The 41,652-nt window shown below is 44.4% G+C and carries 44 protein-coding genes and 1 pseudogene; 21 read left to right on the top strand and 24 right to left on the bottom strand.

The window, feature by feature from the left end:
* The 4 genes from AACQ81_RS10130 to flhA form a co-directional block, all read left to right on the top strand.
* Window positions 1-2,331, top strand: a 2,331-nt coding sequence (locus tag AACQ81_RS10130; RefSeq protein ID WP_237387195.1) for a fimbria/pilus outer membrane usher protein, incomplete at its 5' end; no start/stop codon positions are given.
* A gap of 37 nt (window positions 2,332-2,368) precedes the next feature.
* Window positions 2,369-3,301, top strand: a complete 933-nt coding sequence (locus AACQ81_RS10125; RefSeq protein ID WP_237387194.1) for a fimbrial protein — start codon at window positions 2,369-2,371, stop codon at window positions 3,299-3,301.
* Window positions 3,302-3,513: 212 nt separating this feature from the next.
* Window positions 3,514-4,665: a flagellar biosynthesis protein FlhB gene (gene flhB, locus AACQ81_RS10120; protein WP_237387193.1), complete on the top strand. Its 1,152-nt coding sequence runs from the start codon at window positions 3,514-3,516 to the stop codon at window positions 4,663-4,665.
* Window positions 4,658-6,745 carry a flagellar biosynthesis protein FlhA gene (flhA, locus tag AACQ81_RS10115; protein WP_237387192.1) on the top strand — a complete coding sequence of 696 codons (2,088 nt, stop codon included), beginning with the start codon at window positions 4,658-4,660 and terminating at the stop codon, window positions 6,743-6,745. The genes flhB and flhA overlap by 8 nt, the downstream gene beginning before the upstream one ends.
* A gap of 574 nt (window positions 6,746-7,319) precedes the next feature.
* Here the strand turns inward: flhA and AACQ81_RS10110 are convergent.
* The 3 genes from AACQ81_RS10110 to flgA all read right to left on the bottom strand — a co-directional run bounded on the left by AACQ81_RS10110 (window position 7,320) and on the right by flgA (window position 8,880).
* Window positions 7,320-7,760, bottom strand: a complete 441-nt coding sequence (locus tag AACQ81_RS10110; RefSeq protein WP_237387191.1) for a flagella synthesis protein FlgN — start codon at window positions 7,758-7,760, stop codon at window positions 7,320-7,322.
* A gap of 26 nt (window positions 7,761-7,786) precedes the next feature.
* The gene (gene flgM, locus AACQ81_RS10105; protein ID WP_198691236.1) at window positions 7,787-8,086 is read right to left on the bottom strand and encodes a flagellar biosynthesis anti-sigma factor FlgM; all 300 of its coding nucleotides are present in this window, start codon (window positions 8,084-8,086) and stop codon (window positions 7,787-7,789) included.
* Between the two features lie 122 nt (window positions 8,087-8,208).
* Entirely contained in the window at window positions 8,209-8,880 is a 672-nt protein-coding gene (gene flgA / locus AACQ81_RS10100; protein ID WP_237387190.1) for a flagellar basal body P-ring formation chaperone FlgA, read from the bottom strand.
* A gap of 218 nt (window positions 8,881-9,098) precedes the next feature.
* Here flgA and flgB point away from each other — a divergent pair, with 218 nt between their 5' ends.
* The 11 genes from flgB to flgL all read left to right on the top strand — a co-directional run bounded on the left by flgB (window position 9,099) and on the right by flgL (window position 19,220).
* The gene (gene flgB / locus AACQ81_RS10095; RefSeq protein WP_237387189.1) at window positions 9,099-9,515 is read left to right on the top strand and encodes a flagellar basal body rod protein FlgB; all 417 of its coding nucleotides are present in this window, start codon (window positions 9,099-9,101) and stop codon (window positions 9,513-9,515) included.
* 5 nt (window positions 9,516-9,520) lie between these two features.
* The gene (flgC, locus tag AACQ81_RS10090; protein WP_237387188.1) at window positions 9,521-9,925 is read left to right on the top strand and encodes a flagellar basal body rod protein FlgC; all 405 of its coding nucleotides are present in this window, start codon (window positions 9,521-9,523) and stop codon (window positions 9,923-9,925) included.
* 13 nt (window positions 9,926-9,938) lie between these two features.
* Complete coding sequence (locus AACQ81_RS10085; protein WP_237387187.1) at window positions 9,939-10,679, top strand: flagellar hook assembly protein FlgD; 741 nt, start codon at window positions 9,939-9,941, stop codon at window positions 10,677-10,679.
* A 15-nt stretch (window positions 10,680-10,694) separates the two neighbouring features.
* Complete coding sequence (gene flgE, locus AACQ81_RS10080; RefSeq protein WP_237387186.1) at window positions 10,695-11,891, top strand: flagellar hook protein FlgE; 1,197 nt, start codon at window positions 10,695-10,697, stop codon at window positions 11,889-11,891.
* A 21-nt stretch (window positions 11,892-11,912) separates the two neighbouring features.
* A complete protein-coding gene (locus AACQ81_RS10075; protein WP_237387185.1) occupies window positions 11,913-12,668 on the top strand; it encodes a flagellar basal body rod protein FlgF in 756 nt (251 codons plus the stop codon).
* An 18-nt stretch (window positions 12,669-12,686) separates the two neighbouring features.
* Entirely contained in the window at window positions 12,687-13,466 is a 780-nt protein-coding gene (gene flgG / locus AACQ81_RS10070; RefSeq protein ID WP_237387184.1) for a flagellar basal-body rod protein FlgG, read from the top strand.
* Between the two features lie 68 nt (window positions 13,467-13,534).
* Window positions 13,535-14,326: a flagellar basal body L-ring protein FlgH gene (locus AACQ81_RS10065; protein WP_237387183.1), complete on the top strand. Its 792-nt coding sequence runs from the start codon at window positions 13,535-13,537 to the stop codon at window positions 14,324-14,326.
* A gap of 15 nt (window positions 14,327-14,341) precedes the next feature.
* Complete coding sequence (locus tag AACQ81_RS10060) at window positions 14,342-15,460, top strand: flagellar basal body P-ring protein FlgI (protein WP_237387182.1); 1,119 nt, start codon at window positions 14,342-14,344, stop codon at window positions 15,458-15,460.
* The gene (flgJ, locus tag AACQ81_RS10055; RefSeq protein WP_237387181.1) at window positions 15,460-16,425 is read left to right on the top strand and encodes a flagellar assembly peptidoglycan hydrolase FlgJ; all 966 of its coding nucleotides are present in this window, start codon (window positions 15,460-15,462) and stop codon (window positions 16,423-16,425) included. Before AACQ81_RS10060 ends, flgJ begins: the two co-directional genes overlap by 1 nt.
* A gap of 136 nt (window positions 16,426-16,561) precedes the next feature.
* Window positions 16,562-18,202 (top strand): flagellar hook-associated protein FlgK, encoded by a 1,641-nt coding sequence (gene flgK / locus AACQ81_RS10050; RefSeq protein WP_237387180.1) that lies wholly within the window; start codon window positions 16,562-16,564, stop codon window positions 18,200-18,202.
* A gap of 37 nt (window positions 18,203-18,239) precedes the next feature.
* A complete protein-coding gene (gene flgL, locus AACQ81_RS10045) occupies window positions 18,240-19,220 on the top strand; it encodes a flagellar hook-associated protein FlgL (protein ID WP_237387179.1) in 981 nt (326 codons plus the stop codon).
* A 560-nt stretch (window positions 19,221-19,780) separates the two neighbouring features.
* Here flgL and AACQ81_RS10040 read toward each other — a convergent pair.
* Entirely contained in the window at window positions 19,781-19,954 is a 174-nt protein-coding gene (locus tag AACQ81_RS10040; protein WP_237387178.1) for a hypothetical protein, read from the bottom strand.
* A gap of 88 nt (window positions 19,955-20,042) precedes the next feature.
* On the opposite strand from AACQ81_RS10040, the gene AACQ81_RS10035 reads away from it, so the two are divergent.
* Entirely contained in the window at window positions 20,043-20,393 is a 351-nt protein-coding gene (locus AACQ81_RS10035) for a DUF2645 family protein (protein ID WP_237387177.1), read from the top strand.
* A gap of 55 nt (window positions 20,394-20,448) precedes the next feature.
* Here AACQ81_RS10035 and AACQ81_RS10030 read toward each other — a convergent pair whose 3' ends face one another.
* Window positions 20,449-21,375 carry a hypothetical protein gene (locus tag AACQ81_RS10030; RefSeq protein ID WP_237387176.1) on the bottom strand — a complete coding sequence of 309 codons (927 nt, stop codon included), beginning with the start codon at window positions 21,373-21,375 and terminating at the stop codon, window positions 20,449-20,451.
* A 498-nt stretch (window positions 21,376-21,873) separates the two neighbouring features.
* Between AACQ81_RS10030 and AACQ81_RS10025 the strand changes: the two genes are divergently transcribed.
* Window positions 21,874-22,632, top strand: a complete 759-nt coding sequence (locus tag AACQ81_RS10025; RefSeq protein WP_237387175.1) for an SDR family NAD(P)-dependent oxidoreductase — start codon at window positions 21,874-21,876, stop codon at window positions 22,630-22,632.
* 80 nt (window positions 22,633-22,712) lie between these two features.
* Here AACQ81_RS10025 and fliR read toward each other — a convergent pair whose 3' ends face one another.
* The 13 genes from fliR to fliF all read right to left on the bottom strand — a co-directional run bounded on the left by fliR (window position 22,713) and on the right by fliF (window position 33,955).
* The gene (gene fliR, locus AACQ81_RS10020; protein ID WP_237387174.1) at window positions 22,713-23,495 is read right to left on the bottom strand and encodes a flagellar biosynthetic protein FliR; all 783 of its coding nucleotides are present in this window, start codon (window positions 23,493-23,495) and stop codon (window positions 22,713-22,715) included.
* Window positions 23,496-23,497: 2 nt separating this feature from the next.
* The gene (gene fliQ / locus AACQ81_RS10015) at window positions 23,498-23,767 is read right to left on the bottom strand and encodes a flagellar biosynthesis protein FliQ (protein WP_237387173.1); all 270 of its coding nucleotides are present in this window, start codon (window positions 23,765-23,767) and stop codon (window positions 23,498-23,500) included.
* Between the two features lie 67 nt (window positions 23,768-23,834).
* Window positions 23,835-24,551: a flagellar type III secretion system pore protein FliP gene (gene fliP / locus AACQ81_RS10010; RefSeq protein WP_237387196.1), complete on the bottom strand. Its 717-nt coding sequence runs from the start codon at window positions 24,549-24,551 to the stop codon at window positions 23,835-23,837.
* Between the two features lie 112 nt (window positions 24,552-24,663).
* A complete protein-coding gene (fliO, locus tag AACQ81_RS10005) occupies window positions 24,664-25,125 on the bottom strand; it encodes a flagellar biosynthetic protein FliO (protein WP_237387172.1) in 462 nt (153 codons plus the stop codon).
* Window positions 25,126-25,127: 2 nt separating this feature from the next.
* Entirely contained in the window at window positions 25,128-25,535 is a 408-nt protein-coding gene (gene fliN / locus AACQ81_RS10000; protein WP_237387171.1) for a flagellar motor switch protein FliN, read from the bottom strand.
* Window positions 25,528-26,535 (bottom strand): flagellar motor switch protein FliM, encoded by a 1,008-nt coding sequence (gene fliM / locus AACQ81_RS09995; RefSeq protein WP_237387170.1) that lies wholly within the window; start codon window positions 26,533-26,535, stop codon window positions 25,528-25,530. The genes fliN and fliM overlap by 8 nt, the downstream gene beginning before the upstream one ends.
* Window positions 26,536-26,540: 5 nt before the next feature.
* A complete protein-coding gene (gene fliL / locus AACQ81_RS09990) occupies window positions 26,541-27,017 on the bottom strand; it encodes a flagellar basal body-associated protein FliL (protein WP_237387169.1) in 477 nt (158 codons plus the stop codon).
* A gap of 217 nt (window positions 27,018-27,234) precedes the next feature.
* A complete protein-coding gene (locus AACQ81_RS09985) occupies window positions 27,235-28,617 on the bottom strand; it encodes a flagellar hook-length control protein FliK (protein WP_237387168.1) in 1,383 nt (460 codons plus the stop codon).
* Window positions 28,614-29,060: a flagellar export protein FliJ gene (gene fliJ / locus AACQ81_RS09980; protein WP_237387167.1), complete on the bottom strand. Its 447-nt coding sequence runs from the start codon at window positions 29,058-29,060 to the stop codon at window positions 28,614-28,616. Before fliJ ends, AACQ81_RS09985 begins: the two co-directional genes overlap by 4 nt.
* 132 nt (window positions 29,061-29,192) lie before the next feature.
* Window positions 29,193-30,557 (bottom strand): flagellar protein export ATPase FliI, encoded by a 1,365-nt coding sequence (gene fliI, locus AACQ81_RS09975; protein WP_237387166.1) that lies wholly within the window; start codon window positions 30,555-30,557, stop codon window positions 29,193-29,195.
* Window positions 30,557-31,261: a flagellar assembly protein FliH gene (gene fliH / locus AACQ81_RS09970; RefSeq protein WP_237387165.1), complete on the bottom strand. Its 705-nt coding sequence runs from the start codon at window positions 31,259-31,261 to the stop codon at window positions 30,557-30,559. The genes fliI and fliH overlap by 1 nt, the downstream gene beginning before the upstream one ends.
* Complete coding sequence (fliG, locus tag AACQ81_RS09965) at window positions 31,254-32,246, bottom strand: flagellar motor switch protein FliG (RefSeq protein ID WP_237387164.1); 993 nt, start codon at window positions 32,244-32,246, stop codon at window positions 31,254-31,256. Before fliG ends, fliH begins: the two co-directional genes overlap by 8 nt.
* Window positions 32,243-33,955 (bottom strand): flagellar basal-body MS-ring/collar protein FliF, encoded by a 1,713-nt coding sequence (fliF, locus tag AACQ81_RS09960; RefSeq protein WP_237387163.1) that lies wholly within the window; start codon window positions 33,953-33,955, stop codon window positions 32,243-32,245. The genes fliG and fliF overlap by 4 nt, the downstream gene beginning before the upstream one ends.
* Window positions 33,956-34,239: 284 nt before the next feature.
* Between fliF and fliE the strand changes: the two genes are divergently transcribed.
* Window positions 34,240-34,551 (top strand): flagellar hook-basal body complex protein FliE, encoded by a 312-nt coding sequence (gene fliE, locus AACQ81_RS09955; RefSeq protein WP_237387162.1) that lies wholly within the window; start codon window positions 34,240-34,242, stop codon window positions 34,549-34,551.
* 160 nt (window positions 34,552-34,711) lie between these two features.
* Here fliE and AACQ81_RS09950 read toward each other — a convergent pair whose 3' ends face one another.
* The 5 genes from AACQ81_RS09950 to fliD all read right to left on the bottom strand — a co-directional run bounded on the left by AACQ81_RS09950 (window position 34,712) and on the right by fliD (window position 38,514).
* Window positions 34,712-35,449: a cyclase family protein gene (locus tag AACQ81_RS09950; RefSeq protein WP_237387161.1), complete on the bottom strand. Its 738-nt coding sequence runs from the start codon at window positions 35,447-35,449 to the stop codon at window positions 34,712-34,714.
* Window positions 35,450-35,554: 105 nt separating this feature from the next.
* Window positions 35,555-35,944 (bottom strand): hypothetical protein, encoded by a 390-nt coding sequence (locus AACQ81_RS09945; RefSeq protein ID WP_237387160.1) that lies wholly within the window; start codon window positions 35,942-35,944, stop codon window positions 35,555-35,557.
* Between the two features lie 306 nt (window positions 35,945-36,250).
* Window positions 36,251-36,625 carry a flagella biosynthesis regulatory protein FliT gene (gene fliT, locus AACQ81_RS09940; RefSeq protein ID WP_237387159.1) on the bottom strand — a complete coding sequence of 125 codons (375 nt, stop codon included), beginning with the start codon at window positions 36,623-36,625 and terminating at the stop codon, window positions 36,251-36,253.
* A complete protein-coding gene (fliS, locus tag AACQ81_RS09935) occupies window positions 36,625-37,035 on the bottom strand; it encodes a flagellar export chaperone FliS (protein WP_237387158.1) in 411 nt (136 codons plus the stop codon). The genes fliT and fliS overlap by 1 nt, the downstream gene beginning before the upstream one ends.
* 12 nt (window positions 37,036-37,047) lie before the next feature.
* On the bottom strand, window positions 37,048-38,514 hold the full coding sequence (fliD, locus tag AACQ81_RS09930) for a flagellar filament capping protein FliD (protein WP_237387157.1): 1,467 nt from the start codon (window positions 38,512-38,514) through the stop codon (window positions 37,048-37,050).
* A 276-nt stretch (window positions 38,515-38,790) separates the two neighbouring features.
* Between fliD and AACQ81_RS09925 the strand changes: the two genes are divergently transcribed.
* The 3 genes from AACQ81_RS09925 (at window position 38,791) to fliZ (ending at window position 41,413) form a co-directional block, all read left to right on the top strand.
* Complete coding sequence (locus AACQ81_RS09925) at window positions 38,791-39,873, top strand: FliC/FljB family flagellin (RefSeq protein WP_237387156.1); 1,083 nt, start codon at window positions 38,791-38,793, stop codon at window positions 39,871-39,873.
* Window positions 39,874-40,125: 252 nt separating this feature from the next.
* Entirely contained in the window at window positions 40,126-40,848 is a 723-nt protein-coding gene (locus AACQ81_RS09920; protein ID WP_237387155.1) for an RNA polymerase sigma factor FliA, read from the top strand.
* Window positions 40,849-40,900: 52 nt separating this feature from the next.
* Window positions 40,901-41,413 (top strand): flagella biosynthesis regulatory protein FliZ, encoded by a 513-nt coding sequence (gene fliZ, locus AACQ81_RS09915; RefSeq protein ID WP_092553814.1) that lies wholly within the window; start codon window positions 40,901-40,903, stop codon window positions 41,411-41,413.
* 142 nt (window positions 41,414-41,555) lie between these two features.
* On the opposite strand, the pseudogene AACQ81_RS09910 reads toward fliZ, so the two are convergent.
* Window positions 41,556-41,652, bottom strand: a pseudogene (locus AACQ81_RS09910) (IS5/IS1182 family transposase); the annotation flags it as partial.

Below are 41,652 nucleotides of genomic sequence, written 5' to 3'. Positions count from 1 at the left end.
GCTGCTAAGCAGCAGGGGTTCAATTTCCATGAACACTTCTCGACTAATGTCACTGGCATAAATTTTTCTCATCCCCGTAGTTTATATGAAAAATCGTTCTGGTTTAAAAAAATTCTGAATAGGTTCTTAAAGCAATTGCCCCTTGAGCTGAAACTATTGACAAAAGATATCACAGCAGCAGGAGCGGAAGATCAGGATTGTACTTCATTGGCTGAATGGTTGCCGGAAGCCACGGTAAATTATGATAGTAGTTATCAACAACTCAATATTAGCCTGCCGCAGATATATGTTAAAAAACAGGCTCGGGATGCAGTTGATCCCACATTGTGGGACAAAGGTATCAGTGCTGGTACTCTGGGTTATAATTTCAGCGCATACCGTAGTGAATCCGGTGGTGATCACCATGATTCTGCTTATGGTTCATTGAACACTGGTTTGAATCTGGGAGCATGGTATTTCCGCCATAATGGCAACCTCAATTGGCAGCAGGAGAGCCAAAAAAAATATCATGCCCTGAATACCTATGTACAGCGTGATATTCCTGCATTGCAGGGCCGAGTATTGATTGGAGAGTCATATACTTCCGGTCAATTGTTCGATACCTTGCCATTTACCGGGGTTTCGTTGACCAGCGTTCCATATATGTTACCACTTTCACAACAAGGCTATGCGCCTGAAATTCGCGGTATTGCCCGTACCAATGCCAGAGTGACCGTGCATCAGGGAGAGCAAGTTATATATGAAACTACGGTGCCGCCCGGTGATTTTATTATTAATGATCTTTATCCGACGGGTTATGGTGGTAATCTGGCGGTAACGGTTCATGAAGCTAATGGCAGCAAACAGCGTTTTGAAGTGCCGTATACAGCTGTCGCTCAGTTATTACGTCCCGGTTCCAGCCAATATAGTTTTACCGTGGGTAAATATCGCAGTCACGAGTTAAAGGAGCCAGCACTGTTTGCCGAAACGACCTGGCAGCAGGGTTTAACTAACCGTATAACCGGTAATGCGGGATTACAATATTCACGTAATTATTATGCCGGGCAGTTGGGTATGGCAGTTGATACCCCTATAGGAGCACTATCGGCAGCTGTCGCTCATACTCATTTAAATACCGGTAATGGTAAGTCGTTACGTGGGCAGAGTTATAACTTAAGCTACAGTCAATATGTGCATGAAACTGGCAGCAATTTCTCTTTGGCAACTCATCGTTTTTCAACCAAAGATTATCGAAGCTTGTCTGATGCAGTATCTTCACAGGGCATGGCTGATGATTATGGGAGCACACCACGCAACCGCGTCACGTTAACATTCAATCAGAGCCTGCCAGAACATTGGGGACAGTTCCATTTAAGTGGTTCCATGGAGAATTCCTGGGAACGTAAGGGCTATAGCCAGCAATATCAGCTCGGCTACAATAACCATTGGCAAGGAATCAGCTATGGTGTATCGGTGACTCGTAACCAGAATAACCGGAGGAAATTCCAAAATAGCTGGCTGTTTAATGTCAGCTTGCCTCTGGAAAAAAAGGCTTTCAGTCATATCAGTACTCAACTGACGCATGATGAGCAAAGTAAATGGAGGAAACAGCTTAGCCTGTCCGGCACGGTCGGGAAAGACACTCCATTTTATTATAACTTGAATGCTTCACAGCATCAGGGTTCTGACTATGCGACCTCACTTTCCGGTAATTATCGTAACTCGTGGAGTGCGTTGTCTGCTTCTTATAGTAAAGGAAAGAACTATAGCAGTGCTTCAGCCGGAATAAATGGCACGGTAATCGCGCATTCAGGAGGCATCAGTTTTTCATCCCATAGTGGCAATACTTTTGCCATTGTCGAAGCAAAAGGGGCTAAAGGGGCACAGGTTTCATCCTATTCAAATATCCGTATTGATTCTCAGGGTTATGCGATAGTGCCCAACCTGAATCCGTATCAGATGAATGACATCATCATCGATCCCAAAGGAGCCAGTGATGGTGTGGAATTAAGGACTACACGGCAGAAAGTGGCACCGTTATCGGGCGCGGTTGTTAAGGTGAATTATGGTGTTAAACAGGGCGCTGCAATCTTGCTGAGGCTACAGCAGCCAAATCAGCAGCCTATTCCTTTTGGGGCGGAAGTCACAGACGAAAAGGGAGGGCTGGTAGGTCACATTGGTCAGGCAGGGCAATTGTTTGCCCGTGTTCAGACGTCAACGGGTGAACTGAAAGTGCAATGGGGCAGTCGCAATCAAATGCAGTGTCGGGTGAAATATCAATTACCGGATAGCAAAAGTTCGTGGTGGGATAATACTCAGAACGTGCAGTTGTGTAATCACGGGCAACACTGAGAGTATTCAGTGTGCTAAAGGAATGATCAGCGAGTTGATGATGAAAAAATTATATGAATTATTTTTACTGATAATCTTTCTGGGGGGGATATTATGTTCCACTGGAGTTGAAGCATATGATAAGGTTGGGTGTGACGCTAGGGATGAGAATACCGAAGATATCTTTGTAACCTTGTCTGATAGCGTTTCGATTGTGGACAACAAAGATAATATATTTGAAACTAATATTGATTCTGTTTTCTTAGAAAATTCAAATAAGTCTTTATCATATGGTTTTTCCTTAATACCTTCTGTAGTTAATGACAGTCCCTTCTGGCAAGTGTTTGGTACTGAAATGAAAGGTATTAATATGGTAGCTAAACGTGGAGAAACTTTCTTCCCATCTAAGACGGTTCCTAATATAACGAGTAAAAGTGTGTGGTTTAGGCTTCGCAAAAATTCGGCCTTACAGCCGGGAAAGCTTGATGGTTCTACTCTTCCTGAGTTATGTATCAACAGTGGTGGTAAGGCCAAAGTTATAATCAGATTTACAGGAACACTAGAGATCACTGAACCGACTTGCAAAGCCCCTGATAAAACAGTGGATATGGGAGTCCATCATATTAATACGTTTACGGGTAAAGGTTCCGGCACAAGATGGGAGGATACCAGTATTGTTTTGACCGAATGTCAATATGCTCCTAGCCTGTCGATTAGTATCTCTCCCGTTAATCTAGCGAATGATCAAAAAAAGGGTATCATGGAGATTGACAGTAGTGGAGATGCTGCTAAAGGTATAGGTATTCAGTTGAGATATGGCCTTACTGGCAATAGCTTTGTAGAATTTGGAAAGAAACATAAGTTGAATGCATCAATGAGTAATAGTCTCGGGATTAAGATCCCATTATCAGCACGCTATATCCAAACCGAAGATAAAGTCACCCCTGGCACCGCCAGCGGCAGAGTCACCTATACTATGAGTTACTATTAGCTATAAGTAACATCAGCTATAAATAGCACCAATCCCATTGCCGGAGCTGCCCAGCCTCCGGCACGCTTATAATTACCCAAATACCCCCGCAAATTTTGCAGTGTTCCCGCCATTGAATTTCTGGGCTTTTGTCATGCTTAACACAATTTCATTTGTCCTTTGCCAAAGGCAAATTTTCTGCATGTAATCACGAATGCTCACCAGGGAAAGCCGTGGCTGAAGATAGCGACCTCGAAAAAACCGAAGAACCCACGCCCCATAAACGGGAAAAAGCCCGTAAAGATGGACAAATTGCGCGTTCGAAGGAACTCACCTCAATCCTGATGTTAGCGGGAGGGGTAAGTTTGCTCTGGATGAGCGGACAATCGATCACCTATGAACTTTCTCTGATGGTGTTTGAAGGGTTTAATTTTGATCACAATATAGTCAGCAATGATAAACAAATGCTGCAACAAGTCGGTCGATTGCTGAAACAGGCTGTTTGGGCGTTATTGCCAGTATTTGCCGGATTGGTATTGGTTGCTCTCAGTGCCCCAGCATTGATGGGAGGACTGATATTCAGTTCAAAATCCATCAAGTTTGATCTGACCAAGCTGAATCCTGTTTCTGGTTTGAAGAAAATTTTCTCCATGAATGCCTTGGCGGAATTATTCAAAGCTATCTTGAAAGCATCATTGGTAGGTGGCGGCGCAGCCCTGTTTATCTGGCTGAATTGGTCTGCCATGCTTAATCTGATAGCCCAGCCCCCACTAATGGCATTGAGTGATGCCATGCTGATGATGATTTTTGCCTGCTATATTGTTTTATTTATGCTGATACCGATGGTGGCATTTGATGTGCTTTATCAAATCCGCAGCCACCTGAAAAAACTGAGAATGACACGTCAGGAGATCAAGGATGAGTTTAAAGAACAAGAAGGGGACCCACATGTAAAGGCAAGGATCCGTCAACAACAGCGGGCAGCCGCGCGTAAACGCATGATGGCGGATGTGCCGAAGGCTGATGTCATTGTCACCAACCCGACCCATTACGCTGTTGCTCTGCAATACGACAGCAAAAAAATGAGTGCGCCGAAAGTATTAGCCAAAGGGACAGGGCTTATTGCCTTGCGCATTAAAGAAGTTGGTGCTGAAAACCGCATTCCGTTGTTGGAAGCTCCCCCTTTGGCGAGGGCATTATTTCGCCATGCTGAAGTGGGAGGTTTTATTCCTGCGGCGCTCTATGCCGCTGTCGCAGAAGTGCTTGCCTGGGTTTACCAATTGAAACGTTGGAAACAGGAAGGTGGCCTGAAACCGAAGAAACCTGAAAATCTGCCAGTGCCGCCAGCACTGGATTTTGCTGGAGAAAATAATCGTCATGGCTAATCTGGCCTCGTTATTCCGTTTACCGGGGAATATGAAAAGCTCCGAATGGCAAATGCTTGCGGGACCTGTTCTGATTCTCATGATCTTGTCGATGATGGTGTTGCCGTTGCCACCATTCCTGCTTGATCTATTATTCACTTTCAATATTGCGCTTTCTATTATGGTGTTGCTGGTGGCGATGTTCACCCGCAGAACGCTCGATTTTGCTGCGTTTCCGACCATTTTATTGTTCTCGACTTTATTGCGTTTGTCACTGAACGTTGCTTCCACACGAATTATTCTGATGGAAGGCCATACCGGATCAGCCGCCGCAGGACAGGTAGTGGAAGCCTTCGGGCACTTTCTTGTTGGCGGAAATTTTGCGATTGGTATTGTTGTTTTCGTTATCTTGATCCTGATTAACTTTATGGTGATTACTAAAGGTGCGGGGCGTATCGCAGAGGTTGGTGCGCGCTTCGTGCTGGACGGAATGCCCGGCAAACAGATGGCGATTGACGCTGACTTGAATGCCGGATTGATTGGTGAAGATGAAGCTAAAAAGCGTCGCGCTGAAGTTACACAGGAAGCGGATTTTTACGGCTCGATGGATGGTGCAAGTAAATTCGTGCGCGGCGATGCGATTGCCGGATTAATGATACTGGTGATCAATATCATCGGAGGATTGATTGTTGGTGTTGTTCAACATGGTTTGGTGTTGGGAGATGCCGCAGAAGCCTATACCTTGCTGACTATCGGTGACGGACTGGTTGCCCAGTTACCAGCTTTGATCATCTCCACTGCGGCGGGTGTTATTGTCACTCGGGTTGCGACTGATGAAGATGTTGGTCAGCAAATGGTGACCCAGCTTTTCAATAATCCGAAAGTGATGATGTTGAGTGCGGGGGGGCTTGGCCTGCTCGGTTTAGTGCCGGGAATGCCTAACTTTGTCTTTTTGCTGTTTACGGCAGCGTTGGCTGGGGCGGGATATTTCTTATTGCGTAAGGATAAAAACCCACTGGCTGTACAACACGAAGAGATGAAAGCGATGGAGGAACAACAGCAGACCGCAGAAGCTTCATGGTCTGATGTACAGTTGGAAGATCCCTTGGGGATGGAAGTGGGTTATCGTCTTATTCCGATGGTGGACTTTCGCCAAAATGGTGAATTGCTCGGCCGTATCAGTGGGATACGCAAAAAATTTGCGCAAGAAGTGGGTTATTTGCCCCCTGTAGTGCATATTCGTGACAACCTTGAATTGGCACCCGCCAGTTATCGCATCATGATGAAAGGTGTAGAGATTGGTCGTGGTGAAGCACATCCGGGACGCTGGTTGGCGATTAATCCGGGTGGTGCTATCGGGGAATTGCAGGGTGACTTAACGACAGACCCGGCCTTTGGTTTGGCAGCGGTATGGATTGATGACAGCCTGAGAGAACAGGCACAGGTACAGGGTTATACAGTCGTAGCAGCCAGCACCGTTGTTGCAACCCACCTTAACCATCTACTGTCACAGCATTCCAGTGAATTGTTCGGAAGGCAGGAAGCACAGCAATTGTTTGAACGGGTCAGTCAGGAGATGTCGAAACTGACGGAAGATTTCATCCCTGATGTCGTTAGCCTGACAACGTTGCACAAAGTTCTGCAAAATTTACTGGCGGAACAAGTACCCATTCGTGACATGCGCACTATTATTGAAACATTGGCAGAACATGCGCCGACGCAGAAAGATCCTTACGAATTAACCGCCATGATCCGAATTGCTCTTGGCAGGGCGATTGCCCAGCAATGGTTCTCAGGAGCGGATGAGATCAAAGTTATTGGATTGGATGCAGGGCTGGAAAGATTACTGCTTCAGGCACTGCAAAATGGTGGCGGACTGGAACCGGGTCTGGCAGAAAGTCTGGAACGTCAGGCGGCAGAAGCATTGGAACGTCAGGAAATGTTGGGAGCACCGCCAGTGCTATTGGTCAACCATGCACTGCGCCCGCTATTATCTCGTTTCTTACGTCGCGTATTGCCTCGGTTGGTTGTATTGTCCAACCTTGAAATTACCGATAATCGTCAAATCAGAATGACGGCAACGATTGGCGGTACGAGATAAGATAATGTATATAAGATGATCGCTTTGACGATCATCTTATTATATTTCAGTAAATAAAAATCAATCTTCGGAGCCTTGCCAAAGTAATTATCTATTAACCATGCAATAGTTATTGTATGAAAGGCTGGGGGGGTATTTAGTTATGGTTTGAATAAAACGACACGCTCCATTGTTCAGATTGCAAACAATCTTATGTATACCTGTCGTCTTTCAAGTTGCCGCTTTGTTGGCTGCGCTCACTCACCCCGGTCACATAGTTATCTATGCTCCAGGGGATTCGCTCCTTGCCGTCGCGCTGCATCTTGAAATCCAATGGGTATATGGTAATTTTTACTGCAAGGATAGAGTTAGTGTGGTTTCTGTATTTAGACCTATACTTGATAGTAGGTATAGAAGCCCCAATAAGAAAATAATAAACAATGCCTTAAATAATATCTATCATTTCAGAAACTAGAATTAATTAAATTTTCCAATTCCAATATAGTCATGATAAAAATTATACAAGCAAACCTCTTAACTAAATTTATATTTTAAGAGGTTTGTCTATTTTATATTTTTTTGGTAGTACTAATAATCAAACGCTGATCTTATGGCCTGATAGCGCTGAATTACGTCGGGCCTGACCATCTGCACCATAAAGAGAAGGGCTATGGTGACTTTTCAGAAAAGCAATGGCTTTACTGTTCAACTCTACATGCTGATTCAGCAGAAATCCATTATGCGCATTTAAATTACGGATACGTTCAATCGTCTGGTTAATTTGTTCCCATAATACAGCCAGTTTTTCATGATTGGTGTAAGGTGGCTTTATTTCCAGCGTTTCATTTAAGTGCTGACGCTTCCGTTCTGCGTGATCGAGTGCCGAAAGTAAAAACGTTTTTTGTTCCGTCACTCGATGTAAATGATTTGCCTCAATAAAACCATCGCTCAATATGCGCTGTTCTTCTGCTATGGTTTGCGAAAGCGAGTTCAGGTGCGCGCTTTGCTGTTCAAGCAAGAGTTGAAGTTCTTCCATTTATGGCTCTTTATGAATTTGATGGTTTATTTATCATATTCCATATTTTCAAGGGCTTCTCTGAAGAGGGCATCGGCAATTTTGCCGCTGTCCATCGCCAGTGTTCCCTTTGCAATGGCTTCTTTCAATTGTTGTACTTTCTGGATATTAATATCTTGACTGCTTGGCTGAACGAGCTTTTTCTGCGCTTCGCTCAATTTGACTTGCGTATCGGCGCTTTTTTCTGCGACAGCCACAGTTCTGCGAGTGCTCTGAGCACCTTCATTGGCATTGCGTTGCTGTAAAGCAGCAATAGCCAGTAGAGGTTGAGTGCGTTCAATACTCATAATCGTAATCCTTTAATCAGGCATTATTTATTTGTCTTAGGTAGCAGGCGATATACCGCTGGCATGCCTGTAAATCATGGTCTGTTGATTATATCGGCTTGAAAAAATAAAACTTTAGCCATTTATAACATCATTTTTACACTGCCATTTTCTTGAGCTTCACCAGTAATAACCTGCCCGGAGTCCAGACGAACACGGATATTATCAAAACTTGCGGCGTTGTTAATCGCTTTTCCTTCGTAACGCACCTGAAAATGATGTCCATCTACGATGACGACCACTTTTTGTCCGGCTTTAATTGCCCACTGACGCCGGATCATGTTGCGTGTGATGAATTTTCCGGCAGGTATGTTGCGGATAGCAATACCATTTTGTATGGCCTTTCTGTTACGGATTATATCGCTTGGCAGTTTATCTAAAGACCCTGTTTTTATTTGAAAATCTTTTTCTGTCAGGACTACATTGCGGTAAATGGTGCGCTTGGAAACCAAATATGGGCCGGTGACGTTGACATAGACCTGAATGAAACGGCGTTTCTGACCACAAGTTACAGGGATGGACAGATTACCCCAGTTTTTGTTGCCAAGTGATGGTTGTATCTCAGGGAACTCACAATTCGGCCATTGCTGTTCAGGCGTTTTGATTTCCACAGAGACTTTCTGGCCCGCTGTATGGTGAATCTGCCTGAAATAATCATTTATTAATTGCGGTAAGTTGTTTCCCCAAGCCAAAGAACTAGCAAAAAATAGATTAAGGAAAAAGGTAACGAACCCGATAATTTTTAATGCAGTCATATCATCACCTTTAATCCCGTTAGCGAACCATAATTTCAAAAAATATTCAGTACCTGTTGGATATTAATAGTGTAACGCCATTGATTATTCGTTAATGGGATAAATAGCAATTCAATTTGTTTCTATTCTTCGAATCACCTTTTTCTTCTGCGTTTATTCTGTTAGCTGCTTAGAGCTTAAAACCCATCAGATTTCACGAACAAAACCGAGGGAGGAATATGCTCGATAAATTAGATGCCGCCTTTCAATTTCGACAAGAAGCGCTGGCACTCCGCAACCAGCGACAGGAAATTTTGTCTGCCAACATTGCTAATGCGGATACCCCTGGCTATCAAGCCCGTGATATCGATTTTGCTGCCCAACTGAAAAAGGTTATGGCACATGGTCGTGTGACGGGGAATGGAATTGGGCTGACTCTGACTTCCGATCGACATATTCCCGTTCAGCCTCAAAAACGTCTGGAGATGGATCTGCTGTATCGGGTGCCATACCAGACTGCTATGGATGGAAATACCGTTGACATGGATATGGAACGCAGCAATTTCGCAGATAACAGCCTGAAATATCAGTCCGAACTTACTATGACGAATGCGCAGCTCAAAAGCATGATGTCAGTTCTACAGTCACAAGGATAATGGGAATGTCTCTACTCAGTATTTTTGATATTGCCGGCTCTGCGCTCTCTGCTCAGTCCCAGCGACTGAACGTTAGTGCCAGCAATATGGCGAATGCCGATAGCGTTGTAGGGCCGGATGGTGAGCCATATCGCGCCAAACAGGTTGTATTCCGCGTCGCCGCCCCCGCAGGGCAGGAGATTGGCGGTGTTCGTGTCAGCGAAGTGGTGGATGATCCCACACCTTTCCGCTTTGAGTATCAGCCGGGTCATCCGCTGGCCGATGAAAAAGGTTATGTACGTATGCCAAATGTAGATGTGGTCGGGGAAATGGTCAATACCATCTCCGCTTCCCGCAGTTATCAGGCTAACGTTGAAGTGCTTAACACCACTAAGTCCATCATGTTGAAAACTCTGACGTTGGGTCAGTAACAGGAATTTCGTTATGGGAATTACCGCTTCAATTAATGAGTCACTGGATAATTCAGCCGTTGGTGAACTGGCTAAGTTGACCAATGGAAAGCCGCAAAATAGTGGTGATATTAAAGATGGCTTCTTGAATATATTGGTTGCTCAGCTTAAAAACCAAGATCCTACCAATCCAATGCAAAACAGTGAATTGACTTCACAGATTGCGCAGATCAGTACGGTTGAGGGTATTGAGAAACTGAATAAAACGTTGGGTTCCATTGTCGGACAAATGGACAACAACCATACCATGCAAAAGGTTGCACTGATTGGCCGGGGTATCATGGTTTCAGGCAATGTTTATGGTAATGAGATTCTGGTTAGTTCCAACGAAAAAGGGGACATCAATACAACCGCATTCGGTTATGAACTGGATCGGCCTGCCGATATTATCAAAGTCACCATCAAAAATAAAAGTGGCGCAGTGGTTCGGGAAATGGAATTCAATAAATCAGATCCCAATTCATCCGCATATTGTGGTGCTGGAGTCCATGTACTGAACTCTTCCATATGGGATGGCAAAGACGCAGATGGTAATGCCGTGGGGGACGGAGCTTATAACTTCACCATTTCCGCAAGCCAACAAGATCAAATGTTGATGATACACCCCCTGAGGTATGCCCAGGTTAACGGTGTTGTGCGGCAGGAAAACAGCACTAAATTAGACTTAGGGCTGGTGGGTACGGCAAACATGGACGAAGTACGTCAGTTTCTTTAATTAAACGGAGGACATATGTCTTTTTCACAAGCGGTCAGTGGTTTGAATGCCGCAGCGGGTAATCTGGACGTTATCGGTAATAACATTTCAAACTCGGCAACATATGGCTTTAAATCCAGCTCCGCTTCCTTTGCGGACGTTTTCAGCGGTTCAGAAGTGGGTTTGGGGGTTAAGGTTTCTGGTCTGGTGCAGAACTTTAAAGATGGCTCAACCACCACGACCAACCGTCAGTTGGATATGGCTATCACCCAAGGCGGTTTTTTCCGCATGCAGGATTCTAACGGTAATATTTTCTATTCCCGTAATGGTCAGTTCAAAATGGATGCAGACCGTAATCTGATCAATATGCAGGGTATGAAGCTGACGGGTTATCCGGCGGTAAATGGTGAAATTCAGCAAGGCGGGTCAGTCGGGTCGATTTCGATTCCAACCGATATATTGGATGCAAAAGCGACGACGGAAATCAAACTGAAAGCTAATCTGAATTCAATGGAGACAGCTATCACCGAAGCATTTGATCCCAATAAGAAAGACACATTTAACTTTAGTGCTCCGCTTCAAGTATTTGATAGCTTGGGGAATCAGCATGATATCAATGTGTTTTTTGTTAAAACAGACAATAACAAATGGATAGCTCATGCGCTGGATCGGTCTGTTGCGGGTGCTAACTCTCAGGAATTGGGTGAATTAGAATTTAATACCAGTGGCCAAATGAAAAATATTCCATCATTTAAATTTGATGTACCCGCTTTAAATGGCTCTGCTGCTGCGCAAATCAATATTGAACTCAATGGTAGCAAGCAGCAGAGCATTGCTCAAAATTCTATTTCTCCTCCAAAACAAGATGGTTATGCAACTGGTCATTTCACCGATTACCGTGTCGATAATGACGGCAAAATTTACGGTATTTACTCTAACACTGAAACATTAGCTCTGGGTCAGGTTGTACTGGCAAACTTCTCTAATCCTGAAGGCTTGGTTGCACAAGGCGATAATGTTTGGACAGAATCCGGCGCATCTGGCAGCCCGGTTGTAGGCGTAGTGGGTTCAGGTAACTTCGGTAAGCTGATCAGCGGTGCGCTGGAAGCCTCTAACGTGGACATGAGCCAAGAGCTGGTCAATATGATCGTCGCCCAGCGTAACTATCAATCCAACGCCCAGACCATCAAGACGCAGGACCAAATTCTGCAAACGCTGGTCAGCATGCGTTAATAGACTTAGTCGGATAGCTTTATGGATCACGTCATTTATACCGCGATGGGTGCTGCGCGCCAAACTCTGGAACATCAGGCTGTCACCGCCAACAATCTGGCTAACGCTTCAACGCCGGGCTTTAAAGCTCAGCTTGCTGCGTTGCGTGCTGTGCCGATTGAAGGTGAAACCCTGCCGACACGCTCGCTGGTTATTGCTTCCACTCCCGGCATGGATAGCCGTCAGGGACCGATGAATTATACCTCCCGTCCGTTGGATGTGGCGGTCGGACAAGGCGGCTACTTGGCTGTCCAGCTTGAAGATGGGGCGGAAGCCTATACCCGCAACGGCAGCATCCAGATTTCACCCGAAGGGCAACTGATGGTGCAGGGGCGCATGTTGATGGGCGAAAACGGGCCGATTGATGTTCCGCCGCAGGCTGAATTAACTATCGCGGCCGATGGTGCCATTTCTGCCCTGATTGCCAGCGATCCGCCAACGTTGTTGGGTCAGATTGGCAAGTTGAAAATTGTCAAGCCGGAAGCCAACCAAGTGGTGCGGGGCGATGATGGTTTGTTCCATTTAACGCCACAGGCGCGGGAACAGCAAGGCAATGAACTCACGGCCAGCACCGAGGTGAAAATCATGCCGGGTGTTCTGGAAGGCAGTAATGTGAATCCCGTGGAAAGTATGGTGAACATGATTGCCAATGCGCGTCGCTTTGAGATGCAGATGAAAGTCATACACAGTTCCGATGAAAATGCCCAGCGGGCTAACCAAATTCTCGCTATGAGCTAATCGGGGGGAGATAAATTCATGATCCGATCTTTATGGATTGCCAAGACTGGGCTGGATGCTCAGCAAACCAATATGGATGTCATTGCTAACAACCTGGCAAACGTTAACACCAACGGTTTTAAACGCCAGCGCGCGGTGTTTGAAGATTTACTTTATCAAACTGAACGTCAGCCGGGCGCGATGTCATCTGAACAGACCAACCTGCCATCGGGTTTGCAAATCGGTACAGGTGCGCGGCCAGTGGCGACTGAACGCCTGCACAGTCAGGGTAATTTGGCACAGACCGGCCGCAGTCAGGACGTGGCAATCAAAGGACAGGGCTTTTTCCAAATCCAGATGCCTGATGGCACGACGGGCTATACCCGCGATGGTTCATTCCAGAAGGATCAAAATGGTCAGTTGGTGACTGCCAGTGGTTTTCAGGTCGTGCCTGCGATTATTATTCCAGACAATGCCCTCAGCATCAGCATTGCCCGTGATGGGATTGTCAGCGCAAATATGAAGGGACAAGCGCCTCAACAAATTGGACAGCTGACGCTGACCACGTTCATCAATGAAAGCGGTTTGGAAAGCATCGGTGAAAACCTCTATCTGGAAACCAACAGTTCCGGGATTCCGGTGGAAAACGCACCAGGCATCAATGGTGCCGGATTGCTCTATTCAGGCTACGTTGAAACATCTAACGTTAATGTGGCGGAAGAGTTGGTCAATATGATTCAGGTTCAGCGAGCCTACGAAATCAACAGTAAAGCAGTATCAACATCTGATCAGATGCTGCAAAAACTGACTCAGTTATAACCTAATCATTAATAGTGGGGAAAGCACATTCCCCCACTATTTCTGCAATAAATGTAAGAGCATAGAAGATGGATACAATGCCCGTTGCCAAGAACCATTCCGGAAGCCATGCTAAAAACCATGTAGCTTATGATTCTGCCGGTTTACGGAAAAACCGGGGAAATAAACAACGTATCAACATATCTGTGGTGGTATTAACATTGTCAACACTGACATTGGGGGGATGTGCTTATATGCCGCACAAACCGCTGGTGAATGGGCAGACAACCGCAAAACCCGCCGAAGCAACCGCTCCAATACCAAATGGTTCTATTTTCCAGACTGTCCAACCAGTCTATTACGGTTATCAACCCCTGTTTGAAGACCGCCGTCCGCGCAATATCGGTGATACGCTGACGATCATCTTGCAAGAAAACGTCAGCGCGAGCAAAAACTCCTCAGCCAACGCCAGCCGCAATGGAAAAACGGGTTTCGCAGCGGCTTTGACTCCCCGTTTCTTACAGGGGTTGATAGGCAGTGATAAAACCGATTTGAGTATGGAAGGCAATAACGAATTCGGGGGTAAAGGCGGGGCGAATGCCAACAACACATTCAGAGGTACGATTACTGTAACTGTGGATAAATTGCTGGCAAACGGCAACCTGCATGTGGTGGGGGAAAAACAGATCGCCATCAATCAGGGGACGGAATTCATTCGTTTTTCTGGTGTCGTCAATCCGCGCACTATCACTGGTAATAATACGGTGAGTTCTAACCAAGTTGCAGATGCCCGCATTGAGTATGTTGGCGATGGTTATATCAACGAAGCGCAGCATATGGGCTGGTTGCAACGTTTCTTTATGAATATCTCACCGTTTTAAAAGAGGATGGTCAGGATGAAAAAATTAGTCGCCAGCCTTCTTACATTTTTGCTGGTATTGTTCAATACGATTGCATCAACGGGCGCTTTTGCGGAACGCATTCGTGATTTGACGACCATAGAAGGTGTCAGGGATAACGCACTGATTGGTTATGGTTTGGTGGTTGGGTTGGATGGTACGGGTGACCAAACCATGCAGACGCCTTTTACTACTCAAAGTTTGAGCAATATGCTGTCACAGCTGGGAATTACCGTACCGCCCGGTACGAATATGCAGCTTAAAAATGTTGCTGCCGTCATGGTGACAGCCAAGCTGCCACCTTTTGCGCGTGCAGGGCAAAACATTGACGTTGTAGTTTCCTCTCTGGGTAATGCTAAAAGCCTGCGTGGTGGTACATTGCTGATGACACCATTGAAGGGCGTGGATAATCAGGTCTATGCGCTGGCTCAGGGAAATATTCTGGTGGGAGGTGCAGGTGCGAGTGCTGGAGGTAACAGCATCAAAATCAATCAGCTTGCAGGTGGGCGAATTTCCAACGGTGCAGTGATTGAGCGTGAATTGCTAACGCAATTCGGTCAGAAAGGTACTTTGAACCTGCAACTGAATGATGATGATTTTAGTTTGGCCCAGCAAATCAGTGATGCGGTCAACCGCCTGAAGGGGACAGGAACGGCAACCCCGCTGGATTCCCGCACTGTGCAGTTGCGGGTGCCGATGGAAAACAGCGAGCAGGTGAAATTTCTGTCTCAAGTACAGAATCTGACTATTCGTGTTGATGCAGGTGATGCCAAAGTGATTTTCAACTCCCGTACAGGGTCAGTCGTGATGAACCGCAATGTCACGCTGGATAGTTGTGCCATTGCCCACGGTAGCCTGTCAGTGACCGTTGAGCGTCAGACTGCGGTTAACCAGCCTAATACGCCATTGGCGGGTGGCAATACCGTTGTAACCCGTAATACTAATGTCGGCATTCAGGAGCAGGGCGGCGCATTGCAACAAGTCAGTGCCAGCGCGAATCTCGCTCAAGTTGTGCGTGCATTGAATACGCTGGGTGCGACACCAACGGATTTAATGTCGATTTTGCAGGCAATGGAGAGCGCAGGTTGTCTGCGTGCGAAGCTGGAGATTATCTGATGAATGATTTTCTGACGATGTCCAACGCTGCTTACGATGTTAATTCACTGCATTCACTGAAAGCGAAACTGTCACAGGAACCAGAGCAAGGGCTACGGCAAGTAGCCCAACAACTGGAAGGTGTTTTCGTTCAGATAATGCTGAAAAGTATGCGTTCCTCGTTGCCACAGGATGGAATTTTAAGCAGCGAGCAGACCCGTTTTTATACTTCGATGTACGATCAGCAAATTGCTCAGGATCTTTCCCAAAAGGGACTGGGATTTGCTGATATGATCGTCAAACAGTTCTCCAACGCTAATAATATTTCGGGTGAACTAGCGGGAACAGTCCCGATGCCATTAGGGAATGATATTCTGCAAACATTGCCTAAACAGCCATTGGAGCCGTTTATGCACCGGGACATACCTGAAAATGCTTCCCCGTCCTTCTCTAATGGTCCAGTCCAGTCGAAGTCATTGACGATGAACAGTACCAACTTTGTTTCCATGCTTTCCTTGCCTGCGCAATTGGCGAGTCAGCAAAGTGGCATTCCACATTTACTAATCATTGCACAGGCTGCGCTGGAATCGGGCTGGGGGCAACGGGAAATCCTGACCGCAGAAGGCAAACCGAGTCATAACCTGTTTGGTATCAAAGCCGGTAAGCATTGGAAAGGAGCTGTCACCAATATTATGACGACGGAATATATTGATGGCGAACCGAAGAAAATGCAGGACAGTTTCCGCGTATATGGTTCTTATGTGGAAGCGATAACGGATTATGTCAAACTACTGACAGAAAACCCTCGTTACACTAAGGTAGTGCAATCAACAACGGCTGAGCAGGGCGCATACTCCTTGCAGGATGCCGGATATGCCACCGACCCCGGTTACGCCAAAAAACTCGTGTCACTGATCCAGCAGTTAAAAAATACCGGCCACCAAATAGCAAAAGCCTACACCTACGATTTCGACAACCTGTTTTAGCCCATTTCGCTTTAAGCAAGAACTATCGGAACTAAGCGTATTTTCGCTCAAGGAACAAGGTGATTTGCCGATAACTGTATCAGTGAATGACCTCCTATAGATGGAGGTTTAAAGAAAAACGTAAAAGGATCTACACATGTCCAATAGCCTTATGAATACTGCCATGAGTGGTATTAATGCCGCGCAGGTGGCAATGGGTGTAGTAGGTAATAATATTGCCAACTCCAAAAACGCGGACTATAACCGACAGACTACCGTAATGACACAAAATAATGGAACCATGTCCCCTGTGGGCTTTGTGGGCAACGGAGCGGTTGTCAGCGGTATCAACCGAGAATACAGCGAATTCCTCACTGGGCAATATAATGCGGCACAAACCAAATATGCTGCGTTAAAAACGTATAATCAGCAGATGATTAAAATCAATGATCTGTTGGCGGATAAAGACGTCAGCTTATCCAATTCCATTGGCGATTTTTTCAAAAGTCTGGGAGCGGTTGAAAGTAATTCGGAAAACAGCGCCGCCAGAACCACGGTACTGGGCAAGGCGGAAGGTCTGACCAGCCGCTTCAAAGAAGCTGATGTATATCTGCGTCAAATCGATAACAGTATCAATTCCCAAATTGAACAAAATGTTCAAGAGATCAATCAGTACACGAAAGAAATTTCCAATCTGAACAATGAAATTACCCATATGCGCGGTACAGGTAATGGCGAACCACTGGCTTTGCTGGATAAGCGCGATGAAGCTGTTAATCGATTAAACCAACTGGTAGAAGTGAATGTGGTTCAGCAGGATGGTGGTGTTTTTAACATCTCATTCGGTGGCGGTATGACACTGGTATCAGGTAATCAATCCTATCAACTGGAAGCTATTCCATCCAGCATTGACAGCAGCCGTATTACATTGGGTTACAACAATGGTATATCCGGTACCTGGGAAATTGATGAACGCTTTATCTCTCAGGGCGCTCTGGGTGGTGTATTGGAGGTACGCAGAGAAGCCGTGGATAAAACCCGTAATGGATTGAATCAACTGGCATTGGTAATGGCAGATCAGTTCAATCAGGTACATCGTGCTGGTTTTGATTTCAAAGGCAACGAAGGTATTGATTTCTTTAATTTCACCAAACCGGAAACCGTTGCTAACAGCAATAATAAAGGCTTGGCTGAGATTACAGTCGAATATGCCGATACCTCTAAAGTTAAGGGCAGTGATTATACCCTCAAATTTGACGGCAAGGATTGGAAGGTTCAGCGTATTTCTGACAAAGCAATGATCTCTGTGAAAAAAGGGGGAGATACGCTGGAATTCGACGGACTGAAAGTCAAAATTGATTCTTCCAAGACAGAAGCTAACGATACTTACACGTTGAAAACCGTCAGCAATGTTGCGGCAACGTTGGAAGTAAACCTGAAAGACTCTTCTCAGTTGGCGACCGCCGGTACTAAAGATGGAGGCCAGAGTGATAACCGCAATGTGAAGAAATTCCTTGAATTGCAGGATAAGCGTTTAGTTGATGGCAAGTCTTCCTTTGCTGGTGCCTATGCTTCGTTGGTGAGTAAAGTAGGCAGCGATGCGAACAAAGCTGAAATTGGTTTCGAAGCTCAGAAACATATCGTCGATCAACTCAAAACAACACGCCAATCAATTTCGGGTGTCAATATGGACGAAGAATACGGCGAACTGCAACGCTTGCAGCAGTATTATTTGGCAAATGCCCGTGTAATGCAGACCGCGACAACATTGTTTGACGCTATTTTGGGTATTCGTTAATCACCGTTTGGTTGAATGAGAAAAAGGAAGTGATATTGTGCGTGTAAGTACGAATCAATTATACAGTCAAAAAATGAATGGGATCTTGAGTGCCCAATCTAAGTGGATGAAATCGGGTGAGCAATTGTCCAGCGGTCGTCGAGTGATTAATCCGTCAGATGATCCGTTGGCTGCTTCGCAGAACATTATGGTTTCTCAGTCTGAGTCGAAAAACCAGCAGTTTGCTACTGCCCGCATTTTTGCCAGAAACTCTATGTCAGCGCAGCTGAGCATTACCTCAAATATGGTAACAGTCATAAATAATGTTTTTGAAACAATAGTAGCTGCGACGGATGAGTATAGCGATCAGGATCGTGAATCTTATGCCCAGCAGTTGGAAGGTTTCAAACAAGAATTGCTGAATCTGGGCAATAAAACCGATGGTAATGGTCGTTATATTTTTGCCGGTTATAAGACGGACAAACCTCCTTTTGTTGCTGATGAGAATAGTGGGAAGGTGAGCTACGTTGGTGGTGAAGAAAGAATCACCCAGAAAGTGGATGATAATCGTTCGATGATTATTGCCCATACTGGGAGAGAAGCATTTTTATCCCAGCCCAGTAACCCGATCAAAGAACCCAGTGAGAAACCTGGTAAAGAAGTCAACAGTGAGTCAGATGTTTTTGCTTCCATTGATATGGCAATTAAGGCATTAAAAATGCCATACAGTAACGCTACTGATGAACAAAAGAATGAAGCAAAGGTATTGATGGATAAAGCTAACCGTGGCATTCGCAATAACTTGAACAACTTCTCTTCTGTAGAAGCGGTTCTCGGTTTACAGCTTCAGGAACTAGACCAACTGGATTCATTGGGCAGTGAACGTAGCATATCTAACAAAGTGCGCTCAGGAGAGCTGGTCGATGCCGATTGGGTTGCGACTATTTCTGAGTACTATCAGCAACAGGCTGCACTGCAAGCTTCTTTCAAAGCGTTTACTGACTTAAAAGGCATGTCTCTGTTTGAGGTATATCGCTGATTAAGTGTGGCATAGTGTTTTCTCAAGCCCTTATCTTCTTTCTCTTTTCCAGTGGAAATGAGAAAGAAGATAAGGGCGGATTATTTCCCCTATTTTTGTATATACAGTTTTTGTTGGCTGTGTATGTATCTCTGTTTTCTTGCCTTTATTCGGGTATGTCTTCTTTTGCTATTCTTCCTCTCTAAGCATCTCTTCTGCATAAAAAATTAGCAACTTCAAAATAACAGAGAGTAATAATCAAACCATTTTTGTATAAGTCATGAAGTTAAAATAAACAGCCATAAATTAGAAATTAAAAGGAGATATATTTTAAAAATTTTTATTACAAAGAATGTTTGAGCTTTTTTATGGTTTTGATGTATGACAAACGTAGTAAAAATAGGTTAGTGAATTATCATTTCAAATTAAGGGTGATAATAGGAATTATAATCGAGTAAAATGACTCTCTACCCGATAAATTCAGATTTTTCTGTTTAATATATTATTTTATCTTGTGATCAAGATCTTATCTTGATAGGAAAGCGGAATATTACATTAGATTTTTTGATATAAAACATGGGTTATTGTTTGGGTGTTTTTTGGCTAGGGTTAAATATTGTCTTATTATATACCCATTGGATTTCAAGATGCAGCGCGACGGCAAGGGAATGACAAATTCGTCGGGAACGAATTTGCCCAGCCAAAGGCTGGCCTCCGGTGAAAGGCAGGAGCCTTTCATTAACCCCCTGGAGCATAGATAACTATGTGACCGGGGTGAGTGAGCGCAGCCAACAAAGCTGCAACTTGAAAGACGACAGGTATAGATGATAAGAATAAATAAACATGAAAATTATAAGTTTACTCTTTTGTATTATTTTTATTTTATTCAGTACGATATTGATTGGTTGTCTTTCAACAATTGATCATGACTGGATGATCGGGGAACAGGATATCAAGACGGTTTGCGATCTGGTAAATAACTTCGTTATCAATGATGACAGGTTATTGACAGCGCCTTTATGCTTTTTGCTTTTATTGCCCTTTATGATTTTTTTTGTAGCGAAAGGTGTCAAAGATTTTTCGGTGGATATATTACGGGCGATTGCCTATTTGTTGACAGTGTTTTTTTCAGTCGGGTATTGGTATTGGATGTTTTTTGGTCGGTTTGCGGAATGTCCGTTCCCTGCACATTGATATTGACAGAATCTGGCAAGCGAATCCTTAAAAATAAGTTTGAAAAATTACAGGATTATACCTTGACACCGTTATAGCCAGATAAAATCCGTTCCCATTCTTGTTGGGCGAACCATGTTTGGGTTGCGCTGTCATAATGCATTTTATCGGGCAGGAACACACCATATTCAGAAGCGACACCGGTATAATTTTGCGAATTCCGAGCATCAATCAGAATACGGTATCTGGGCTCAGCGGCAATAACATCTTCAATTGCTTTATTGACATAGCTGGTATTAAGGGGATCAAAGGCGACTGAAAGTGGATAATACAATCGCCACGGAATATCACGGGAACTGATAGCATCGCTAATTCCTGTGATGATGCGGGTAAAATTCACCTCTGAAACTTTGGCTGCCGCTAAACTTTCTGTTTCCGCCTCCCATTGGTTCCAATGAATCGCCAGAATACGTGGATTTTTCCCCATTTTCCGTAGTGACTGAACGGCCATACGCAATGTTCTCATTGCTCGGGGATAAAGAGATTCTACATCTTTGGGATCGCGTTCTGGTGCCCAGCGGTTATCGGGAGGGTTATCCAGATACATTCCCTGCCCACCGTATCCCATTAAAATCACGTAAAGATCGGGTAAATCCAACGTATTGCCCTGATTGATATGGCCTTGCCAAAATTTGGCGAAACGGTTGGCAACATTGCAGGGATGATCTTGATTACCGCGTTGTAAACCGACAGGGGCACCAATATTGGCATTGCCAAAGCTGGTCAATCCTACCCAGTTAATGGTTGAAAAATTGATACTATAAACTTCTGGCAGGGATAGAGTGAATACATTGTTTAAACCTTGGGTAATTCTTTCATCTGGTGGTAATTGTGTGCCATGACCATAGCTGTTGGATTGCCCAAGAATGATAAGCAGCGGAGCATCGTTGGCTTCCCACTGTAAATATTTTATTGCGGGAGAATGAAGCGTTTTAGATATCATAAAAATCTCCTTTTAAATACGTTAATTACTTGATAGTTAACCCCTTTCTAAAGGCTTTGTTTATATAAAAGAAAATATTTCTCATTGATTCAATTTATCATCTTTAATTTATAAAATGTCAAGCGTGAAAAATATTTCAATATTTTCCTGAGAAATGATTTGGATTATAAAAAATTATTACGCTGTGTTATTTATATTGTTTATTTTATTTTTTTAAATAGGCTATCCATAATAGTAATGCACACAAATTATGAGATTCCCTTACTCCTCGCGCTGAGAGAAGTAAAGAGGTGATCGACAATTTTTAATTGCTATTTAATTCCAAGTTGGATTTTGAACGTTTTAATTATCATTGAATTTTTTTGTCAATAAATTTTAAAATGAAAAGCGATAATAAAAATTAATAAGGCTGTGAGTATCATTAACTCGTTAGAATAAATATTCTAAATCATATTTTATTATATGGTCAGAGATTTTTATATTAATGAGGGTATTAGCATGATGAGATTTGAAAATAAAGTTGTCGTCATCACTGGTGCAGGCAGTGGTATTGGAGAGGCCACAGCAAAGCGTTTTTCTCAAGAAGGTGCGATTGTTGTTCTGGCAGGGCGGGATACAGATAAGCTTAACCGTGTATTCAGTGAACTGTTATCGGATAAGGCGTTAGTGATTCAGACGGATGTTGCGGATCGCGATTCAGTCAAAAGTATGGTTGATGAAACGGTCAGAAATTTTGGTCGGATAGATATTCTGGTGAATAATGCGGGCTTGTATGTTGTTGGTGATTTATTAAGTGTATCTCAGGAAGAGGGGGATGTGGTACTGGCTACAAATCTTAATGGCGTACTCAATTGTAGCTATTCTGCGTTGCCGCATTTGTTGGAAAGCAAAGGATGTATTGTCAATAATGCTTCTGTATCGGGACTAGGCGGTGATTGGGGAGGCGCACATTATTGCGCAGCAAAAGGAGCTGTCGTGAATGTGACCCGCGCTATGGCACTGGATTATGGTTCTCAGGGCGTGCGTGTCAATGCTGTATGCCCCAGTTTAGTGGCAACGCCGATGGTTGCCCGTTTTGATGATGAAACCCTGAAACATTTTGATAGCCGAATTTCGTTACAAAGAGCGGGAAAACCTTCTGAAGTTGCGGCCGCCATTGCATTTTTAGCGAGTGAAGATGCCAGCTTTATCAATGGAGTAAACTTACCGATAGATGGTGGAGTAACAGCATCCAATGGTCAGCCTAATTTCAATTAAGTGAACAAACGTTAAAACTCTTCCCTGATAGATTTCAAGTTGCTGCTTTGTTGGTTGCAACTTGAAATTAATATAACGTTTTAAAACACAATTTCATTGATAATCACCGCCAGATTATCAAACATTTCTCCAAATAACCGTTCAGTAAATGGCACCAGCATCGGGATCAGTAGGGAAAGTGTGAAAATTCCTACTGTCAGAGTCAATGGAAAACCGATCACAAAAACGGAAAGTTGCGGTGTCATGCGATTTAGCATACCTAAGGAAAAATTCAAGATTAGCAGCAGGGTAATCATTGGCATGGCCAGCATCATACCGTTAACGAAAATCAGGCTGGCACTTTGGGCTAACAACAGGAAACCTTTCGGATTCAACTGCGTCACTTGAACCGGAATGGTATAAAATGTATCTACCAAAATAGATAACAGCCACAGATGCCCGTCAAATGCTAAAAATAGCAACATCATCAGCATATTCAGAATACGGGATAAAATAGGCATATTCGGCCCACCGGTGGGATCAAAGAAGGTGGCGAATGAAAGCCCCATCTGCAAACCGAGAACTTCACCAGCATGGCGCACAACAGCAAAAGCGATTTGCATAGTCAGGCCTAAAGCCACGCCGATCAATATTTGTTGTATCAATACCCAAATTCCGGCAACAGAAAAAATAGGAATTTGGGAAGAAGGAATACTGGGAACCAATAAAGCAGTGATCACTAATGCCAGACCGATTCTGACTTTTATCGGCATCTGTTTTTCACTGAAAATTGGCGCTATGCTGAACAACGCCAATAAACGAACCAAGGGCCAGAAAAAGTCACTGACAAGGCGGGAAAGTGTTTCGCTATCAAACGGAATCATGATTAACCGATAATAGTGGGAATACTGCTAAACAACGTGCGCATGTAATCCAGCAGCAAGTTCAGCATCCACGGCCCAGCGACGATGATAGTAACGACAACGGCCAAAATTTTTGGGATAAACGATAAGGTCATCTCGTTTACCTGAGTTGCCGCCTGCAATAAGCTGATGATCAAGCCACAGATCAGGGCAGATAAAAGCAGTGGTGCGGCCAGCGCCAGTGCTACTTTCATCGCCTCAACACCGAGGGCCATTACCGATTCTGGAGTCATAATTTTCTCAAACCGCTTTTGTGATCTTTTTCCAATAAGATTTCATGCCAGATACAAAAACTGCCTATCAGACATAAAAACTTTGTGCCAGTGAGCCAAGTAATAATTGCCAGCCATCTACCAGGACAAACAACATAAGTTTAAACGGCAGCGATATAGTGGCCGGTGGTACCATCATCATCCCCAATGCCATCAAAACACTGGCAACGACCAGATCGATAATTAAAAATGGGATGAAGAGGGTAAAACCAATCTGGAAAGCGGTTTTCAATTCGCTGGTAATAAACGCAGGTACAAGTACACGCATTGGCACAGAATCCGCAGTTTCAAACGCTTCTTGATCTGCAAGGCGGGCAAACAGAGCCAAATCATTTTCCCGGGTCTGGCGTAACATAAACTGGCGCAATGGCTTGGAACCCTTGTCCAATGCGGTTTCCAGCGTGATCTTATCTTCACTGTAGGGTAGATAAGCATCCTGATAAACTTTATCGAATACAGGTGCCATGATGAAAAATGTCATGAACAGTGCCAGACCCAGCATAACTTGGTTAGGCGGGGCAGACGGAGTTCCCAGTGCGTTACGCAATAAGCCGAGTACGATGATGATGCGGGTAAAGCTGGTCATCATCAGCAGGGCGGCTGGAATGAACCCCAGAGCCGTGATAAAAATCAGCGTTTGAACGGGCAGTGACCAACTTTGGCCGCCATTAGGCAAGGGCTGGCTGATGATGCCAGGCAATTCGGCAGCGGCGCTCATGGGGAACAGCGGTAGCAAAAGTGCCATAAGCAGGGTTACCAAACGCACTGAATTCAAACGTATTGAACTTAATCGTATTCGGTAAAGCTGTGAGACAAGTTTTTTGCCTGTTACTCGATTGCCTGCCATAAAGAAAACTCTACTTTTCATCATCGTCCTTGTCGTTCCTGCTTTTTCTCTGGAGCGTATTTTTTAGCATCTGACCAAACGGCAGCGACTTGAGTACGTTGTCCTTTTCCACGTCATCAGGTGGTGCAGGCATTTGATGCAGCATATTGATCTGTTGAGATGTCACGCCCAGTACCAGCCAATTGCCTTCGATTTCCACCACAACGACCCGCTCTTTTGGACCGAGTGAGCAGCTTGCCTTAACATTTAACAACCGATGATTTTTGTTTTTGGCGGGAGCAAGACCCAAACGGCGAACCAGCCATGTTATGAAGAATATCAGCAATAAAACACCACCCAATGCACTACTGACTTGCATCAAGGTTTGTCCGGCCGGGAGAGGTTCGGTACTGCCTGTCGTGCTGACGGGTACGGCATCAGATGCCGTACCGCGTTGAAAAGACGCATGAAAGGAAGGCTGGTTCGCCATCATGGTTAACGACTCAAGCGACGCATGCGTTCAGAAGGAGTGATGATATCTGTGATACGGATACCGTATTTATCGGATACAACAACCACTTCTCCTTGTGCGATCAAATAGCCATTGATCAGAATATCCAACGGTTCACCCGCAAGGCCATCAAGGGAAACAACAGAACCTTGTGACAGTTTCAGTAGCTGTTTAATGGTCATTTTGGTGCGACCCAGCTCGACAGAAAGCTTAACGGGAATATCCATGATCAGATCAATATCAGAAAGCTGGGAGAGCACATCCTGTGGTTCCAGATTCTCAAATATTGACGCGCCGCCGTCAGAGGTTTGCTGTGCGGCCTGTTGTTCCAGCGCTTCTGCCCACATATCTTCAGTCAGTCTGGTATCTGTGGGTTGTTTAGCATCACTCATTGGGCTTTTCCTCATCCAGAGCAGTTAAAACAGGGTTAATCAGGTGTTCAACACGCAGGGCATACTGCCCGTTTAGTGTTCCATATTGACTGGTGAGCACAGGCACACCATCAACGTGAACGATCAGGCGTTCAGGTTTTTCAACCGGCAAAACATCGCCGGCTTTCAGTTCGAGGATCTTTGACAGCCGCAGGGGAATATCAACAAAATTCGCCACCAGTTCTAATTCTGAGTGCTGAACTTGTTTCACCAGACTTTTACGCCACTGACCATCTTCCTGACGCACATTTTCCACGGGTGGATTGGTCAGACGTTCGCGCAGAGGTTCGATCATGGCGAATGGAATACAGATATTAAATTCGCCCGTCAATGCACCAATCTCCACATGAAATGGTGTCGTAACCACGATATCGTTCGGTGAAGTAGTGATATTGGTGAATTTTACCTGTGTTTCGGAACGCACATATTCCATTTCAATTTTAAATATAGAATCCCAGGCGTCCCGATAGGCATCCAACGCCAGTTTCAGCATTCGGTTGATGATCCGCTGTTCGGTATGGGTAAATTCACGGCCTTCCACTTTGGTGGGAAAACGACCATCTCCGCCAAACAGGTTATCAACGGCGATATAAACTAAACTGGGTTCGAAAGCGAATAGTGCGGTTCCCCTCAATGGTTTCAAGTGCACCAAATTGAGATTGGTTGGCACGGCCAGATTGCGGGCAAATTCGTGATAAGGCTGAACCTTGATAGCGCCGACCGTAATATCCGGGCTGCGGCGCAGCATGTTAAACAGCCCCATCCTGAATTGGCGGGCAAAACGTTCATTGATGATTTCCAGTGACTGCAAACGTTCGCGTACAACGCGGCGTTGCGTATTGGGATCGTAAGGACGAACCTCACTTTCTCCGGACGCAGTTTGTTCCACGTCATCAGTAGAGGCACTGTCACCATTTAGCAGAGCATCGATCTCTGCCTGTGAAAGAATATTGTCACTCATTGTGATTATCGCAGAATAAACGTGGTAAACAATACATCGGTGATCTCTTGATCAGGTTCACCGGGTATCAGTGTCGGGTTTAATGTCTGTTTGATCTCTGCCACCAAATGCATCTTGCCGTCATCTTTTGCTAAATCAGCCGCTTTCTGGCGAGATAATAACAGCAACATACGGCTACGAACTTCTGGCAGATAATCATGCAAGCGTTGACGGATTTTTTCGTCAGACAGACGCAATGTGACTCCAACATACAGAACACGGTCGAAATGATCTTCGTTGTCGATCAAATTGACGGTAAAAGGTTCCAAAGACATAAACACAGGTGTTTCAATGGCTTTGGTTTTTGTTGTACTGTTATTGGCCGACTGGTTCATCGCCCACCAGCTATACCCTCCGATGGCAGCACCAATAACAGCAATTAGTACTAACAGTATCATCCAAATTGGATTTGTGCGTTTATGCTCGTAGCTATAATCAGACATGGACAGACAAATTCCTGTTTTCCGTGGCGGATAAGTCCCCGCGCATTCCGTGGCGGGTCTGCTTATCCATCAAAATCAATATCAATTATCCCGCGTCTTTGTTCCGGCAATGGCAGGAACAAACGTGGAAAAAACCATTAACTCACACGTTTGTTATCGACCCTTTTTCTCTTTCTTACAGCGCATAATAATATTGGGCGAATAATCAGGTGGATAATTAGGCAAATGTATCAATACCCCCTCGGGTCGAGGCGAGTTGTTGAGGTGTCATTCTAATGGCTGAGGCAGGAGAAGCCGTTATTCCTGTTGCGGCTGCCAAGCCATGACTTTGGGTATCTTCACGGGAACTTAAATGGTCGTTGGCATGATTAGTGGCATGGTGTTCTTGCTGCCAATTCCCTTGGGCATCGCTATTTACGCTGCTTTGCGCCAATTGAATGCCATTTTCAGCCAATGCATGGCGAAGTCCCGGCAATGCAGCTTCCAGTGCAGCACGAACATTTTGATGAGCAGAAACAAAATGCAATTGTGCTTGATTGTCTTCAACACTCATGCGGATATGCAGCGCGCCCAATTCTTGGGGATGTAGGCGAAGTTCTGCTTGTTGCAGTCCATTACGGTTAAAGAACAGGACATGTCGGTTGAGCTGTTGCTGCCATTCTTCACTGCCAAGATGAGCATTCAACAATGGTGCGGTTGTTCCACTTAGCTGAAATTGGCCCACAGGTTGCTGTCCGGCTGAAAGTAGGGGAGATGCTGCCAATATTGCAGGAGAATCAATTGAGGTTGTTTCAGCAGTAGTGGCAGTTAATGCAGGAGCAGCCGCCTGAAGCAGATTTAATTCCTTACCGTTGCTCGAAGCTGAATTTTTAGGAATGGCATTACTTTGGAGAGCCTGGTTGAACTCTGCTTTATTGCTGGTAGCAAGTTTTATTTGTCCAGCGGCTGGTACCAGTGTGGAGCGAATGTCGGTGGCATCGTCTGATTTATGGTTCAGTGCAGTATTCCGTGCAGCAGAAAGATGTATGCTTTCATCCCGATCACTCTCTTTAGGTGATTCAACAAGATCTATATTGGTCAGCTTGGCATCTTTGGGATTTTTGTCCAGCAGCGCACTGGCAAGGCCGCCTTCACTATCCAGTAATTTATCCAGTAATTCATTTTCTGCCAATCCATCGGTGTTCTCGGCAAGCGCCACAGTACCTGTAGGAGAGGTAACTAATCCGGCAATCTGAATCGGAATAACCGCGCTTAATGCATCGGCTGACAGTAAATCGTCATCTTTCAATAGAGTAAATTCGGCATTGTTCTCTTGCAGAGTGATTTCTTTCGGCAATTTATCTTCGGCAGTCTTGTCTGATACGCTCTGTAATTGCGACCATTCGCTTTTTACTGTTTTATTAACAACGGAATTTCCTTCTTTCAGGCTATGTTTACCTGCCTGAGCCGGGCGCTTCTGCATAGAGGCTGTTTCTGCATCAAGAAGCTGCCCGAATTTAGGGGAATGGCTATCGTTCACGAGATCATTTAAGGATGACTGACTTTTTGCCGAACCTTTATCCGTGAGTTTTAAATCCGTAGGCAAAAGAGTGAGATTCATTGTTTCATTCTCCGTTGTGCACCACGTTGTGCGTACTCGTCCATTTGTTTTTGCTCCATGCGATTTTGGTGTAACTTCAGATTATGTTCTGCCCGCTGTTGCAGTGTGTCGAAGGCGTTCAGACGCTGCTGTTTTTCCTGCCATTGAGATATGGCTTGCTCAAGTCGTGTTTTCCATTGAGTGAGCTGTAACTTGTGCTGTTCAATTGCCATTTCCAGCGTTTTCATAAACTGCTGGTAATTCTGCCATGTTGAGCAGGGCATGCCGCTGCTGAGAGTGTCATTCAAACGGGTACGATATTCATCCTGATAATTCATTAACGCCGTGAGTTGTTGCTCCATTTGCTGGTGGTTTTGCCGAATCTGAGCAAGCTGAGATGCCGCTTTTTCTGCCGCATCTTGGGCAAGTTCACGTAAAGTCACGAGAGGGGAGTGTTGTTGCATGTATTTCCTCGTATTAATCACTACGCAGACATAAGCGTTACTGAATTGCATCAAAGTTATATCGGCATCGAACCGACAAACGTTATACCCGTTGGCCGAATACTCTTCGGCGAAATTTTCATAAGCAAGATATTATGTCGGTAACAATTGTTGAAGCTGAGTACAGGCCGTATCATATTCACTGCGTTCATCAATGCCTTGTTGCAGGAATTGAGCCATGTGCGGATAAAGCTCAATCGCTTTATCCAACAAAGGATCACTACCCGCAGCATAAGCCCCAACGTTGATCAAATCCCGGTTACGCTGATAACTGGAAAGCAACTGTTTAAAGAGCTGTACCCGCCGGTAATGGGTATTGTCGATCAGAGAGGTCATGGCACGGCTGATGGATGCCTCAATATCAATGGCCGGATAGTGGCCTGATTCTGCCAACGAGCGTGATAACACGATATGGCCATCAAGGATGGCTCGGGCAGCATCGGCAATGGGGTCTTGCTGGTCATCACCTTCTGTCAGAACAGTATAAAATGCAGTAATGGAACCGCCGTCACTGACGCCATTACCCGCCCTTTCTACCAGAGCGGGTAATTTGGCAAATACAGAAGGGGGGTAACCTTTGGTTGCCGGTGGTTCGCCGATAGCCAGTGCAATTTCGCGCTGGGCCATGCTGTAGCGGGTCAGGGAATCCATGATCAGCAGCACATGTTTACCGCGATCGCGAAAATCTTCGGCGATGCGAGTCGCGTAAGAAGCCCCCTGCATCCGTAACAGCGGCGAAACATCCGCAGGAGCGGCGACGACCACTGAACGTAACAACCCTTCCGTACCTAAGATATTTTCGATAAAGTCTTTGACTTCCCGGCCTCGTTCACCAATCAGCCCTACGACGATCACATCGGCTTGGGTATAACGTGCCATCATGCCAAGCAATACACTTTTACCAACCCCCGATCCAGCGAACAGCCCCATGCGTTGTCCGCGTCCTACCGTCAGCAAGGAGTTGATGGCACGAACGCCGACATCCAGTACATTGCTGATTGGAGTTCGTTGCAGGGGGTTAAACGGAGTTGTTGTCAGGGGAGCGCGATAGCCTGTATCGGGAGCCGGTAAATCATCAAGAGGACGTCCTGCACCATCCAGAACCCTGCCAAGCAATTCAGGCCCCAGAAGCAAGCGCCGCCCCCCTCCGGCATCCTCACCGTATGAGCGGGCATAGACGCGGGCTCCCGGTACAATGCCTTCCAGTTCTTCCATTGGCATTAACAGTAGTTTTTCGCCATTGAAGCCGACAACTTCACTTTCGACTTCTTCAATCTTTTTACCATTCTGACGCTCGATAAGGCAGGTCGAGCCAAGGGGCATATGCAAACCAGTGGCTTCCATGACCAGACCTGTAGCACGGGTAAGGCGCCCATAGCGACGTACTTTTGGTGTTTTTTCCAGACGCTTTTCCAGTGAATCCAATGTTGCCAGCCAGCGTCCGAGTCTTGCTGTCATCATAATTCTCCCGATGCTGCCAGACGGCACATTTCGTGCCAGCGCGTGGCTAAACTGGCATCCAGATCCCCTTCATCGGCACTGACTTTACAGCTACCCGGATGCAATTTGTTATCTGCAACCAAACGCCAGCCATTCAACGTCAGAACTTCCCCCAGTTTTTGCTCAACCAGAGGAATGTTTTGTGGATGGACTCGCAGCTGAGGTTTACCGCTGAACATAGGTTCTTGCTGGATAAATTCACGGATTTGATTCAACAGGGCAGTGCCGTCACAAACAGCGGGTTGCCCTAAGATATGGTGAGCCGCTGTCAGTGAAAGTTGCATCAGACGTGAAGCAATAACGGTATCTAATCCATCCAATGAATGGCTGAAATCCATCAGTAGTGCTTTCCACTGGTCAATGACAACTTGCTGTTGTTGTCTGGCTTCTTGCAAACCCTGTTCCAGTCCGGCCTGTCGGCTTTCCTGGAGTCCTTGTTCATAACCTTGAATCTGGCCTTCTGCAAAGCCTTGCGCATGACCTGCTTGACGGGCCTGTTCTTTCAGCTCGTCCAGCATTTTTGCCTGTTTCAGCAGAATCTCTTGTTCGCTGGGCGGCTGTAATTCATCCATTGGTTCCAGTTTTGCCCGCAGAGATTCCCATTGAGTCAATTCGCCCGGCTGCCAAGGCTGCCAGTTTCCTTTATTTGGCTTATCAGACATAGGTATCGTCACCACCATTCAGGATCATATCGCCACTTTCAGCCAGACGACGAACCACAAGCAGGATGGTTTTCTGTTCAGCTTCCACCTGAGACATACGGACAGGGCCACGATTTGCCAAATCATCACGCATGATTTCAGCAGCGCGTTGCGACATATTGTTGAGGAAGTGATCGCGCAATGCCTGATCGCAACCTTTCAATGCCACAAGCAGAGATTCGGTCGTAATTTCCTGCAACAAACGCTGGATACTGCGATCGTCCACGCCGATAAGATTTTCGAACAGAAACATTTCATCAATGATTTTCTGTGCCAGTTCACCATCATAGGTACGAACCGCATCAATGACGCCTTCTTCTTGCTGGCTTTTCATCAAGTTGATGATTTCTGCCGCAGTACGAACACCACCCATCTTGCTGCGTTTGAGATTTTGACCGTCCAGCAGGTTATTCAGGACTTCAGTCAATTCTGCCAATGCGGAAGGCTGTACACCGCCAAATGTGGCGATACGCAGCATGACATCGTTGCGCAGGCGATCATCAAACAGGGCAAGGATATCGGCTGCCTGACCTCGGCTCAGATGAACTAAAATGGTGGCAATGATCTGCGGATGTTCATCCCGGATCATATCGGCGGCCATCTGCGGTTCCATAAAGTTGAGGGTTTCGATTCCTGTAGTGGTATCACGGGATTCAAGAATATCCTCAAGCAGACTGGAAGCCCGCTCTTCACCTAATGCTTTGATCAATACGCTGCGTAGATAATCGTTGGCATTAATGCTGAGGGCAGCATATTGCCCCGCATCTTCTTCAAACTCCGCCAGTACTTCAACCAGTTGCTGGGTGGAGACTTGTCTCATCCCCGCCATTGCGATACTGAGTTGTTGTACTTCCCGCGAATTCAGGTGCTTGAACACCTCAGCTGCCTGATCTTCTCCCAGGGTCATTAACATGACGGCACTTCTTTCTGTTCCGGTCAGGCTCATTGTTCGTTACTCATCCATTGACGGATCACCAGCGCAACAACGCGAGGATCTTTTTCTGCTAATTCACGGATACGCTGACTTTGAAGTTCAGCATTGACTCGTTGACGAGCCATTTTACGTCGCATTTTTTCATCCATTTCAGCATTGGTTTCTGTGTTTTGTTTCTGCTGATTTTTCTGCGTATCCAAAGCCGCTTTTTCCGCAGCACGTTTTTTGGCAATTTGCGGTACGATCATTTTACGCCACAGTAACCATGCAATGAGTGCCAGCAGTAACCAACGGCCTGCGTCCAGTAATTTATCCAGTAGGACAGGGTGCTGCCAGAACGGGAGGGTTTCTATCACTTCGGTGGTGTCATTGAACGGAGTATTGACCACATTCAGGCTATCACCACGGTCAGAAGAAAAACCCATTGCCTCACGGGTCAGCGCTTCGATTTGTGCTAATTGTTCTGGTGTCAGCGGTTTTGTTTCAGACCCGTTTTCTCCCTGAGCGGTGGTGTAGTTGACTACAACGGCAACCGAAAGACGTTCCACTGCGCCAGCGTGTAATTGTGTATGGCGAATGGTGCGATCTACTTCATAGTTGGTGGTTTCGTCATAACGATTATTACGATTATTGCTCACCATGCGCTCATAGCTATTATTTCTATTATTGCCCTGCTGTTGATCAGATTTTTCGTCACCATTGCCTTTGGAGTTAGCATTGGTATTTGGTTTTTCAATCGGTGCGCTCGGTGCAGCACTTGGCTGATTCGACAATGCCCCCGGTACACCGCCCACCAATGGCCCGCCGTTTTGTTCGCTGGAACTGCTCTGTTTGGAGCGGACAGCCGCCTGATTTGGTGGCTGATTCGGCCTATACTCTTCTGCTGTTTCCTCGCGGCGGGAAAAATCGACTTGAGCCGTTACCTGCGCATGTATATTGCCACGACCGACGACAGGAGCCAGAATTGTTTCAATGCGTTGCTGGAAACGATTTTCAATTTCCTGCGTATATTTCAACTGAGTGGTATTTAAATCACGGCCAGTGGCATCGGCTTGTGTCAGAAGACGTCCTGATTGATCCACAATCGTGACATTCCCTGCTGGTAAACCGGCAACACTGCTTGAAACCATATGCACAATGGCATTGATTTGTCCTTCATCCAGTACACGTCCTTGCAACAAACCAACAGTGACAGAAGCTGACGGTGATTTCTGTTCACGAACGAACAAAGAAGGTTTTGGCATAGCCAGATGAACTCGGGCGCTCTGAACCGGGCCGAGAGATTCAACAGTACGGGCCAACTCGCCTTCCAGTGCGCGTTGGTAATTGACCTGTTCACTGAACTGACTAATGCCGAATTTCTCTTTATCCAGAAGTTCAAAACCCGCAGCCCCGCCTTTGGGCAGTCCTTGCTGTGCCAGTTTCAGGCGGGTTTCATGTATTTTATCAGTAGGTATCATGATCGCAGAACCATTTTCGGAAAAACGGTAAGGGACATTCATCTGGGTTAATTGCGTAACGATTTCGCCGCCATCCTTATCACTCAGATTGCTGTAAAGCACCCGATAATCGGGGCTGCGCAACCAGAGAAACAGAGCAACGACAATAGCGATGGCAGCGGAGCCAGCAACTAATAACGGAACTTTCGGATCAGCTTTTATCCTGCTGATAATAGCGCTGAAACCTTTGTTTTGGTTTTCAGCGTCGTTTGTTGCACTCATAGACGATCCTTGCCTTGCTGGTCAACATGAATACTAAAAGCGTGGCGTAACAAAACAGACTCCCCATACGCAAGCGAAAAGATTCTTCCTATTATTAATTCCATCATTATTCGCTGTTCACACCTCTTTTAATGGCACAATAAGCTTTGAATTTTGACTTCAATTACCCGCTTTAGATTAGAAGGGCTATGTTACGGTGGCAGCGTGGAAAAACTGCCAACCAGCCCACGGCTAATATGGCACTTAATCACGTCATCAATAGGGTGATTTAACGCGAGGTTTTTATGTCAATTCAGGCAATTGAAGGTGTGCTGCAACAGATGCAGACTCAGGCATTACAAGCAGCAAACATTGCCAAACCGCTGCCAGTGCAGAGTGGTTTTGCCAGTCAGCTCACTGCCGCAGTAGAAAAAATAAACCAGACACGTTTGAGCGCGGTCAAGCAAGCACAAGATTTTACGCTGGGTGCTCCCGGCGTAGAGCTAAATGATGTCATGGTTAATATGCAGAAGTCGAATATTTCGCTGCAAATGGGGATTCAGATAAGGAATAAGTTGATTAGTGCGTATCATGAGATTATGAATATACAGGTTTGATAGGTTAATTGTGAGAGTCTATCAGCCTGTTTTATTTGTTATAACCCCTACAGGGATAGACTCTAAATATGATTTTAGTTATAAATCGGATGTCATACTATTTAATAAAGTTGCTCAATGAATTGGTTATGTGTTTTTTGTAAAAAATATGCTGAATCAATTACGGTATTATAGCAAATGAACGTACCGGAAAGCCTGATGCGTTTTTAGGTTTAGCTACGACATTGAATATTATTGCTCCACGAACAGGAATTTCTTCCAGATTAGTCAAAAGTTCTATTTGGTAGGTATCTTGCTCCAATACATAATATTCACCCAATAATGCATTATTTTGTCTAAAATTTTTGGCTGAGTCAGTATCGAAGGTTTCATGCCCGATGGCCTTGATTCTCCGCTCTTTAAATAAAAATTTCAAGGCATCTATTCCCCATCCTGGAATTTGGTTATTTCCCTGTACATCTTTATTATCCATCTTTTCCTGAGATGGCCAGCGTTTGCTCCAGTCTGTTCTTAAGGCGACAAAAGTTTCTGCTTCTATGATGCCATGTTCATCTTCAAATTTAAGAATATCCTCTTTAGACAATGAAAAGTTAGGATCTTGCTGGGCTCTTTCTGACTGATCAATAACTATTAAAGGTAACACCAATTCTTGCAATTCCAGTTCATCAAGGGTACGGGCATCAGGAACAAAATGGCAGGGAGCATCAATATGTGTGCCATATTGACCGGGAAAGGTGAATTGTTGGACAAAAAATCCATTTTTGTAATCAAAAAGTGTTTTGAACTCAGCAGGGTTAAACATAAGAAAATGAGGTGAGTCTTTGTCAAAACTGTGTGTCAGATCAACCCATTTTTTTGATTTTAGTAAAGTGAGTGCTTGCAGAATATCACTGGTCATAACCACCTCTTTTGGTTTTTTTATGATTACACATCCATCATTTTTTCTCCGCAATCTATTTGTCAATAATCTATCGGCCCTGAGAGGCATTTCACAGATCCCGGTTCATTTATCCTTAATGAAAGGAGTGGGGATAACCCAACTCTCAGGTGTAATATCAATATAAGACGGTTCAGTTAATGAACATTCTTCCGCCGAAATAATTGAGGCAGCGATAAAAATCATAGGGGGTTTTTGCTTATCAATAAAAGGAATGGATATTTCTATAGTTTGGGTATAAAGCTGCCCCCAATCTAAAAACGTTATTGGTAACTTATTTTTTGCCAGTGGATATCTGGTGATAAATGTTGATACCGCCTTATACGGATCAAGTTGTTTATTTTCTTCAACAGCATGTTGTATGACTTTTTGTGCCGCTGATGATTCTATTGTCGCACAATAATTCAGACTTTCATCTATTGAAGAAAATCTCACATCAAAGATTGATAATACCATAATGATGGCGATCTTATTTATATTGTTTATTAACATAACTTATTATTTTATTAAATATAATACGTTATGGTGTCTCCTGTTAATTGCCTGAAAAATCTCTATTATCATTTTTTGGTTAATTTTTTGTTAAAATTATATATGAAAAACATTCTTGATTGTTTGTAAATTATTTATAAAATAAAATTCCGAATTAGTTTGACCCAAAAATCGATGGTGACAAATTGACACCACCTAAAATGAAAATAAATGAATGACACCATTAATCAGTGTTATTTTTAAATAGAATCAATGATGTCGCCGTTATATTTATTTGGGTTCTGTCGTAGTCAACTCCGTTTCATAGTTGCTGACGGGAAACTGTCCATAAGTATCGTGTAAGAGTTGTTTGCAGCTTTCTTGTTTAATCAGGTCGCTGAGTTCATTTAATCGTTTTTGCAACAATCTCTTAGTTTCTTTTTCATTATCCAAGACAGTTTGCAAAATTTTGGTCAATTGCTGCTGCAATGAAATTGGTGCATCTGAGTTTTCTGATATTAAAGTAACCACTTCTACTGCCTTCAGATAAGTGATTTCCATATCAACAAGTTCATCCCACTTTTCATTTTTAGCTAAATCAATCATTTGCTCACTTAAACTAAGGATCTGCTGATAAGCTGACAAAAGATCCATATCATTTTTCATTAAACAATATCCTGACTGGCGTTGTAATGAGAACCTATTTGCCGCCAAGAATCTGAAATCTCGGTAAGTAAATCAATCACTTCGGTAATGGCCTTCTCATCATTGCGTAAATTGGCATGGAGTAAACGGCGACTCATATAATCATATAAATCAAAAAGATTCTGAGTAATCTCGCCGCCTTTCTCGAAATCTAATCCCTCTTTGAGACCATTATCAATGATATTGATCGCCTTTGAAATAGCTAAACCTTTTTCTGGGATATTCCCTTGCTGCATCAGAATGATTGAACGACGTAGGGCGCTTAGCGCCCCATTGAACAATATCTGAATCAACTGGTAGGGAGAGGCATTCATGATTTCGCTCTCAAGATCTACTTGAGCGTATAACTGGCTTGCCGAACGTTGATACATAATGTCCTTTTATTATCTTAAAAGCTGGGCTAGGGATAAAGTTGCTTGATTCATTGAGCTGGCAAGCTTATCCAGTTCTGTAAATTGTTTTTTATAGCGCTCCATTGTGGCATCAATGTTTCTGTTGGTCTGCTCTACTTGTCTTTCTAATGTCTTAAGACTCTTGTTGATGCCTTCGGTCGCTGCGGCGATAGTCCCTTCATGACTATCCAGTGTTTTCTTCAATAGATCATAAGTTTGAGTTGCAAAACCGGTTTTTTCACCATCACCCATAAAGAAAGCCTTAACGTTGGCAGGTTTTTCTTTAAGGTTTTTTTCCAGTTTTTCGTTGCTGATTTCCAGTGTACCATCCAATTTTTGTTTGATGCCCAATTTATTCAGGGTAGCAATATCAGCAACATTTTGCGCTGCAACTAACTGGTGTCTTAGCTGATTTTGAATACTTTTTAATGTACTGTCACCCAGCAGGGCGCCATTGCTTTTTGACGCCGCTTCACCTTTTCCGACGGGTTTGAATTTGGTCAGCGAATCGAAAGTGGTCTGTAATTCGTTATAAGAATCAACCCACTTTTTGATTGCTTCTTTCATTGGCTCGATATCACGGGAAACGACCAGAGTTTCTGGTTTTGGTCTTGGTACTTTTTTGTCTTCTCCGTTGACTTTAACTATGACCTCTTCGGTTTCAGAAACTTTTTTCAGATTCAGAATAATGCCTTCCGGAGCATCTTTTATCTCATTGGTCTGGCGTTCAATAGGGATACCGTTAACGGTTAATTTTGCGTTGGTAGCCTCTACTTTTTGTGTCATTGCACCAGAGCCGCCGCCTTTGCTGTCAGAAGTATAGTTCAGCAATTTTCCCAATTCATCATCACCTTCAACTGTGATGGTCATGACAGATCTTGTGCCGGCCTTTTTTGAGGTCAGGATCAAATAACTTTTACCCTCTTCTTCTGTGCCGTTTTCATCTGCTTTGATAATGCTGGCATTAACGTTACCTTCTTTTTTCTTAATGGCTTCACGAATTTCAACCAGAGACGTTTCATTATCTTTCAGGGAAATGCGCATTGGCTCTTTTTCACCTGGTTGCGTGATAATAAGGGTACGGGTGCCTTTACCGGGTTCTCCTAACTGCTTTTTTGCATCAGGAAAGGCCTGAGAACTCAGGGATTGAGCCTTTGCAAGCTGTTCGACTTTAATATCATAGTTACCCGGGCTTGCTTTGGAATCCGTACTTGGGATAAATGTTTTATGATCTTCACTTGTTTTGGTGGTATTGAGTTTATCGAATTTTTTTAGTTCTTCGGAAGCACTCTTTAGTTTTTCCAAACTGCCTTTTAATGAACCAAAACCGGTCAGCTTTGCTTTATAACTGGTTTGCTGTTGCGCTAATGGTTCTAAACGTTTTTTTTCTGCTGCCTGAAGTTGATCCAGTATAGGACCCGTCCCTGATACGGCTCCCAATGCGGAAATGCTAGCCATGTTGACTCCTTTATTAGTAAAGTATCACTGGACATGTTATCGGACTCATTTGTGAAAAGTTTACTGACAAAATGATTTTTTTGATGGACAGAATAATTGATGAGAATAGGCGCTGTTTGGGTTATCGGGGAAAATAGAGGAAAAAATAAAAAAGTTTTTTCAAGAAATATTAAAGGTTCTTTTTAAGGAGCCGATAAAACTGTTGTCGGTGATGAACACCGTGGGCAAATAGGCTCAAACTAATTATATCGGCTTGATTTTAAAAGGAACTCTATTATGGCATCAGTCATTAATACTAACTATTCATCTCTGCTGGCTCAGAACAACCTGACCAGATCTAAAGGCGTTTTAGGTTCTGCTATTGAACGTCTGTCCTCTGGTTTACGTATTAACAGCGCGAAGGATGATGCTGCTGGTCAAGCGATTGCCAACCGTTTTACTGCCAACGTTAAAGGCCTGAATCAGGCTTCCCGTAACGCAAACGATGGTATCTCTATTGCCCAGACTACCGAAGGTGCTCTGAACGAAATCAACAATAACCTACAACGTATTCGTGAATTGGCTGTTCAGTCAAAAAACGGCAGCAACTCTCAGAACGATATTAAATCTATTCAGAATGAAGTTAAACAACGTCTGGATGAAATTGATCGCATCTCTGAACAAACTCAGTTCAATGGTGTTAAGGTACTGAGCAAAGATAGCAAAATGACTATTCAGGTTGGTGCTCATGATGGTGAAACTATCGATATCGATTTGAAAGAAATTAATAGCAAAAAACTGAACTTAGATAAGTTTAGTGTGTCTCCTAGTGTCCCTCATGCTGGTAATAAGTTATCTAAACCAGCCACCGCCGCAACCGGTACTACAGCCACGGCATTTGATTTAGGAGAGACAGCTATTACCGCTTTGAAGCTAAATGACATGGAAGTATATCATGGAGTTGATGCGAATGGTCAAGAAGATACATCAACGTATGTATTACAAGGTGTTAATGATAAAGGTGAGACTGTATACCACTCTGTAACAGTTACTGCAGCGTCTGGTAAAGTAACTGCTCCTACGGCACTAGCTGTTACTCCTACTACTTCCGACAATCTGGAAACGTTGGACAAGGCTCTCTCAGACGTTGACAGCGTGCGCAGCGCCTTAGGTGCAGTACAAAACCGTCTGGAATCCACGGTTAACAACCTGAACAACACGGTTAATAACCTGAGCGCTGCAAGAAGCCGTATCGAAGACGCTGATTACGCAACTGAGGTTTCCAACATGAGCCGTGGTCAGATCCTGCAACAGGCGGGTACTGCTGTTCTGGCTCAGGCAAACCAGATCCCACAAACCGTTATGTCTCTGCTGCGTTAATTTCTATTTTCCGGTTGAGCATTTATGCAGGGCAACCTGCATAACCAACGCTTATAAAATAAGGATCGGTTCGCCGATCCTTATTTTTTGTTAATTGTCAAGGACAGCCTGAAACTTGCTATGCATTTGGGCGGACATCAAAAATTTCGCATAGGTGAAAAAGAAGTGCTTTTACTTCATTGTTCAAACGATTGTACCGATTAGGGGATTGGATAATGGTATCCAGTCTCTTATCCAAAGGTGTCTGTTGTTGTGAGCGATTTGTATACCGCCGAAGGCGTGATGGACAAAAATAGCCTCTGGAAGCGCTATGTACCACTAGTTCGCCATGAAGCTTTGAGGCTACAGGTAAGATTACCTGCCAGCGTAGAACTCGATGACTTGCTTCAGGCCGGTGGCATAGGCTTGCTGAACGCGGTGGAGAGGTTTGATTCCATGCAGGGAACCGCCTTTACCACTTATGCGGTACAGCGTATCAGAGGTGCAATGTTGGATGAGTTGAGGAGCCGTGATTGGGCTCCGCGTAGTGTGCGGCGTAACGCACGGGAAGTCACGCAAACCATCCGTAAACTTGAGCAAGAGTTAGGCCGTCCAGCCAGTGAGCAGGAAGTTGCTAAAGAATTAAAGATTAATCTGATAGAATATCGGCAAATACTGTTAGACACAAATAACAGTCAACTGTTTTCTTATGACGAATGGCACGAAATTCACGGTGAAAATTGTGAACCGATGGTTGAGGAAGAGCATGAGACAAATCCTCTCCAACAATTACTGGAAGGCGACCTTCGTCAGCGGGTGATCGATGTTATTAAGTCATTGCCTGAACGGGAAAAGATGGTTCTTACGCTGTACTATCAGGAAGAACTTAATCTTAAAGAGATCGGCGCAGTGCTTAACGTGGGGGAATCCCGTGTAAGCCAGCTTCACAGTCAGGCGATAAAAAGGCTGAGGGCGCGTTTGAATCCAGAGAAGTAACTTTTTGCTTATTTGTTTTTTTGTTAAGACTATACACAGGGCTTTATCTCTTATGTCTGTTACAACACAAAAGAAACGGCCTCTCAGCCGTTATATCAAGGACTATAAACATAGTCAGACTCATTGTTTGCACTGCCATAAAACACTTGATCGTATTTCTCTTGTTTTTAACGGTCAGGTCATCAATAAAGAAGCTATTTCTGAGATGACTGAGTTGGTAGATGACAAAACTTGGAATGAGTTACAGGGTAAATTTGTGGCGTTGTGCCGCTTTTGTAGTGAAATTTATTGTAATAGCCAGACTGATTATTTCGACATTATGTCATTTAAACAGTATCTGTTTGAACAAACGGAGATGAGCCATAGTACTGTGCGTGAGTATGTGGTTCGTTTAAGACGTTTGGATGAATTGCTGACTTCAAGTAATTATCCGGCTAATGAGTTCACGCCAGAAAAAATTCAGGAACAACTCAGCGAGAAATTATCTCAGTCAGCTTTCAGTAATTATAATATTGCCCTGCGTAAATATGAGCAATATCTGAGCTGGCAACAAAATGGTCATTGATTAATTAGGCCGATATATAACGTTAGCCCGATTGAACGGTTCTGGAGGGGAATGTATGATAATTACATTCCCCTCTCTATTTTTTACTTTATTTTCATTGTTATATTTAAATTAGAGCGTGTTGACCTTTGTTGTACATGTTTCAATCGACCCACATAGGGAGCCACATGATTGAAAATGCCAAAGCAACGAGACTTTCATAATTTCTTGCTAATTTGTCATACCGAGTAGCTACTGCT

This window comes from Xenorhabdus sp. Sc-CR9, assembly GCF_963897815.1.
Classification (GTDB): Bacteria; Pseudomonadota; Gammaproteobacteria; order Enterobacterales; family Enterobacteriaceae; genus Xenorhabdus.
This window is presented reverse-complemented; position numbering and strand designations above follow the sequence as displayed.

Coding starts and splice junctions, on each gene's coding strand:
- AACQ81_RS09950 (WP_237387161.1), bottom strand. CDS start 35,449: ATGACCAGTGATATTCTGCAAGCACTCACTTTACTAAAATCAAAAAAA.
- fliO (WP_237387172.1), bottom strand. CDS start 25,125: ATGATGGCGAACCAGCCTTCCTTTCATGCGTCTTTTCAACGCGGTACG.
- AACQ81_RS10040 (WP_237387178.1), bottom strand. CDS start 19,954: ATGCTCCAGGGGGTTAATGAAAGGCTCCTGCCTTTCACCGGAGGCCAG.
- fliT (WP_237387159.1), bottom strand. CDS start 36,625: ATGAAAAATGATATGGATCTTTTGTCAGCTTATCAGCAGATCCTTAGT.
- fliD (WP_237387157.1), bottom strand. CDS start 38,514: ATGGCTAGCATTTCCGCATTGGGAGCCGTATCAGGGACGGGTCCTATA.
- fliN (WP_237387171.1), bottom strand. CDS start 25,535: ATGAGTGATGCTAAACAACCCACAGATACCAGACTGACTGAAGATATG.
- flgB (WP_237387189.1), top strand. CDS start 9,099: ATGCTCGATAAATTAGATGCCGCCTTTCAATTTCGACAAGAAGCGCTG.
- fliL (WP_237387169.1), bottom strand. CDS start 27,017: ATGTCTGATTATAGCTACGAGCATAAACGCACAAATCCAATTTGGATG.
- flgC (WP_237387188.1), top strand. CDS start 9,521: ATGTCTCTACTCAGTATTTTTGATATTGCCGGCTCTGCGCTCTCTGCT.
- flgK (WP_237387180.1), top strand. CDS start 16,562: ATGTCCAATAGCCTTATGAATACTGCCATGAGTGGTATTAATGCCGCG.
- fliI (WP_237387166.1), bottom strand. CDS start 30,557: ATGACAGCAAGACTCGGACGCTGGCTGGCAACATTGGATTCACTGGAA.
- fliE (WP_237387162.1), top strand. CDS start 34,240: ATGTCAATTCAGGCAATTGAAGGTGTGCTGCAACAGATGCAGACTCAG.
- AACQ81_RS10030 (WP_237387176.1), bottom strand. CDS start 21,375: ATGATATCTAAAACGCTTCATTCTCCCGCAATAAAATATTTACAGTGG.
- flgA (WP_237387190.1), bottom strand. CDS start 8,880: ATGACTGCATTAAAAATTATCGGGTTCGTTACCTTTTTCCTTAATCTA.
- fliS (WP_237387158.1), bottom strand. CDS start 37,035: ATGTATCAACGTTCGGCAAGCCAGTTATACGCTCAAGTAGATCTTGAG.
- fliP (WP_237387196.1), bottom strand. CDS start 24,551: ATGGCACTTTTGCTACCGCTGTTCCCCATGAGCGCCGCTGCCGAATTG.
- AACQ81_RS10035 (WP_237387177.1), top strand. CDS start 20,043: ATGAAAATTATAAGTTTACTCTTTTGTATTATTTTTATTTTATTCAGT.
- fliZ (WP_092553814.1), top strand. CDS start 40,901: ATGTCTGTTACAACACAAAAGAAACGGCCTCTCAGCCGTTATATCAAG.
- fliF (WP_237387163.1), bottom strand. CDS start 33,955: ATGAGTGCAACAAACGACGCTGAAAACCAAAACAAAGGTTTCAGCGCT.
- AACQ81_RS10075 (WP_237387185.1), top strand. CDS start 11,913: ATGGATCACGTCATTTATACCGCGATGGGTGCTGCGCGCCAAACTCTG.
- fliG (WP_237387164.1), bottom strand. CDS start 32,246: ATGAGCCTGACCGGAACAGAAAGAAGTGCCGTCATGTTAATGACCCTG.
- flhA (WP_237387192.1), top strand. CDS start 4,658: ATGGCTAATCTGGCCTCGTTATTCCGTTTACCGGGGAATATGAAAAGC.
- fliJ (WP_237387167.1), bottom strand. CDS start 29,060: ATGCAACAACACTCCCCTCTCGTGACTTTACGTGAACTTGCCCAAGAT.
- fliR (WP_237387174.1), bottom strand. CDS start 23,495: ATGATTCCGTTTGATAGCGAAACACTTTCCCGCCTTGTCAGTGACTTT.
- fliH (WP_237387165.1), bottom strand. CDS start 31,261: ATGTCTGATAAGCCAAATAAAGGAAACTGGCAGCCTTGGCAGCCGGGC.
- AACQ81_RS09925 (WP_237387156.1), top strand. CDS start 38,791: ATGGCATCAGTCATTAATACTAACTATTCATCTCTGCTGGCTCAGAAC.
- fliM (WP_237387170.1), bottom strand. CDS start 26,535: ATGAGTGACAATATTCTTTCACAGGCAGAGATCGATGCTCTGCTAAAT.
- flgM (WP_198691236.1), bottom strand. CDS start 8,086: ATGAGTATTGAACGCACTCAACCTCTACTGGCTATTGCTGCTTTACAG.
- AACQ81_RS09985 (WP_237387168.1), bottom strand. CDS start 28,617: ATGAATCTCACTCTTTTGCCTACGGATTTAAAACTCACGGATAAAGGT.
- AACQ81_RS10025 (WP_237387175.1), top strand. CDS start 21,874: ATGATGAGATTTGAAAATAAAGTTGTCGTCATCACTGGTGCAGGCAGT.
- AACQ81_RS09945 (WP_237387160.1), bottom strand. CDS start 35,944: ATGGTATTATCAATCTTTGATGTGAGATTTTCTTCAATAGATGAAAGT.
- flgG (WP_237387184.1), top strand. CDS start 12,687: ATGATCCGATCTTTATGGATTGCCAAGACTGGGCTGGATGCTCAGCAA.
- AACQ81_RS10085 (WP_237387187.1), top strand. CDS start 9,939: ATGGGAATTACCGCTTCAATTAATGAGTCACTGGATAATTCAGCCGTT.
- AACQ81_RS10110 (WP_237387191.1), bottom strand. CDS start 7,760: ATGGAAGAACTTCAACTCTTGCTTGAACAGCAAAGCGCGCACCTGAAC.
- fliQ (WP_237387173.1), bottom strand. CDS start 23,767: ATGACTCCAGAATCGGTAATGGCCCTCGGTGTTGAGGCGATGAAAGTA.
- flgE (WP_237387186.1), top strand. CDS start 10,695: ATGTCTTTTTCACAAGCGGTCAGTGGTTTGAATGCCGCAGCGGGTAAT.
- AACQ81_RS10060 (WP_237387182.1), top strand. CDS start 14,342: ATGAAAAAATTAGTCGCCAGCCTTCTTACATTTTTGCTGGTATTGTTC.
- flgJ (WP_237387181.1), top strand. CDS start 15,460: ATGAATGATTTTCTGACGATGTCCAACGCTGCTTACGATGTTAATTCA.
- AACQ81_RS10125 (WP_237387194.1), top strand. CDS start 2,369: ATGATGAAAAAATTATATGAATTATTTTTACTGATAATCTTTCTGGGG.
- AACQ81_RS10065 (WP_237387183.1), top strand. CDS start 13,535: ATGGATACAATGCCCGTTGCCAAGAACCATTCCGGAAGCCATGCTAAA.